General features: G+C 63.4%; 54 protein-coding genes and 1 tRNA gene (1 of these 55 cut by a window edge). 40 read left to right on the top strand and 15 right to left on the bottom strand.

Going from position 1 to position 56,547, the window contains the following annotated elements; all coding sequences use genetic code 11:
* Positions 1-125: 125 nt before the first annotated feature.
* Positions 126-1,061 (bottom strand): DUF2171 domain-containing protein, encoded by a 936-nt coding sequence (locus AAC640_RS05730; protein ID WP_340265138.1) that lies wholly within the window; start codon positions 1,059-1,061, stop codon positions 126-128.
* Between the two features lie 230 nt (positions 1,062-1,291).
* Between AAC640_RS05730 and AAC640_RS05725 the strand changes: the two genes are divergently transcribed.
* From AAC640_RS05725 to AAC640_RS05715, 3 genes are all read left to right on the top strand, one after another.
* Positions 1,292-1,367, top strand: a tRNA-Ala gene (locus AAC640_RS05725).
* Between the two features lie 67 nt (positions 1,368-1,434).
* Complete coding sequence (locus tag AAC640_RS05720; RefSeq protein ID WP_340265357.1) at positions 1,435-2,190, top strand: NUDIX hydrolase; 756 nt, start codon at positions 1,435-1,437, stop codon at positions 2,188-2,190.
* Between the two features lie 150 nt (positions 2,191-2,340).
* Entirely contained in the window at positions 2,341-2,613 is a 273-nt protein-coding gene (locus tag AAC640_RS05715) for a DUF4242 domain-containing protein (RefSeq protein WP_340265137.1), read from the top strand.
* Position 2,614: 1 nt separating this feature from the next.
* Here the strand turns inward: AAC640_RS05715 and trpE are convergent, their stop codons facing one another.
* Both trpE and AAC640_RS05705 read right to left on the bottom strand, forming a co-directional pair.
* Entirely contained in the window at positions 2,615-4,144 is a 1,530-nt protein-coding gene (trpE, locus tag AAC640_RS05710) for an anthranilate synthase component I (protein ID WP_340265136.1), read from the bottom strand.
* Position 4,145: 1 nt separating this feature from the next.
* Positions 4,146-6,095 (bottom strand): peptidylprolyl isomerase, encoded by a 1,950-nt coding sequence (locus AAC640_RS05705; RefSeq protein ID WP_340265135.1) that lies wholly within the window; start codon positions 6,093-6,095, stop codon positions 4,146-4,148.
* A 169-nt stretch (positions 6,096-6,264) separates the two neighbouring features.
* On the opposite strand from AAC640_RS05705, the gene tpiA reads away from it, so the two are divergent.
* From tpiA to ligA, 16 genes are all read left to right on the top strand, one after another.
* Positions 6,265-7,008, top strand: coding sequence for a triose-phosphate isomerase (gene tpiA, locus AAC640_RS05700; protein WP_340265134.1), 744 nt, complete (start codon positions 6,265-6,267; stop codon positions 7,006-7,008).
* Between the two features lie 103 nt (positions 7,009-7,111).
* Positions 7,112-7,489, top strand: coding sequence for a preprotein translocase subunit SecG (gene secG, locus AAC640_RS05695; RefSeq protein ID WP_340265356.1), 378 nt, complete (start codon positions 7,112-7,114; stop codon positions 7,487-7,489).
* A 91-nt stretch (positions 7,490-7,580) separates the two neighbouring features.
* The gene (locus tag AAC640_RS05690; protein WP_340265133.1) at positions 7,581-9,212 is read left to right on the top strand and encodes a CTP synthase; all 1,632 of its coding nucleotides are present in this window, start codon (positions 7,581-7,583) and stop codon (positions 9,210-9,212) included.
* A 685-nt stretch (positions 9,213-9,897) separates the two neighbouring features.
* Positions 9,898-10,422 (top strand): ribosome maturation protein RimP, encoded by a 525-nt coding sequence (rimP, locus tag AAC640_RS05685; RefSeq protein WP_340265132.1) that lies wholly within the window; start codon positions 9,898-9,900, stop codon positions 10,420-10,422.
* 13 nt (positions 10,423-10,435) lie between these two features.
* The gene (nusA, locus tag AAC640_RS05680) at positions 10,436-12,007 is read left to right on the top strand and encodes a transcription termination factor NusA (RefSeq protein ID WP_340265131.1); all 1,572 of its coding nucleotides are present in this window, start codon (positions 10,436-10,438) and stop codon (positions 12,005-12,007) included.
* A 6-nt stretch (positions 12,008-12,013) separates the two neighbouring features.
* Positions 12,014-12,256 (top strand): tautomerase family protein, encoded by a 243-nt coding sequence (locus tag AAC640_RS05675; RefSeq protein WP_340265130.1) that lies wholly within the window; start codon positions 12,014-12,016, stop codon positions 12,254-12,256.
* A 123-nt stretch (positions 12,257-12,379) separates the two neighbouring features.
* Entirely contained in the window at positions 12,380-13,036 is a 657-nt protein-coding gene (locus AAC640_RS05670) for a DUF448 domain-containing protein (protein WP_340265129.1), read from the top strand.
* A 69-nt stretch (positions 13,037-13,105) separates the two neighbouring features.
* Complete coding sequence (gene infB, locus AAC640_RS05665; RefSeq protein ID WP_340265128.1) at positions 13,106-15,697, top strand: translation initiation factor IF-2; 2,592 nt, start codon at positions 13,106-13,108, stop codon at positions 15,695-15,697.
* 98 nt (positions 15,698-15,795) lie between these two features.
* Complete coding sequence (gene rbfA, locus AAC640_RS05660; RefSeq protein ID WP_340265127.1) at positions 15,796-16,194, top strand: 30S ribosome-binding factor RbfA; 399 nt, start codon at positions 15,796-15,798, stop codon at positions 16,192-16,194.
* Positions 16,195-16,210: 16 nt separating this feature from the next.
* On the top strand, positions 16,211-17,104 hold the full coding sequence (gene truB, locus AAC640_RS05655) for a tRNA pseudouridine(55) synthase TruB (RefSeq protein ID WP_340265355.1): 894 nt from the start codon (positions 16,211-16,213) through the stop codon (positions 17,102-17,104).
* A gap of 20 nt (positions 17,105-17,124) precedes the next feature.
* Positions 17,125-17,394: a 30S ribosomal protein S15 gene (rpsO, locus tag AAC640_RS05650; RefSeq protein ID WP_242124496.1), complete on the top strand. Its 270-nt coding sequence runs from the start codon at positions 17,125-17,127 to the stop codon at positions 17,392-17,394.
* A gap of 178 nt (positions 17,395-17,572) precedes the next feature.
* Complete coding sequence (pnp, locus tag AAC640_RS05645) at positions 17,573-19,897, top strand: polyribonucleotide nucleotidyltransferase (protein ID WP_340265126.1); 2,325 nt, start codon at positions 17,573-17,575, stop codon at positions 19,895-19,897.
* Positions 19,898-20,031: 134 nt separating this feature from the next.
* On the top strand, positions 20,032-21,048 hold the full coding sequence (locus AAC640_RS05640; RefSeq protein ID WP_340265125.1) for a sensor histidine kinase: 1,017 nt from the start codon (positions 20,032-20,034) through the stop codon (positions 21,046-21,048).
* A 68-nt stretch (positions 21,049-21,116) separates the two neighbouring features.
* Entirely contained in the window at positions 21,117-21,902 is a 786-nt protein-coding gene (locus AAC640_RS05635; RefSeq protein ID WP_340265124.1) for an outer membrane protein assembly factor BamD, read from the top strand.
* A gap of 108 nt (positions 21,903-22,010) precedes the next feature.
* The gene (gene recN / locus AAC640_RS05630) at positions 22,011-23,672 is read left to right on the top strand and encodes a DNA repair protein RecN (RefSeq protein ID WP_340265123.1); all 1,662 of its coding nucleotides are present in this window, start codon (positions 22,011-22,013) and stop codon (positions 23,670-23,672) included.
* A 24-nt stretch (positions 23,673-23,696) separates the two neighbouring features.
* Positions 23,697-25,817 (top strand): NAD-dependent DNA ligase LigA, encoded by a 2,121-nt coding sequence (gene ligA / locus AAC640_RS05625; protein ID WP_340265122.1) that lies wholly within the window; start codon positions 23,697-23,699, stop codon positions 25,815-25,817.
* On the opposite strand, the gene AAC640_RS05620 is transcribed toward ligA, so the two are convergent.
* On the bottom strand, positions 25,814-26,209 hold the full coding sequence (locus AAC640_RS05620) for a winged helix-turn-helix transcriptional regulator (protein ID WP_340265121.1): 396 nt from the start codon (positions 26,207-26,209) through the stop codon (positions 25,814-25,816). The two genes, ligA and AAC640_RS05620, sit on opposite strands and share 4 nt — an antisense overlap.
* Before the next feature lie 107 nt (positions 26,210-26,316).
* On the opposite strand from AAC640_RS05620, the gene AAC640_RS05615 reads away from it, so the two are divergent.
* Positions 26,317-26,928 carry an NAD(P)-dependent oxidoreductase gene (locus tag AAC640_RS05615; RefSeq protein WP_340265120.1) on the top strand — a complete coding sequence of 204 codons (612 nt, stop codon included), beginning with the start codon at positions 26,317-26,319 and terminating at the stop codon, positions 26,926-26,928.
* Positions 26,929-27,087: 159 nt separating this feature from the next.
* Here AAC640_RS05615 and yghU read toward each other — a convergent pair whose 3' ends face one another.
* Entirely contained in the window at positions 27,088-27,966 is an 879-nt protein-coding gene (yghU, locus tag AAC640_RS05610; RefSeq protein ID WP_340265119.1) for a glutathione-dependent disulfide-bond oxidoreductase, read from the bottom strand.
* A 419-nt stretch (positions 27,967-28,385) separates the two neighbouring features.
* Here yghU and groES point away from each other — a divergent pair, with 419 nt between their 5' ends.
* From groES to AAC640_RS05595, 3 genes are all read left to right on the top strand, one after another.
* Positions 28,386-28,673: a co-chaperone GroES gene (gene groES / locus AAC640_RS05605; RefSeq protein WP_340265118.1), complete on the top strand. Its 288-nt coding sequence runs from the start codon at positions 28,386-28,388 to the stop codon at positions 28,671-28,673.
* A gap of 103 nt (positions 28,674-28,776) precedes the next feature.
* The gene (gene groL / locus AAC640_RS05600; protein ID WP_340265117.1) at positions 28,777-30,420 is read left to right on the top strand and encodes a chaperonin GroEL; all 1,644 of its coding nucleotides are present in this window, start codon (positions 28,777-28,779) and stop codon (positions 30,418-30,420) included.
* Positions 30,421-30,660: 240 nt separating this feature from the next.
* Positions 30,661-32,613 carry a putative bifunctional diguanylate cyclase/phosphodiesterase gene (locus tag AAC640_RS05595; protein ID WP_340265116.1) on the top strand — a complete coding sequence of 651 codons (1,953 nt, stop codon included), beginning with the start codon at positions 30,661-30,663 and terminating at the stop codon, positions 32,611-32,613.
* Positions 32,614-32,621: 8 nt separating this feature from the next.
* On the opposite strand, the gene AAC640_RS05590 is transcribed toward AAC640_RS05595, so the two are convergent.
* Positions 32,622-33,581 carry a crotonase/enoyl-CoA hydratase family protein gene (locus AAC640_RS05590; protein ID WP_340265115.1) on the bottom strand — a complete coding sequence of 320 codons (960 nt, stop codon included), beginning with the start codon at positions 33,579-33,581 and terminating at the stop codon, positions 32,622-32,624.
* 237 nt (positions 33,582-33,818) lie between these two features.
* Between AAC640_RS05590 and AAC640_RS05585 the strand changes: the two genes are divergently transcribed.
* Together AAC640_RS05585 and tgt are read left to right on the top strand one after the other, a co-directional pair.
* Positions 33,819-33,998 (top strand): hypothetical protein, encoded by a 180-nt coding sequence (locus AAC640_RS05585; protein WP_340265114.1) that lies wholly within the window; start codon positions 33,819-33,821, stop codon positions 33,996-33,998.
* A 103-nt stretch (positions 33,999-34,101) separates the two neighbouring features.
* The gene (gene tgt, locus AAC640_RS05580; protein ID WP_340265113.1) at positions 34,102-35,232 is read left to right on the top strand and encodes a tRNA guanosine(34) transglycosylase Tgt; all 1,131 of its coding nucleotides are present in this window, start codon (positions 34,102-34,104) and stop codon (positions 35,230-35,232) included.
* 41 nt (positions 35,233-35,273) lie between these two features.
* Here tgt and AAC640_RS05575 read toward each other — a convergent pair whose 3' ends face one another.
* The gene (locus tag AAC640_RS05575) at positions 35,274-36,824 is read right to left on the bottom strand and encodes a sensor histidine kinase (RefSeq protein ID WP_340265112.1); all 1,551 of its coding nucleotides are present in this window, start codon (positions 36,822-36,824) and stop codon (positions 35,274-35,276) included.
* Between the two features lie 204 nt (positions 36,825-37,028).
* Positions 37,029-37,226, bottom strand: a complete 198-nt coding sequence (locus tag AAC640_RS05570; protein WP_340265111.1) for a NepR family anti-sigma factor — start codon at positions 37,224-37,226, stop codon at positions 37,029-37,031.
* Between the two features lie 326 nt (positions 37,227-37,552).
* On the opposite strand from AAC640_RS05570, the gene AAC640_RS05565 reads away from it, so the two are divergent.
* The 7 genes from AAC640_RS05565 (at position 37,553) to prsR (ending at position 44,714) form a co-directional block, all read left to right on the top strand.
* Positions 37,553-38,347, top strand: coding sequence for a response regulator (locus AAC640_RS05565; RefSeq protein ID WP_340265110.1), 795 nt, complete (start codon positions 37,553-37,555; stop codon positions 38,345-38,347).
* Positions 38,348-38,437: 90 nt separating this feature from the next.
* On the top strand, positions 38,438-38,578 hold the full coding sequence (locus AAC640_RS05560; protein ID WP_340265109.1) for a hypothetical protein: 141 nt from the start codon (positions 38,438-38,440) through the stop codon (positions 38,576-38,578).
* Positions 38,579-38,682: 104 nt separating this feature from the next.
* Positions 38,683-39,345 carry a sigma-70 family RNA polymerase sigma factor gene (locus tag AAC640_RS05555; protein WP_340265108.1) on the top strand — a complete coding sequence of 221 codons (663 nt, stop codon included), beginning with the start codon at positions 38,683-38,685 and terminating at the stop codon, positions 39,343-39,345.
* Between the two features lie 57 nt (positions 39,346-39,402).
* Positions 39,403-39,681: a hypothetical protein gene (locus tag AAC640_RS05550; protein ID WP_340265107.1), complete on the top strand. Its 279-nt coding sequence runs from the start codon at positions 39,403-39,405 to the stop codon at positions 39,679-39,681.
* 202 nt (positions 39,682-39,883) lie between these two features.
* Positions 39,884-41,272, top strand: coding sequence for a TIGR03013 family XrtA/PEP-CTERM system glycosyltransferase (locus AAC640_RS05545; protein ID WP_340265106.1), 1,389 nt, complete (start codon positions 39,884-39,886; stop codon positions 41,270-41,272).
* 5 nt (positions 41,273-41,277) lie between these two features.
* Complete coding sequence (gene prsK / locus AAC640_RS05540) at positions 41,278-43,350, top strand: XrtA/PEP-CTERM system histidine kinase PrsK (RefSeq protein WP_340265105.1); 2,073 nt, start codon at positions 41,278-41,280, stop codon at positions 43,348-43,350.
* Positions 43,350-44,714 carry a PEP-CTERM-box response regulator transcription factor gene (gene prsR / locus AAC640_RS05535; protein WP_340265104.1) on the top strand — a complete coding sequence of 455 codons (1,365 nt, stop codon included), beginning with the start codon at positions 43,350-43,352 and terminating at the stop codon, positions 44,712-44,714. The genes prsK and prsR overlap by 1 nt, the downstream gene beginning before the upstream one ends.
* 16 nt (positions 44,715-44,730) lie before the next feature.
* Here prsR and AAC640_RS05530 read toward each other — a convergent pair whose 3' ends face one another.
* Both AAC640_RS05530 and AAC640_RS05525 read right to left on the bottom strand, forming a co-directional pair.
* Positions 44,731-45,075, bottom strand: coding sequence for a GntR family transcriptional regulator (locus AAC640_RS05530; protein WP_340265103.1), 345 nt, complete (start codon positions 45,073-45,075; stop codon positions 44,731-44,733).
* 71 nt (positions 45,076-45,146) lie between these two features.
* Positions 45,147-45,725, bottom strand: coding sequence for a nitroreductase family protein (locus AAC640_RS05525; protein ID WP_340265102.1), 579 nt, complete (start codon positions 45,723-45,725; stop codon positions 45,147-45,149).
* A gap of 136 nt (positions 45,726-45,861) precedes the next feature.
* On the opposite strand from AAC640_RS05525, the gene AAC640_RS05520 reads away from it, so the two are divergent.
* A complete protein-coding gene (locus AAC640_RS05520) occupies positions 45,862-47,397 on the top strand; it encodes a peptide MFS transporter (RefSeq protein ID WP_340265101.1) in 1,536 nt (511 codons plus the stop codon).
* Positions 47,398-47,400: 3 nt separating this feature from the next.
* Here AAC640_RS05520 and AAC640_RS05515 read toward each other — a convergent pair whose 3' ends face one another.
* Positions 47,401-47,865: an SH3 domain-containing protein gene (locus tag AAC640_RS05515; RefSeq protein ID WP_340265100.1), complete on the bottom strand. Its 465-nt coding sequence runs from the start codon at positions 47,863-47,865 to the stop codon at positions 47,401-47,403.
* Positions 47,866-47,991: 126 nt separating this feature from the next.
* Here AAC640_RS05515 and AAC640_RS05510 point away from each other — a divergent pair, with 126 nt between their 5' ends.
* On the top strand, positions 47,992-48,990 hold the full coding sequence (locus tag AAC640_RS05510) for a 2-hydroxyacid dehydrogenase (protein ID WP_340265099.1): 999 nt from the start codon (positions 47,992-47,994) through the stop codon (positions 48,988-48,990).
* 23 nt (positions 48,991-49,013) lie between these two features.
* Here the strand turns inward: AAC640_RS05510 and copD are convergent, their stop codons facing one another.
* Positions 49,014-49,880: a copper homeostasis membrane protein CopD gene (gene copD / locus AAC640_RS05505; protein WP_340265098.1), complete on the bottom strand. Its 867-nt coding sequence runs from the start codon at positions 49,878-49,880 to the stop codon at positions 49,014-49,016.
* Positions 49,881-49,883: 3 nt separating this feature from the next.
* Positions 49,884-50,261, bottom strand: a complete 378-nt coding sequence (gene copC / locus AAC640_RS05500) for a copper homeostasis periplasmic binding protein CopC (protein ID WP_340265097.1) — start codon at positions 50,259-50,261, stop codon at positions 49,884-49,886.
* Positions 50,262-50,401: 140 nt separating this feature from the next.
* On the opposite strand from copC, the gene AAC640_RS05495 reads away from it, so the two are divergent.
* The 6 genes from AAC640_RS05495 (at position 50,402) to AAC640_RS05470 (ending at position 55,323) form a co-directional block, all read left to right on the top strand.
* On the top strand, positions 50,402-50,668 hold the full coding sequence (locus AAC640_RS05495) for a hypothetical protein (RefSeq protein ID WP_340265096.1): 267 nt from the start codon (positions 50,402-50,404) through the stop codon (positions 50,666-50,668).
* Positions 50,669-50,670: 2 nt separating this feature from the next.
* Positions 50,671-51,126 carry a periplasmic heavy metal sensor gene (locus tag AAC640_RS05490; protein ID WP_340265095.1) on the top strand — a complete coding sequence of 152 codons (456 nt, stop codon included), beginning with the start codon at positions 50,671-50,673 and terminating at the stop codon, positions 51,124-51,126.
* An 11-nt stretch (positions 51,127-51,137) separates the two neighbouring features.
* Positions 51,138-51,704 carry an RNA polymerase sigma factor gene (locus tag AAC640_RS05485; RefSeq protein ID WP_340265354.1) on the top strand — a complete coding sequence of 189 codons (567 nt, stop codon included), beginning with the start codon at positions 51,138-51,140 and terminating at the stop codon, positions 51,702-51,704.
* A gap of 69 nt (positions 51,705-51,773) precedes the next feature.
* Positions 51,774-53,525: a copper resistance system multicopper oxidase gene (locus tag AAC640_RS05480; protein WP_340265353.1), complete on the top strand. Its 1,752-nt coding sequence runs from the start codon at positions 51,774-51,776 to the stop codon at positions 53,523-53,525.
* On the top strand, positions 53,522-54,466 hold the full coding sequence (locus AAC640_RS05475) for a copper resistance protein B (protein WP_340265094.1): 945 nt from the start codon (positions 53,522-53,524) through the stop codon (positions 54,464-54,466). Before AAC640_RS05480 ends, AAC640_RS05475 begins: the two co-directional genes overlap by 4 nt.
* 137 nt (positions 54,467-54,603) lie before the next feature.
* A complete protein-coding gene (locus AAC640_RS05470; protein ID WP_340265352.1) occupies positions 54,604-55,323 on the top strand; it encodes a copper resistance protein B in 720 nt (239 codons plus the stop codon).
* A gap of 9 nt (positions 55,324-55,332) precedes the next feature.
* Here the strand turns inward: AAC640_RS05470 and AAC640_RS05465 are convergent, their stop codons facing one another.
* Positions 55,333-56,475: a M20 aminoacylase family protein gene (locus AAC640_RS05465; protein WP_340265093.1), complete on the bottom strand. Its 1,143-nt coding sequence runs from the start codon at positions 56,473-56,475 to the stop codon at positions 55,333-55,335.
* Positions 56,472-56,547 carry the final stretch of an Lrp/AsnC family transcriptional regulator gene (locus AAC640_RS05460; protein WP_340265092.1) on the bottom strand. The gene runs 419 nt beyond the window's last position, so the window shows 76 of its 495 coding nt (coding positions 420-495); its start codon lies off the right edge, out of view; it ends in the stop codon at positions 56,472-56,474. Before AAC640_RS05460 ends, AAC640_RS05465 begins: the two co-directional genes overlap by 4 nt.

The raw sequence follows: 56,547 nt of genomic DNA, 5'->3' as shown, positions 1-56,547 counted from the left end.
AACCTCGAATGCGCTGAGCTGGCGTCCTGGCACTCGTTGGCAGGCGACGCAAGACCACGGGCGGCCTGAAATAAAGAGAGGGGCCCAGCCTCGCGGCTGGACCCCTGCTTGGCTTCGTCACGGAATCAGCGGTAGCGATTGCTGCCGCCAGAGGTCGTGCTGCTTTCGCCGTCCGTTCCGGACGCCGGGTTGCTGCGTTCGTCATTGCCGCTGAACAGCGCGTTCTGCTCGCGCTCCGTGCGCCAGGCGGCATGCGCTTCGTCGGCCGTCTTTTCCAGCGTGACCTTCTGCGCGTCCACCGACCTGATCCATGTTGAAGGCACCGAATGATGGACGCCGCCGCTATCCTGGTCCGTCTTGGTCAGGATGATGCGGTCTCCCCGCAGCTTGTCGACCGTACCGACATGCTGGCCGTCGCTGCCCACCACTTCCATATGCTCGCGGACCTGTTGGGCGGCCTGCCGCTGCTCACCGCGACGGTTCCGCCAGGTGCCGAACTCCTGGTTGAACCGCTCGCGGTTCTCGCGCTGATATTCGGCATAGTCCCGATCCAGTTCTTCGATCCGTTGCCGGCGCCATGCGTAATAATTGGCATCGTGATGATGGCCGTAATCATGATCGGGTCCGAACGATCGTACGCGGTAGCCATGGTCTTCGTTGCCAAAGCCGCTGCGTTCTCCGGTATAGGGCGCATAGCCGCGACCGGGAAGATATTGGCTGCTGCGGGAGGCCGAGGCAAAGCCCACGCGGCTGCTCTCATCGCGGGGGTCGCCATAGGGGCGGTTATAATATTCGTCATATTCGCGACGGCGTTCCGCTTCATGGTCGCCGAACCAGCTGCGGATCTCGTCGCCGGCCCGATCGAAAAAGCCGCGGTCGTCAGGGTCATAGTCCTGCGGATTGCGGCGATAGTCCGTGCCGGCGGATTGGCCGCGCATGCCATAGCGTCCGCCTTGGTCGTCACGCCAGTCGCGTTGCGCGCGATAGCGATCAGAGCCTCGATCCCCGTCGTTTCGGCTACGGTCATTCTCGCCGTAGCGACGTTCGCCTTGGTAGCCCATAGTCCTTCTCCTTGGATCAATTGTCCCGACGGCCGCTCCTTCGACCGTTGCGGGAAAAATGACCGGACGCTGGCATCGTTCCGGCCGTTACGCCTGGGTAACATCCCTGACTTGGACCGCTCTGTCGGTAATTTCACTGGCGCGGGCGGGGGCGGATTCAGCGCCTACGGCCGGCGCAAAAAGACCGTTGCCAAATCGGCCCATGCTCGCTTATAGGCAGCGCTCCTTACGGGGCCGTAGCTCAGCTGGGAGAGCGCGTCGTTCGCAATGACGAGGTCAGGGGTTCGATCCCCCTCGGCTCCACCAATCCCTTGAACGGGGGTTGATAACAAGGACTTTACCGCAGGCGCTCTGGGTGCCTATTGCGGTGGCCATGACGGGAATCGACAGTATAAGCCGGCTGGCGGCAACAGCCATCATCGTGCGCGACAGCGCCGGTGCACCCCCCGACATATTGATGGTGGAACGCGCCAGCAGCATGGCGTTCGCGGCCGGCGCTCTGGTATTTCCCGGCGGTACTGTTGATCAGGCTGACCTTGAACTGGCTCGTCGCATCAACTGGAGCGGCGATGTTGAGGAAGCCGGGGCGCGGTTGGCCGCGATCCGGGAAACGTTGGAAGAGAGCGGGCTGGGCATAGGATTTGTACGTTCCCCGACTCAGGCTGAGCTGACGGGCATGCGTGCGGCGCTCAATGATGGGGTGAGCCTTGCCTCCCTGCTGCAAGCATATGGGTTGGAACTTGCCCTGGAGCAGCTGGTCCCCTTCAGTCGCTGGCATCCAGCGGTTGAAAATATTCCCCGCGTGTTCGACACCCGCTTCTATGTCGTGCGCGCGCCGGGCGGGCAGGGCGCCAGCGCCGACCTCACGGAAAATGTCAGGCTGTTCTGGCGCAGTGCCCAGGACACATTGTCGTGCTGCGATGCGGGCAATGGACATGTCATCTTCCCAACCCGGCGGAACCTGGAGCGGCTCGCGCTCTTCGGAAGTTTCGAAGAGATCGCGGCGCATGCGGCGGCCGTGCCTGTGGAGAAGATAAGGCCTTGGTTTGAAGATCGGGAAGGCCAGCGCCATCTCTGCATTCCCGATCATCTGGGCTATCCCGTCACTTCGGAACCTTGGATCGAGTAACCGCCTGGATGAGGGATGCGTCGTCTTCCCTTCCCGCTGCGCCGCCTGATCGTGCTGGCCGGCGGTTGGAGCTGCCGTCGCTAGGCATGCCGGTGGACTCCCTGCCCCGACAGGCATAGATTCGCCATCGCTTCATGCACGGAGGTGGACATGCCGCAATTCGTCATCGAACGGGAAATGACCGGCGCGGGCCGGCTGCGATCCGATGAACTCAGGACCGCCTCGCAGGGCAGCTGCAACATCCTGAGGCAGCTTGGGCCAGAGATTCAATGGGTGCACAGCTATGTCACCGACGACAAGATCTACTGCATCTACCGGGCGCCCAGTGAAGAGATGATCCGGCAGCATGCCGAGTTGGCGGGGCTGCCGGCGAACAGTATCGCCCGGGTGCGCGCGACGATCGACCCGACGACCGCCGAGTAGATTACTGCCCGAAACCGGCCTCGCGCGCGATCGTGACGGCTTCGCGCGCGGCGGCGATCAGCGCGCCGCTTTTCGCCTCGCATTCCCGCTGCTCATATGCGGGCGTGGAATCAGCGACAATTCCGGCGCCTGCCTGGACATGCATCAGCCCGTCCTTGAGCACGGCGGTTCGCAGCACGATGCAACTGTCCATATTGCCGTCCGGGCTGAAATAGCCCACGCCGCCGGCATAGGCGCCGCGCGTTTCCGGCTCCAGCTCGGCGATGATCTCGCAGGCGCGGACCTTGGGCGCGCCTGACACCGTGCCGGCCGGAAAGCCCGCGAACAGAGCGTCCAGCGCATCCTTGCCCGGTGCCAGCCGGCCCACGACGTTCGACACGATATGCATGACATGGCTGTAGAATTCGACGGTGTAGCTGTCCGTCACTGCCACTGATCCGGCGCTCGCGACCCGGCCGACATCATTGCGGCCAAGGTCGAGCAGCATCAGATGTTCCGCCCGTTCCTTGGGATCCGCCAGCAGGCTTTCGCGGTTCGCCGCATCCTCGACCGCTGTCTTGCCGCGCGGGCGGGTGCCAGCGATCGGCCGTATCGTGACTTCGCCATCGCGGGCTCGAACCAGAATTTCCGGACTCGACCCGATCAACGCAAAGCCTGGCAGGTCAAGATAATAGAGGAAGGGGGAGGGGTTGATGCGCCGTAGCGCGCGATAGAGGGCGATCGGCGGCAGCGTGAACGGGCTGGTGAAGCGCTGCGCCAGCACCACCTGGAAGATGTCGCCAGCAACGATATAGTCCTTCGCCCGTTCGACCATCGCGGTGTAGCGGCCCGGCTCGAGCGCAGGCGCCACCGCGATATCAGCGATGTCCGGCGTGACGGGCAGCGCGGGAAGCGGGGCCATGAGGCGCGCGGCGGCCGCGTCGATACGGTCCAGTGCGTCGTCGATGGCGGCGTCGGCGTCGCTGAAGCTGCCTTTCCACACCGGCGCGACCAGATAGAGCGCGTCAGCCAGCCGATCGAAGACCAGGATGATGGTCGGCCGCACGAACAGCATGTCGGGCAGGTCCAGCGGGTTGGGGGCGGGGCGAGGCAATTTCTCGACCAGCCCGACCGTTTCATAACCGAAATAACCCACGAGGCAGGCGAGCGCTGGCGGCAGCGCAGGGTCCTGCTCCGCGCGACATTCGGCCACGAGAGCGCGCAAGGCATCCAGCGCGCCCAGGCTCTCGGGAACAAAGGCCGAGCGGTCCGTCATCCACTGTCGGTTGATCTCAGCGGCTTGTCCCTGAGCCTTGAAGACCAGATCGGGGGCAAGGCCGATCAGGCTGTAGCGGCCGCGCACCGCGCCGCCCTCGACCGACTCCAGCAGGAAGTCGCCACGGTCCGCCTCGAACAGCTTCAGCGCGGCGGAGATCGGCGTGTCGGTGTCGGCGATCTGCCGCCGCCATACAAGCGCGGACTTGCCCTCGACGAGCGCCGCGCGCGCGCCAGACACGCCGTCGATAGCCGGACTGCCTTCCTGCCGTGCCATATTACTGGGCGCCGCTGTTGGTGCTGGCGAGCGCGCGCTGCACCTCCGCGATGGCGGAAGGATAGCGCTTCACGCCCATTTGCTTTTCCACCGCGCGCTCGAACTGCTGGCCATATTCCTGGCCCACCACTTCGCCGAGCTGGCTGCGCACCTGATTCAGAAGGGCTGTCTGGCCGCCCGCGTCGCCGCGTTTGATGCCGTTGAGCTGGACGATGAAATAGCCCCGATCCTGCCCGATCGGCAGCGTCTTGACGCTGTTGGGGGCCATGGAAAAGAGGATCGCCACTTCCGCAGGCGGACGCTGACCATCGCGCATGATGTCGACGCGGCGACCGCCCACCACCTGCGGCGCGGGCAGGGGCACGCCAGCTGCGGCGACGGCATCGGCCAGCTTCATGCCCTTGGCCACCTTGGCGCGGATCTGTTCGGCGAGTGCCTTCGCCCGCTCATTGCCTTGCGCGAGCTTGTATTGCGTGACGACCAGCGGCTTTATCTTGGCCAGGGGCGGCGGCGCGGCGGGCAGGATCTCGGCCGGTGCGGCCAGGGCGTAGCGCCGGTCCGGCGTGATCGGGATCAACTGGGCGTCATCGTCCTGGCTCATCTGGAACACAGGGGCGAGCAGCGGCTTGATGTCGGCATTGGCTTCATAGGCCTGGTCTTCGACTTGCTTGCCGGACGCGACCAGGAAAGGCGTGGTCTCCAGCTTCAGGCCATTGTCCTTGACCACTTCCTCGAAACTGCCACCGTCGGCGACCTGGTCCTCGATCTTGCCGGTGAAATCGCTGAGCAGCCGTTTTTCCTTCTGCTGGCGCAGCGTGGCGGCGATCTCATCCCGGGCGGCGGACAGCGGCCGCGCCGGCGTCGTCTTGACGGCGGTCACGCGCAGCAGCACCCAGCCCAGCGAACCGCGCACCGGGCCAACCAGTTCGCCCTGCTTCGCCGCAAAGCCGGCGTTGGCGACCGGCGGCGATGCCGTCGCCGAAAACGCTTCCTTGCTCTGATCGGCAAGCGTCGACACGGCCAGGCCGGCGCCCTGGGCGGCGGCGGCCAGCGACTTGCCCGCCCTGACGTTCGCGGCGATCGCCTTGGCGGCCGCTTCGCTGGGCACGATCAGCTGTTCAAAGCTGCGATTTTCCTTCGCGGCGTAGCTGGCCTTGTTCTGATTGTACCAGGCGGCGATCTCTGCGTCGGTCGGCTGTGCTGCCTGGGTGAAGCGCTCGCCGTCGATCACCGCATAGCGGATGCGGCGCTGCTCGGGGATGGTGAAACGGGCCGCGTTGCTGCGATAATAGGCCGTCAGCTGCGCGTCGGTGGGGTCCTTGATGTCCTTGAACGCCATCGCCGGAACTGCGGCGATCGCGCCCTGGCGCGCTTCGAGCAGCAGGGACGCATAGGGCAGGATCAGGCTGTCGGACAGCTTCACGCCAAGCCCCAGCGGAGCGAGCATCTGCCGTTCCAATATTTCGCGGCTGATGTCATCGCGCAGCGCCTGTTCGGTGATGCGCTCGCGTACCAGCAGTTGCCGGAAATTATCCTGGCTGAAATTGCCGGCGGCATCCTGGAAGGCAGGAATCTGGGCGATTTGCGCGTCGACCAGTCGTTTGGAAATATGCACGTCCTGATCATGTGCATATTCCTTCAGCGTCATCGCCGCGACCAGTTGGTTATAAACCTCTCGCGCAGCGCTTTGCGCGAGGAAGTCGTTGATCTGCAACCCCGGCGTCGAGCGGCGCGCATTTTCAAACACGCGCTGCAACCTATCCTGAAATTCCGTCAAGGTCAGGCGCGAACCGCCCGCTTTCGCCACTGTCTCTCCACTTCCAACGAAGGAGCCGAACTTGCCCCTCGTCACATCGCCCATGATGAAGGCAGCCGCGATGACGCCCAGGAACAGCAGCGCGAAAAGCGCGCCGAACTTCGAATGGATGAAACGGCGGAAAGCTGAGAGCATGAAGCAAGTCCAGGACAGAGAGACTTTGGATGGCGGCCCGCTTTAAGGGCGGATTGTCGCGGCGGCAAGTGCGGCATGGCTGGACAAATGATGCGCTCTTGTCCATCCGCCTGCGGGGCTGGCGCGCGCGCCGGCGACATGCTGCAACGGTCGAAAGGGATCTGGATCAATGGGCAGGCGCAAGCTGGTGGTCGGCAACTGGAAGATGAACGGCATGCGTGCGCATCTGGACGAGGTGGAGGCGATCGGCCGGATCGCCGCCGCGCATCCGGCTGTCGAGGTCGGGCTGTGCGTCCCCGCGACACTGATCATGGCCGCCGCCGAGAGAAAGGGCGCGGCCTTCATTGGCGGTCAGGATTGCCACATGAACGTCAGCGGCGCGCACACCGGCTGCCTGTCGGCGCAGATGCTGGCCGAGGCCGGCGCGGAATGGATTATCGTCGGCCATAGCGAACGGCGCGAAGCCCAGGGCGAGAGCGACGCCGATGTCGCGGCCAAGGCGCTGGCGGCGAAGGAAGCCGGTCTGAAGGTGATCCTGTGCGTCGGCGAAAGCCTGGACGTGCGCGACGCCGGGGATGCCGAAGCCGTGGTGTCGGCGCAACTTCTCGCCTCGCTGCCGGCAGGCGCGGCGGCCGAATGGCTCGCCATCGCCTATGAGCCGATCTGGGCGATCGGCACTGGCCGCATCCCCACGATGGACGCCGTCGCGGCGATGCACGGGGCGCTGCGGGCCGCGCTCGCGGGACGCATCGGGCAGGCGTCGGCGGACGCCATGCGAATCCTCTATGGCGGGTCGATGAACGGCGACAATGCGGCCGAGCTGATGGCGATCGGCGACGTCGACGGCGGCCTTGTCGGCGGCGCGAGCCTGACCGCGGCGAAGTTCGGGCCTATCATTGCCGCGGCGGGATAAGCGCAAGCCATCCTGTGGCGGCGGATGATGGCGCCGGTTGCCCCCGGCGCCCTTCGCCGCTATGGGCTGGCGCAACGCACCCCAATCGGACAATCGCTCGCTCATGTTCACCTTCCTCCTCGTTGTGCAGGCCATCGTTTCAGCCCTGCTCGTCACGGTCATCCTGATGCAGAAGTCGGAGGGCGGCGGTCTGGGTGTGGGCGGCAGCCCGGCGGGGTTCATGTCCGCGCGCGGCGCGGCGGATTTCCTTACGCGTTCGACGACGGTGCTCGCGACGGTCTTCGTCTCGCTGTCGATCGTGCTGGCGGTGATCGCATCGGTCCAGCATCGCCCCAGTGATATCGACACGTCGCTGGTGAAGCAGGCGCCAGCGGCGCCCAGCGCCCCGGCGCCAGCGGGCAGCACGGATCCACTTGCCGGCGCGGCGGCTGCGGCCGGCAATGGCGCGGCGGCGAACGGAACGGTTCCGCTCGCCCACTGATCCTTTCTTTCCCCATTCCGATCTTTTTTTGCTCGCGCGTGGATTCGCGCGCTTGCCCAACTCGTTCCTAAAAGGCTAAGCCTCTCCTCCCATGGCGCGGTATATTTTCATCACCGGCGGCGTGGTCTCCTCGCTTGGCAAGGGCCTGATGGCCGCTTCGCTTGCAGCTCTCCTGCAGGCGCGAGGGTTCCGTGTGCGCATTCGGAAATTCGACCCCTATCTCAACGTCGATCCGGGCACGATGAGCCCGTATCAGCATGGCGAAGTCTATGTGACCGATGACGGGGCGGAAACGGACCTCGACCTTGGCCATTATGAGCGCTTCACAGGCGTCTCCGCGCGCCAGTCGGACAACGTGACGCAGGGCCGCGTGTACCAGACAATCATCCAGCGCGAACGGCGGGGCGATTATCTTGGCGCGACGGTGCAGGTGATCCCGCACGTCACCGACGAGATCAAGGCCTTCGCCACCGCTGATACCGACGATCTGGACTTCGTGCTGTGCGAGATCGGCGGCACGGTCGGCGACATCGAATCGCTGCCCTTCATGGAGGCGATCCGCCAGCTGCATAATGATCTGGATCGCGGCCAGTCGATCTTCGTTCATGTGACGCTGGTGCCGTATATCGCGGCGGCGGGCGAGTTGAAGACCAAGCCGACCCAACACAGCGTGCGCGAACTGACCTCGCTCGGCATCCAGCCCGATATCCTGCTGTGCCGCTGCGAAAAGCCGTTGCCCGAAAGCGAACGCCGCAAGATCGCACTCTTCTGTAACGTCCGTCCCGAAGCGGTCATCCCCGCGCTCGATGCCAGCAGCATCTATGCCGTGCCGGCCCAATATCACGCCGAGGGACTCGACGAGGAAGTGCTGCGTGCCTTCGGCATGACAGGATCGCCTCAACCCTCGCTCGACCGCTGGCTGGACATCATGGACCGCCAGCAGAATCCCGAAGGCGAAGTGACGATCGCCGTCGTCGGCAAATATGTCGGCCTGCCCGACGCCTACAAGTCGCTCTACGAAGCGCTGACCCATGGCGGCTTTGCCAACCGTGTGAAGGTCAACATCCGGTGGATCGACGCGGAACTGTTCGAGGGGGGGGACGACGTCGCCGCCAGCCTGGAACCGATGCACGGCATCCTGGTCCCCGGCGGTTTTGGCGTGCGCGGATCGGAAGGCAAGATCGCCAGCGTCCGTTTCGCGCGCGAACGCAACGTACCCTTCTTCGGCATCTGCCTCGGCATGCAGATGGCCTGCATCGAAGGCGCCCGGAACACAGCGGGCATCGCCGACGCCTCAACCACCGAATTTGGCGAGACGAGCGAGCCGGTCGTCGGCCTCATCACCGAATGGATGAGCAAGGAAGGCCTGCAGAAGCGCACCGCCGAAACGGACCTTGGCGGCACGATGCGGCTGGGCGCCTATCCCGCCAGGCTCGCCGGCAACAGCGTCGTCGCCGGCATATACGGCGCAAGCGAGATCAGTGAGCGCCACCGCCACCGCTACGAAGTCAATGCCGGCTATCGCGAGCCGCTGGAAAAAGGCGGCCTCATCTTCTCGGGCATGTCGCCTGACGGCACGCTGCCCGAGATTGTCGAGCGGCCGGACCATCCCTGGTTCGTGGGCGTGCAGTTCCACCCGGAATTGAAGTCCAAGCCCTTCGACCCGCATCCGCTCTTCGCCAGCTTCATCGAGGCGGCGGTGAAGCAGAGCCGGCTGGTATAGGGAAACGGGGCCGATCGGCCCCGTTTTCATTTTCACTGGACGGTCGGAACCACCATGGGCTTGCCCGGTTCGAAGCGGACCTGTTCCTGCGGTGCGGGGCCGTCGGATATGGAAGGCGGCGACGGCATCATGGAAGGTGTGAGGGGAGCTGCGCCCTGGGGGCGTTGGGCCGGATCGCAACCTGCGGCCCGCAGCTTGGTATCGGCAGCGCCCACATGATGTCGCGCGACGTTGCGTCGATTGCCGCGCCCAGTGTGCTGCGGTCATCCGCACCGGGAGACCCACCGTTCAAAAAATTCCTGCATCATCCACCAGAATAAAATAGCGCGGCGACGACCATGTCGGCCGGAAGCAGGAATCGCAGCATGAATTTCCCCCTTTCCCGCCTGGGTAAGCAGCAGGCGCTCAAGTATTTTGAAGACTCCGGCGGTTGCGGCCTCTGCGGCAATCAATTTGCATGAGCTTGAGCAGGCGCCTCGCGATCCCTGCCCGCAATCCTCCAGAAAGTGAGAGCGCGCCGAACAAAATGGGGAGGAGGGTCTTCCAAATTCAACGCACGAATAATGTTGCAGCTTCGCGCCATCGCGCATATATCGCGCTTGCTTCCTTACATCGTGAAACATGTCGGGGTCGCGGGCGACACGCTTGCGACGGGGGAAAGCGCACATATTCTGCTGGAGACTGCATGGCGGACATCGCCGAACTGACCGCGCTGATCGAACCGGAGGTGAAGGCCTTGGGCTTCGAACTCGTGCGCATCAAGCTGTTCGGGTCGGGTGACGAATATACGCTCCAGATCATGGCGGAAAATCCCCGGACCAAACAGCTGGTGATTGAGGATTGCGCCGCGATATCCCGCCGGCTGTCCGATGTGCTCGATGAAGCCGATCCGATTGAGGACGCCTATCGGCTGGAGGTCAGTTCGCCGGGCATCGACCGGCCGCTCACGCGCCTGCACGACTTCATGGAATGGGCCGGGCATGAGGCGAAGATCGCCACGACCGAGGCCGTTGCCGGCCGCAAGAGCTTTCGCGGTCTGCTGAACGGGATCGAAGGCGACGATATCCGCTTCAAGGATAACAAGGCCGGGGATGTCGTCATCCCCTTCGCGGCGGTGGGCGATGCCAAGCTCATGCTGACCGACGCGCTCATTTCTGCTACCATGCCGCTCTCTTCCGAGGGTGCGGACGAGTTTGACACCGAAGAATAAGGGTTCGACTGCCATGGCCAACGCCATTTCCGCCAACAAGGCCGAACTGCTCGCCATCGCGAACAGCGTCGCCAGCGAAAAGATGATCGACAAGGCGATCGTCATCGAAGCGATGGAAGATGCGATCCAGCGCGCCGCCCGTGCGCGCTACGGCGCTGAAAACGACATCCGCGCAAAGCTCGACCCCGACAGCGGCGACCTGCGCCTGTGGCGCGTCGTCGAAGTGGTCGAGGCGGTCGACGATTATTTCAAGCAGGTCGACCTCAAGCAGGCGCAGAAGCTGAAGAAGGACGCCGTCGTCGGCGACTTCATCGTCGATCCGCTGCCGCCGATCGACCTCGGCCGCATCGACGCGCAGTCGGCCAAGCAGGTGATCTTCCAGAAGGTCCGCGACGCCGAGCGCGAGCGGCAATATGAAGAATTCAAGGACCGCGTGGGCGAAATCATCACCGGCGTCGTCAAGTCGGTCGAATTCGGCCATGTCGTCGTGAACCTCGGCCGCGCCGAAGGCGTCATCCGCCGCGACCAGCAGATCCCGCGCGAAGTTGTCCGCGTAGGCGACCGCATCCGTTCAGTGATCCTGAACGTGCGCCGCGAAAACCGCGGGCCGCAGATTTTCCTCAGCCGCGCGCATCCCGAATTCATGAAGAAGCTGTTCGCGCAGGAAGTGCCGGAAATCTATGACGGCGTGATCGAGATCAAGGCCGCCGCCCGCGATCCGGGCAGCCGCGCCAAGATCGGCGTCATCAGCCGCGATTCGAGCATCGATCCGGTCGGCGCCTGCGTCGGCATGAAGGGCAGCCGCGTGCAGGCCGTCGTGCAGGAAATGCAGGGCGAAAAGATCGACATCATCCCCTGGTCGGAAGACACGGCGACTTTCGTCGTCAATGCGCTGCAGCCCGCCCAGGTCGCCCGCGTCGTCATCGATGAGGAGGAAGAGCGCATCGAAGTCGTCGTGCCCGACGATCAGCTCAGCCTCGCCATCGGCCGCCGCGGCCAGAATGTCCGCCTCGCCAGCCAGCTGACCGGCAAGGCGATCGACATCATGACCGAAGCTGATGCCTCGGAGAAGCGCCAGAAGGAATTCGTCGCCCGTTCCGAACTGTTCCAGAACGAGCTGGACGTCGACGAGACGCTGTCGCAGCTGCTGGTCGCCGAAGGCTTTGGCGAGCTCGAGGAAGTCGCGTATGTCGGCGTCGAGGAACTGGCCTCGATCGAAGGGTTCGACGAGGATCTGGCCGCTGAATTGCAGAGCCGCGCGCAGGAAGCGCTGGAGCGCCGCGAAGCCGCTGCCCGTGACGAACGTCGCGCGCTGGGCGTCGAGGATGCGCTGGCCGACATGCCGCACCTGACCGAAGCGATGCTGGTGACGCTGGGCAAGGCGGGCATCAAGACGCTGGACGACCTGGCCGACCTCGCCACCGACGAACTGGTGGCGAAAAAGCGCGTCGACCAGCGCCGTCGCCGCAGCGAGACCTCCGAAGACAAGGGCGGCGTGCTGGCCGAATATGGCCTCAGCGAAGAACAGGGCAATGAGATCATCATGGCCGCGCGCGCCCACTGGTTCGAAGGTGAGGAAGCCTGATCCCTCATGCCCTTTGTTGACATCCGTCTGGCGGGAAGCGCCACCCATGAGCAGAAGGCGGCAATCGTCGCCGACGTGACCCGCTCGCTCGTCGAGCGTTTGGGCAAGTCGCCTGCTGCCGTACAGGTGGTCATTTCCGAAATCTCGACGGAAAATTACGGTGCAGGGGGCCAGTTGATCGCCGATCGTGACGCGCCCAGATCTGGGCCAGCAGGGGAGGACGCCCATGCTGCGGTCACTTCCCGATGAGAGGCTAAGGCTTAACCGTCACGCTGCCCCGTCACACCCCCTTTCTTTAGAGGGAGGGGCAGGGGGAGGATGCGATTGTGCGACCATCGCCAGCAACGTCTCCTTATTGAAGGAGGCGCGGGCATGACGGAACGCAAATGCATTCTCTCGGGCGACCGCGCCGATCCGGAAACGCTGATCCGTCTCGCCGTCGGCCCGGACGGCCAGGTGCTTCCCGACATCCGCGCCAAGGCGCCCGGGCGCGGCGCGTGGATTGGCGTGCCTCGCGCCGATCTTGAAACCGCGCTTGCCAAGGGCAAGCTCAAGGGGGCACTCGCCCGCGCGTTCAAGACCGGCGAACTGCAGATTCCCGATGCGCTTCCCGCTATGATCGAGGACGGCCTGCGCAAGGCGTTGCTCGACCGGCTGGGGCTGGAAGCGCGCGCATCGATGGTCCTCACCGGCTCCGAAAAGATCGACGTCGCCTGCCGCAAGGGGCAGGTGCAACTGCTGCTTCACGCCAGTGATGCGGCGGCGGACGGCAATCGCAAACTGGACCAGGCGCTGCGCGTGGGGCAGGAAGCGGAAGGCAGCGATTTGGCGGGCATCGTCTTGCCTGTGGACCGACAGGCCCTATCTATGGCAATGGGGCGGGACAATGTCGTCCATATCGCAGTGACCGACTCGCGAGCGGCGTCGCGTCTGCGTGCGGCCATAGGCCGCTTGGAAAGCTATCTGGGTTGCGCTACCGAGGCGCCCGCGCATGGGGAGCAGGACTCCGCCGATGTGCAGGGCGTCTAGGCTGCATGGAATGAAAGGCGCCGACGGGCCTTGCCGGTCGGAACGAAGCGAAGGGTACAGTTCAGTCGTATGAGTGACAGCAAGGAAGACAAGCCGGTTCTGGGCCGTAAGCCGCTGGGCATCAAGCGGACCGTCGAATCCGGTCAGGTGCAGCAGCAGTTCAGCCATGGCCGCAAGAATACGGTCGTGGTTGAAGTGAAGCGGCGCCGCGTCCTGGGCAAGCCTGGCGAAGCCGCCGGCGGTGCGCCCGCCTCCGCGCCACAGGCTGATCCCACGCCAGCACCGGCGGCGGCCGCGCCTGCGCCGCAGCCGCAGGCTCGCACGCCACAACCGGCCGCGCCTGCTCGTCCGGCGCCGCCGCAGAGCCTGATGTCGCGCCAGGAATTGCAGGCCAAGCTGCTGCGCGAGGCTGAGGAAGCCCGGATGACCGCGCTCGAAGAAGCGCGCCGTCGCGAAGATGCGCAGCGTCTGGCGGCGACCGAGGAAGAAAAGCGCCGCGCCGAGGAAAATCGCCTCGCCGCCGAAGAAGCCGAGGTGCTCCAGACCGAGCAGGAACCCGAGGCGGCACAACCCGAGGCCTCTGTTCAAGAGCCTGCTGCCGAGCCGGCTGCGCCCACCGCAGAGGCGTCGCAGGACGTCGCCGCTTCGCCGGCTGCCGCTGCCCCTGCGTCGGCCGCTCCGCCGCCGCGCCGCTTCACCCCGGTTGCGCCGGTCAAGCGTCCCGAACCGGCCAAGCCGGATCGCGCCAAGCGGTCCGACGATAATCGCCGTCAGTCGGGCAAGCTCACCGTCACGCGCGCCCTGTCGGACGACGACAGCGCCCGCGCCCGCTCGCTTGCCGCGCTCAAGCGTGCTCGCGAAAAGGAACGCCGCGCCCATTATTCGGGCGGCGCGCAGCCGCGCGAGAAGCAGGTGCGCGATGTCGTGGTGCCTGAAAGCATCACCGTGCAGGAACTCGCCAACCGCATGGCGGAAAAGGGCGCGGACCTGGTCAAGGCCCTGTTCAAGATGGGCACCGCCGTCACCCTCAACCAGCCGATCGATCAGGATACGGCGGAACTGCTGGTGGAAGAATTCGGCCACCGCATCCAGCGCGTGTCCGATGCCGACGTGGAAATCGGCATCGAAGGTGATGTCGATTCGCCCGACACGCTCCAGACCCGTCCGCCCGTGGTCACGATCATGGGTCATGTCGACCATGGCAAGACCTCGCTGCTCGACGCCTTGCGCGGCACTGATGTCGTGGCCGGCGAAAGCGGCGGCATCACCCAGCATATCGGCGCCTATCAGGTTAAGACCAAGGGCGGCGACGTCATCACCTTCCTCGATACGCCGGGCCATGAGGCTTTCTCGGAAATGCGCGCCCGTGGCGCGAACGTCACCGACATCGTCATCCTGGTGGTGGCGGCCGACGACGGCCTGATGCCGCAGACGATCGAGGCGATCAACCACACCAAGGCCGCCGGCGTCCCGATGATCGTCGCGATCAACAAGGTCGACAAGCCCGACGCCAATCCCCAGAAGGTGCGCGAGCGCCTGCTGGAGCATGAGGTGATCGTCGAGGATATGGGCGGCGAAACGCAGGACGTGGAAGTGTCCGCGCTCAAGAAGACCGGCCTCGACACGCTGATCGACAAGATCCTGCTCCAGGCTGAGCTGATGGAGTTGAAGGCCAATCCCGATCGCGCCGCCGAAGGCAATGTCGTCGAGGCGCAGCTGGACAAGGGCCGCGGCGCCGTCGCGACCGTCCTGGTCCGCAAGGGCACGCTCAAGGTGGGCGACACGTTCGTCATCGGCGCCGAAAGCGGCAAGGTCCGCGCGCTCATCAACGACAAGGGCCAGAATGTGAAGGTCGCGGGACCTTCCACCCCGGTCGAGGTGCTGGGTCTGTCGGGCGTTCCCCTCGCCGGCGATCAGCTTACCGTCGTCGAGAATGAGGCCCGCGCCCGCGAAGTCGCCGCCTATCGTCAGGAACAGGCGACCAAGAAGCGCACCACGGCGGCCCCGACCAGCTTCGAACATATGTTCTCGGCGCTCAATACCAAGGTCATCGAATATCCGGTGGTGGTGAAGGGCGACGTGCAAGGCTCGGTCGAAGCCATCGTATCGTCCCTGAACCGCATCTCGACCGACGAGATCAAGGTGCGCATCCTGCATTCGGGGGTCGGCGCGATCACTGAAAGCGACGTCACGCTGGCCGCTGCCAGCCGTGCGCCGCTGATCGGTTTCAACGTGCGTCCCAATGCCAAGGCGCGTCAGTTGGCGGAGCGCGAGAAGATCTCGCTGCGCTATTATGACGTGATCTACGACCTGCTTGAAGAGGTGCGCGGCGAAATGGCCGGCCAGCTCGCTCCCGAGCGGATCGAAACGATCGTCGGCCGCGCCGAGGTGCTTCAGGTGTTCCCGGCCGGCAAGAAGGACAAGGCGGCGGGTCTGCTCGTCATGGACGGCATCATCCGCAAGGGGTTGTCGGCGCGCCTTACTCGCGACGATGTCATCGTGTCGCGCACGCACATCGCGTCGCTTCGCCGCTTCAAGGACGACGTTTCCGAAGTCCGCGCAGGCATGGAGTGCGGCGCGGTGCTGCAGGACACGAACGACATCAAGGTCGGCGATACGCTTGAACTGTTCGAAGTCGAGGAGCGCGCCCGGACGCTTTGACCAGGTGCGTCACCCCGGCGAAAGCCGGGGTCTCGTGCCTCCAGGTCGTCCTTCGCCGCCCGAGATCCTGGTGTTCGCCGGGATGACGAGGATTTGCTATGGCCCAACAATCTGAAGGTCCATCCGTCCGCCTGCTCCGCGTGGGCGAACAGGTGCGCCATGTCCTGTCCGACATCCTCCAGCGCGGCGACGTGCATGACGATGTGCTGACCAGGCATGTCGTCAGCATCACCGAAGTGCGCATGTCGCCGGACCTGCGCCACGCGACCGTGTTCGTGAAGTCGCTGCTGGGGCAGGATGAGGAAGCGGTGCTCAAGGCCCTGCGCACCAACACCGCCTATCTTCAGCGTGAAGTGGCGCATCGCGTCCGCCTCAAATATGCGGCGAAGCTCAAATTCCTCGCGGACGAGAGCTTTGACGAAGGCAGTCACATCGACAAGCTGCTGCGCGATCCCAAGGTCGCGCGCGATCTTGAACAGCCGGACGATGGGGACTGACGCGCCGCGTCTTCCGATGCACGGCTGGATCATCCTCGACAAACCGCATGGCCTTGGCTCCACCCAAGCCGTGAGCGCCGTCAAGCGCGCGCTGCGGCAAAGTGGCGCGGGCAAGGTGAAGGTCGGCCATGGCGGCACGCTCGATCCGCGGGCGACCGGCGTTCTGCCCATCGCGATCGGAGAGGCGACGAAGCTTGCGGGCCGAATGCTCGACAGCGACAAGATCTATGATTTCACGCTGGCCTTCGGGGCGCAGACCGACACGCTCGACCTGGAAGGCAAGGTGATCGCGCAGAGCGATGTGCTGCCCCCATTCGCGCAGGTGGAGGCGGTGCTGCCGCGCTTCACCGGCCCGATCGAGCAAGCGCCGCCTGCTTATTCCGCGATCCTGATCGACGGCCAGCGTGCCTATGACCTCGCCCGAGCCGGGCAGGACGTCGAGATGAAGCTGCGCCAGGTCACGATCCACGCGCTCGCAATATCCCCCCCGAATACGCTCGGGGAGGAGTTGGAAAGTGTCACCCTCCGCGCCCATGTCTCCAAGGGCACATATATCCGGTCCCTCGCCCGCGACATCGCGCTGGCGCTCGGCACCGTCGGCCATGTCACCATGCTGCGCCGGGTGAAGGCGGGGCCGTTCACCCTGGAATCCGCGATTCCGCTGGACAAATTGGACGAAGCTGCTAGGGGCGGCGGCTTCGGCCGCCTCGTGCTGCCGTTGACCGCGGGGCTGGACGACATCCCGGCTCTCGCAGTCTCTCCCGATGAAGCATTGGCTCTCCGACAGGGGAAGGTGCTTGTGGGGAAACCGCATACCGGCCTCATGCTGGCGATGGAGGGCGAAATGCCCGTCGCGCTGGTCGAAGCCAGTGGCCCGGAAATCCGGGTGGTGCGCGGCTTCAATCTCTAGATGTTACGAAAGGAAGCCCGATGTCGATTACTGCCGAGCGCAAGGAAGCGCTGATCAAGGAACATGCCCGCGCCGAAGGCGACACCGGTTCGCCGGAAGTTCAGGTTGCGATCCTCTCCGAGCGTATCGCCAACCTGACCGAGCACTTCAAGGGTCACCACAAGGATAACCACAGCCGTCGCGGCCTGCTGATGCTGGTCAACAAGCGTCGGTCGCTGCTGGATTATCTCAAGAAAAAGGATGCGGGTCGCTATACCGACCTCATCACCAAGCTGGGCCTGCGCAAGTAAGCCTGCTAAAGAAGGAGCGGCCCCCATGTCGGGGCCGTTTCCGATTCCGGGACTCCTGCAATCCGGCGGGGCGTTTCGACCAAGGGGCCAGACGATGCTCCGAAACCGTAGCGGGCCGGTTTAGCCCGCATCACAGGCCCCGCCCGGCAATAGGGCCAGGCGGGCGAAGGAAAACATTATGTTCGATGTAAAGAAGGTATCAATCGAGCTGGCCGGCAAGACGCTGACCCTCGAAACCGGCCGTATTGCGCGTCAGGCCGACGCCGCCGTGCTGGCAACCTATGGTGAGACGGTGGTGCTCTGCGCCGTGACCGCCGCCAAGTCGGTGAAGGAAGGACAGGACTTCTTCCCGCTGACCGTCCATTATCAGGAAAAATATTCCGCTGCCGGCCGTATCCCCGGCGGCTTCTTCAAGCGGGAACGGGGCGCCACGGAAAAGGAAACGCTGGTTTCCCGCCTGATCGACCGCCCGGTCCGTCCGCTGTTCCCCGAAGGTTTCTACAACGAAATCAACGTCATCGCTCAGGTTTTGAGCTTCGATGGTGACAGCGAGCCCGACATTGTGGCGATGATCGCCGCCTCGGCCGCGCTGACGCTGTCGGGCGTGCCCTTCCTGGGTCCCATCGGCGCCGCCCGCGTCGGTTACAAGGATGGCGAATATCAGCTGAACCCCAGCCTTGATGAAGTGAAGGAAGGCGAACTCGACCTCGTCGTCGCCGCCACCGGCAACGCCGTGATGATGGTGGAATCCGAAGCCAAGGAGCTGTCGGAAGACGTCATGCTCGGCGCCGTCCTGTTCGCCCATGAAGCCAGCAAGAAGGTCGTCAACGCGATCATCGACCTTGCTGAAAAGGCCGCGAAGGATCCGTGGGACGTTGCCAAGGGCGATGATCTCGATGATCTCAAGAAGAAGCTCAAGAAGCTGATCGGCAAGGACATTGCCGCCGCCTACAAGCTGACCGACAAGTCGGCCCGCTCCAACGCGCTCAATGAAGCCCGCGCCAAGGCAAAGGCTTATTTCGCTGAGGAGGGCCTCGACGCCCAGACCGTCATGGCCGGTATCAAGCTGACCAAGAAGCTGGAAGCCGAGATCGTCCGCACGGCCATCCTCAAGGAAGGCAAGCGGATCGACGGCCGCAGCACGACGCAGATCCGTCCGATCGAGGCGATGGTCGGCTTCCTGCCGCGCACCCATGGTTCTGCGCTGTTCACCCGCGGTGAAACGCAGGCGATCTGCACCACCACGCTGGGCACCAAGGATGCCGAGCAGATGGTCGACGGCCTGAACGGCGTGCATTATGAAAATTTCATGCTGCACTATAACTTCCCGCCCTATTCGGTCGGTGAAGTCGGCCGCTTCGGCGCGCCGGGCCGTCGTGAAGTCGGCCATGGCAAGCTTGCCTGGCGCGCGCTGCATCCGGTGCTGCCGAGCAAGGACGAGTTCCCCTACACGATCCGCGTCCTGTCCGACATCACCGAGTCCAACGGCTCGTCCTCGATGGCGACGGTCTGCGGCGGTTCGCTTTCGATGATGGACGCGGGCGTTCCGCTCAAGCGTCCGGTGTCCGGCATCGCCATGGGCCTGATCCTCGAAGGCAAGGACTATGCAGTCATCAGCGACATCCTGGGCGACGAGGATCACCTCGGCGACATGGATTTCAAGGTGGCGGGCACGGAAGCCGGCATCACCACCATGCAGATGGACATCAAGGTCGCCGGTATCACGCAGGAGATTTTCGAAGTCGCGCTGCGTCAGGCGAAGGAAGGCCGCGCCCATATCCTGGGTGAGATGAGCAAGGCGCTGTCCTCGACCCGCAGCGAGCTGTCGGCTCATGCCCCGCGCATCGAGACGATCCAGATCGACAAGTCGAAGATCCGCGACGTCATCGGCACCGGCGGCAAGGTCATTCGTGAAATCGTTGCAGAAACCGGCGCCAAGGTCGACATCGACGATGAGGGCATCATCAAGATTTCCTCGTCCGACATAGCCCAGATCGAAGCGGCGAAGAAGTGGATCCTCGGCATCGTCGAGGAAGCGGAAGTCGGCAAGATCTACAACGGCAAGGTCGTCAACATCGTCGATTTCGGTGCGTTCGTGAACTTCATGGGTGGCAAGGACGGCCTTGTCCACGTGTCCGAAATGAAAAATGAACGCGTCGAAAAGCCGACCGATGTCGTGTCGGAAGGCCAGGAAGTGAAGGTCAAGGTCCTTGAAATCGACCCGCGCGGCAAGGTGCGCCTGTCGATGCGCGTCGTCGATCAGGAAACCGGCGAAGAGCTGGAGGACACCCGTCCCGCCCGCGAACCGCGCGGCGACCGCGAAGGCGGCCGGGGCGATCGTGGCCGTGGCCCGCGTCGTGACGGCGGTGATCGCGGCGGACGCGGTGGAGATCGGGGCGGCGATCGCGGCCCCCGTCGCGACCGTGGCCCGCGCAGCGAAGGCAAGGGCGGCGATGATGACGGCTCCAATGCCGGCTTGCCCGACTTCCTGACCCAGGACTGATCCGCGTCTCACCATTTAGCAGAAGGGGTGCCCGTAGGGGCGCCCCTTTTTGCTTTGGGGATAAAAGCTTAACGTCAATCAATTGGCGTTCAGGAAACTTCTGATAGCTTCCCCCCCAAAGATGAGAGGGATTTATGCAGCGCAATAACGAACGGTTTGTCGAGCGGCTGCCGCTTGTCCTGCCGCAACCATGGCAGGGTTACGCGCTGACCGGGCTTTTCTGCCTGATTGTGTTCGCCGTGCGGATGGCGGTGCAGGGCCTGCTTCCGATCGGCTATCCCTTCGTGTCCTTTTTTCCGGCGGTCATCCTTTCCTCCTTCTTGTTCGGGGTTCGGCCAGGACTGTTCGCTGGCGTGCTGTGCGGTCTGCTGTCCTGGTACTTTTTCATTTCCCCCCAGAGGGGTTTTGCCTTTGATAGCCGCGTTGCGATGGCGCTGGCCCTTTACGCGGCTGTTGTCGGCATCGATGTCGCGCTCATCAATTTTCTGCAAAAGGCGAATTTCAACCTGGCGATTGAGCGGGAGCGGAATCGTGTTCTGGCCGAAAATCGCGAACTGCTGTTCCATGAGCTGCAGCATCGCGTGTCCAACAATCTGCAGGTCGTCGCCGCAGTGATGTCATTGCAGCGTCGTCACATCGATCATGACGGCGCCTGCAAGGCCCTGGACGACGCGTCGAACCGGCTCGCCCTGGTCGGCCGCATCAGTCGCGCGCTCTACGATCCGGCCCAGGATGGCCAGAATATCGACATGTTCCTGACCCGGCTGACCCAGGATGTCGTTGAGGCCAGCGGTCGCGATGACATCAGCGTGACGGTCTCCGCTCCGCCGCACCTGACGCTCGAATCTGGCACCGCCGTGCCGCTCGCGCTGATCGTGGCGGAGGCGGTCAGCAACGCGATCGAACATGGCCTGTCGGGTCGTGGCGGCTCGATCGAAGTGACGCTCGAGGATATCAGCGGCTCGCTCTCGCTCAGGATAGCCGACAATGGCAATGGCCTGGCACCCGATTTCGACATGGAAAGGGGCGACAGCCTTGGTTTGCGGATCGCCCACGCGCTCGCCAGCCAGTTGAGCGGCCACTTCGCCCTGCATCCCCGGCCCGAAGGCGGCGCGGTCGCCCGGCTTGACCTGCCGGCGCCCGCCCGCTGATCGGGCCGACACGACCGGCAGCCATTCTGCCGCTTGGCGAGTGCCATTCGCTCCGCTATGACCCGGCCATGCTGACGAAAACCATGACGCGCATCGGCGCGGCCACCGCTCCGCTTCTGCTCGCCGCCCTGCTCGCCGGGTGCGCTACGTCGAAGAACAAGGCCGACACCCAATATGTCGCCCGCGACGTCTCCACGCTCTACAATGCGGGCAAATACCGGCTGGATCGCGGCCAGTACAAGATGGCCGCTGCCATGTTCGACGAGGTTGAGCGGCAGCATCCCTATTCGCCCTGGGCGCGCCGCGCCCAGCTGATGGCGGCGTTCAGCTACTATATGAATCGCGATTATAGTGAATCGATCGCGGCCTCGCAGCGCTTCCTGTCGATCCACACCGGCAGCAAGGACGCGCCCTACGCCTATTATCTGATCGCGCTCTGCTATTATGAACAGATCGCCGACGTGACCCGCGACCAGAAGATCACGCAGCAGTCCCTCGACGCGCTGGGTGAACTGATCCGTCGCTATCCCGGCACGCGCTACGCTGCCGACGCCCGGCTCAAGCTCGACCTCGTCAACGACCATCTGGCGGGCAAGGAGATGGAGGTCGGCCGTTTCTACCAGCGCCGTGGTCAATGGCTGGCGGCGACGCTGCGCTTCCGCACCGTGATCGACAAATATCAGACCACGACTCATACGCCCGAGGCGCTGGAGCGTCTGGTCGAATCCTATCTCTCGCTCGGCGTCCCCGAGGAAGCGCAAAAAGCCGCTGCGGTGCTGGGCAGGAACTATCCCGGCTCCAAATGGTATGAGCGTTCCTTCAAGCTCATGCGGGAACATGGCGCCAAGGCGTGATCAAGCCATTTCGTCACCCCGGCGAAAGCTGGGGTCTCAGGCCATCGGGCACGACCTAGCGGCACGAGATCCCGGCCCGCGCCAGGATGACGTTCGCGGGCGAACGTCGTGCTGACCAACCTTTCCATCCGCAATGTCGTGCTGATCGAGGCGCTGGATCTGGAGTTCGGCGCGGGGCTGGGCGTGCTCACCGGGGAAACCGGCGCGGGCAAGTCGATCCTGCTCGATTCGCTGGGCCTGGCTCTGGGCGCGCGGGCCGAAAGTGGTCTCGTCCGCAGCGGCGAGGCGCAGGCGAGCGTCACCGCGACCTTTGACCTGTCGCGCGCCGATCATCGCGCCGCCGACTTGCTCGCCGGCAACGGCATCGACGTGGAGCCCGGCGAGCCGATCATCATCCGCCGTATCGTGAAAGCCGATGGCGGCAGTCGCGCCTTCGTCAACGACCAGGCCTGCTCGGCCGCTCTGCTGCGCGACTTGGGCGCTGCGCTGGTCGAAATCCACGGCCAGCATGACGATCGCGGCCTGCTCAACCCCCGGGGCCATCGCGCCCTGCTCGACGCCTATGGCCGCTGCGACGCCGGCGCGGTGACCAGCGCCCATCTCGCCTGGCGCGCGGCGGCGGAGCGGCTGGCGCAAAGCCGCGCGGCCGTGGAGCTGGCTTCGCGCGACCGCGATTATCTCACCCACGCGGTCGAGGAACTGGCCCGCTTTGCGCCCGAACCCGGCGAGGAAGCGACGCTCGCCGAAGAACGCGCCACCATGCAGAAGGGCGCGCGCCTGTCCGACGATCTGTCGGCGGTGACCGAGTGCCTGGCCGGATCGGACGGAGGCCTTGCCCAGCTGCGGGGGGCGGCGCGTCGGCTGGACCGCATCGTCGCCGAATATGAACCGCTGGCCGATGTGCTCGCGGCCCTCGACCGCGCGGTGATCGAGGCGGGGGAGGCGGAGGAACGGCTCGCCGACGCCGCCGAAGCGCTCAGTTTCGATCCCGCGCGCCTCGATGCCATCGAAACCCGGCTGTTCGACCTGCGCGGCCTTGCCCGCAAGCATCAGGTGGCGCCCGACGAACTCGCCGGGTTGCGCGACGACATGGCGGCGCGGCTGGCGGCGATTGAGGGCGGGGAGGAGCATCTCGCCGCGCTGGAGGCGGAGGTCGCGGCAACCGCGTCCGCCTATCGCCGCGCTGCCCAGGCTCTGTCCGCCCAGCGCGCTCGGGCGGCCGAACGGCTGGACCAGGCGGTGGCGGCCGAACTTGCGCCGCTCAAGCTCGACGCCGCGCGCTTCCGCACCGTGGTCGCCCCGCTCGACGAGCGCCAATGGAGCGCCCAGGGCATGGACCGGGTCGAATTCGAGATTTCCACCAATCCCGGCGCGCCTTTCGGGCCGCTGGTCAAGATTGCGTCCGGCGGCGAACTGTCGCGCTTCATCCTCGCGCTCAAGGTTGCGCTGGCGGAGCGGGGCGGCGCGGACACGCTCGTCTTCGACGAGATCGACCGGGGCGTGGGTGGCGCGGTGGCCTCCGCGATCGGCGAACGGCTCGCCCGGCTGGCGCAAAGCAACCAGATATTGGTGGTGACGCACAGCCCGCAGGTGGCGGCGCGCGGCGCCGGCCATATGCTGATCGCCAAGTCGAGCGACGGCACCGTGACGCGCACCGGCGTCCATGCGCTGAGCGAGAGCGAACGTCGCGAGGAAATCGCCCGCATGCTGTCCGGCGCCGAGATCACGGCGGAGGCCAGGGCACAGGCGGAGCGGCTGCTGGAGGTCTGATCCTTCCGGCCCTTTGGAGCAGATATGAGTGAATCGACCGATCCCGCCCAGATGACCGAAGCCCAAGCGGCCAACCGCCTGATGCGCCTCGCGCGGGAAATAGCGCGCCACAACCGCCTCTATCATGACGAGGATCAGCCGGAGATCAGCGACGCGGCCTATGACGCGCTGATCCGCGAGAATAACGCGCTGGAGGCTGCCTTCCCGCATCTTGTCCGCGCCGATTCCCCCAATGCCCAGGTCGGGGCGACGCCTACGTCCGGTCTCAGGAAAGTCCCGCATGCCGTTCGCATGATGAGCCTCGACAACGGCTTTTCCGACGAGGACATTGCCGAATTCGTCGCCCGCGTGCGTCGTTTCCTCGCTTTGCCCGAAGACGCGCCGGTGGCCTTGACCGCCGAACCCAAGATCGACGGCCTGTCCTGTTCGCTCCGCTATGAACGGGGCGAGTTGCGGCTGGCGGCGACGCGCGGCGACGGCACGACGGGAGAGGATGTCACCGCCAACGCCCGCACCATCGCCGACATTCCTGATCGGCTGGCGGGTGCGGACATCCCGGACCTGTTCGAAATCAGGGGCGAAGTCTATATGGCCAAGGCCGACTTCGCCGCCCTCAACCAGCGGCTGGTCGCCGAAGCGGAGGACCCCGCCAGGGCGCGCCAGTTCGCCAATCCGCGCAACGCGGCGGCGGGATCGCTGCGACAGAAGGACCCAAGCGTCACCGCCAGCCGCCCGCTGCGTTTCCTGGCGCATGGCTGGGGCGAAACGAGCGGCCTGCCGGCCGATACGCAGCTTGGCGTCATGCAGGCGATTGCCAGCTGGGGCGTCCCCGTGTCCGACCGGCTGGCCTGCGTCGATACGCTCGACGCGCTGATCGCCCATTATCGCGGAATAGAGGCAGCGCGCGCCGATCTGCCCTTCGACATTGACGGCGTGGTCTACAAGGTCGACCGGCTAGACTGGCAGCAGCGGCTCGGCTTCGTCGCCAAGGCGCCGCGCTGGGCGATCGCGCATAAATTCCCTGCCGAACGCGCGCAGACCACGCTGGAGGCGATCGACATCCAGGTCGGCCGCACCGGCAAGCTGACCCCGGTGGGGCGGCTCACCCCGGTCACCGTTGGCGGCGTGGTCGTGTCCAACGTCACGCTTCACAATGCCGACGAGATCGCGCGGCTGGGCGTCAGGCCGGGCGATCGCATCGTCGTTCAGCGCGCCGGGGATGTCATTCCGCAGGTCGTCGACAATCTCACCCGCGACGATCCGCGCGCCCCCTTCCTTTTTCCTGCCCATTGCCCCGTCTGCCAGTCCGAAGCGGTGCGCGAGGAGGGGGAGGTGGACATACGCTGCACTGGCGGCCTCATTTGCCCGGCCCAGCGCTTCGAGCGCCTCCGCCACTTCGTCAGCCGCGCGGCGCTCGACATCGAGGGGCTGGGCGAAAAGACGATCCAGGAGTTTCTGGACCTCGGCTGGATCGCCGAACCCGCCGACATTTTCCGCCTGAAGCGACATCGCGCCGACCTGCTCGACCGCGAAGGCTGGAAGGAAAAGTCGGTCGACAACCTCTTCGCGGCGATCGAGGCAAAGCGGCAGCCGGATGCCGCACGGCTGCTCTTTGGCCTTGGCATCCGCCATATCGGCGCGGTGACCGCGCGCGACCTCCTGAAACGCTACGCCACGCTGGCCGCGATCCGCACGCTGGCGGAAGAAATCATCGTCCTGCGCGACCAGCCCTTCGACAGCCAGGCGAAGCGGGACAAGGCCATCGCCGACCATATCGGGGTCGACAATGTGGGCGCGGCGGTCGGTCATGCGCTGGCCGACTTCTTTCACGAACACCATAATGTCGAAGCGTGGGACGACCTGCTCTCCGAAGTCTCGCCACCGGATTTTGTCGTGGAAACCACCGCCAGCGCCGTCACTGGCAAGACGGTCGTGTTCACCGGCAAGCTGGAAACGATGAGCCGCGACGAGGCCAAGGCTCAGGCCGAACGGCTGGGCGCCAAGGCGGCCGGATCGGTCAGCGCCAAGACCGATCTGGTGGTTGCCGGTCCGGGCGCGGGCAGCAAGCTCAAACAGGCCGCCGCGCTGGAGATCAGGGTGATCACGGAAGCCGAATGGGCGGAGATTGTGCGGGCGGCGGGTTAAGCCGCCATCGCATTGGCCAGCGCGTTGTCATGGGCACGCCGCGACGTCATGATGTCGCCGACATGGGCTTCGGCCCAGCGGGTGATCTCGCCCAATATGCCGATCAGCCCACCCGCCAACGGGGTCAGCCGATATTCCACCGTCACCGGCACGGTCGGGAAGGCGGCGCGAATGACCAGGCCGTCGCGTTCCAGGCTCTTCAATGTCTGCGACAGCATCTTCTGCGAGATCGCGCCGATCCGCCGCCGCAAATCGTTGAAACGCACTGGACCGTCCTTCAGTGTCAACAGCACCAGCACCGCCCATTTGTCGCCGATCCGGTCGAGGATGTGGCGGGTCGGGCAGTCGGGATCATAGGCATCGCCGATGCGCGGGGACTGGGGGAGGGTCATGAAGGCGGTATCCTTGGCGTAACCAGGTGAAGGCGAGGTGCCTTCTTGCGGGCATGATAGCCGGATCGCTATCTGGTTTCCATCGGTAACCACGTGGAGACGAGAATATGAAGGTGGCGATCATTGGCGGCACGGGCCGCGCGGGTACGGAAATCAGTGCTGAACTGGCGCGACGCGGGCATCAGGTGACGGCGATTTCGCGCCATCCCGAAAATGCGATCGATGCCGACGGCGTGACGGCGGTTGCCGGCGACGTTGCGCAACCCGCCACACTGGTCGAAGCGATTCGCGGCCATGATGTGGTGGTGAGCGCGGTGATGTTTTCCGACACCGATCCTGCCGCGCTGGTGGGCATAGTGCGCGATTCCGGGGTGCCGCGCTATCTGGTGGTCGGCGGCGCCGGCAGCCTGTTGGTCGCGCCGGGCGTGGCGCTGATCGATACGCCCGAATTTCCCGAAGCCTATAAGGCGGAAGCGAGCAAGGGCGCGACGTTCCTGAACTATTTGCGCGGGGTCGATGACCTCGACTGGACCTTCCTCTCTCCCTCCGCCTATTTCTTCGTCGGCGACCGCAAAGGCAGCTTCCGGTTGGGCAAGGACGACCTGCTGGTCGACGCCGACGGCAACAGCAGCATCTCCTACGCGGACTATGCCATCGCGCTGGTCGACGAGATCGAAACGCCGCGGCACAGCCGCGCGCGGTTCACCGTGGGCTATTGAGGAAGGATTCGGAAGGCTTTCTCCTTTCCCGTAAAAGGGGCGGGGTGGGCTGATGCGACGCAGTGCAGGCCCACCCCCTGATCCCTTCCGGTCATCGGGAGTAGGGAATGATGTCGGCTTCTGGCCATCCGGTCGCCGCCCGCAGCGACGCTGGGATATTCAAGCCGCGTCTTCCAGCTTGTCCTGCGTCTTCGTATCGAAATCGCCTGCGTCATGCCGTTCGTGCAACTGTTCTTCCAGCGGTCCATTCGCCTTGTTGACGATGCGGCCTCGCTTCACCGCCGGACGGGCGTCGATCTGCGCCGCCCAGCGCTGAATGTTGCGATAGCTCGCCGCGTCAAGGAACTCGGCCGCATTTTCATAGGTCCGCCCCAGGACAAGCCCGCCATACCAGGGCCAGATCGCGATGTCGGCGATCGTATAGCTGTCGCCGGCCACATATTCATGCTCGGCCAGGCGGCGGTCCAGCACATCCAGTTGGCGCTTGGCCTCCATCGTGTAGCGGTCGATCGCATAGGGGATCTTCTCGGGCGCATAGGCGAAGAAATGGCCGAATCCGCCGCCCAGGACCGGCGCGCTGGCCATCTGCCAGAACAGCCAGGACAGAGTCGTGGCGCGGCCGGCCGGGTCCCGGGGCAGGAAGGCGCCGAACTTTTCGGCAAGGTAGAGCAGGATCGCGCCCGACTCGAACACCGGTTGTGCTGGGGAGACGCTGTGGTCGACCAATGCGGGTATCTTGCTGTTGGGATTGACCGAAACGAAGCCGCTCCCAAACTGGTCACCGTCGCTGATGCGAATCAGCCAGGCGTCATATTCCGCGCCGGAATGCCCGGCGGCCAGCAACTCTTCCAGCAGAATGCTGACCTTCTGGCCGTTGGGCGTTGCCAGTGAGTAAAGCTGGATCGGATGCTGGCCGACGGGCAGTTCCTTCTCATGCGTAGGTCCGGCGATCGGCCTGTTGATATTGGCGAACGGGCCTCCGCTCGCCTGGTCCCATGTCCAGACGCGTGGCGGGCTGTAGGCTGTGGTTTCGGTCATGCAGGCATCCATCGGTTTGGAGGAAATGGGCGGGTGGCGAATGCGCCCGGCCATGCCCGCAAGGTAGGATGCGCGCGGCCGGTCGAAAAGCCGGTAGGAATAAAAATGAGTCGCCTGTCGGTGCGTCCCATTTCCTGCACGCAGGGAAGCGTCTGGCCGGACGCATGCTGTTTTGGCCGGCAGGAAACGGCTATGCCGCTGGGGTAAGGCTGTTGCGCGGATCGGCTTTTTTCTGCCCGCGACCTCTTGACGCTCCCATCGGCTGATCCATATGAAGGCAGCGCTGGCACTCTTCCTTATAGAGTGCTAACAAGCGCAGGTTCATCGGGAGAAGGAGTGCAAGGCGCAACGGCTCAGGGGGATTTCCCGCCGCGCGCCTTTCCGGATCCCACTAACGTCGTAAGGGAAAGGCACTCAACATGGCATTTCGTCCGTTGCACGACCGCGTTCTCGTTCGCCGCATCGAAGCGGAAGCGAAGACTGCCGGCGGGATCATCATCCCCGACACCGCCCAGGAAAAGCCGCAGGAAGGCGAAATCGTCTCCGTCGGTTCCGGTGCGAAGGCTGAGGACGGCAAGGTTACGCCGCTCGACGTCAAGGCCGGCGACCGCATCCTGTTCGGCAAATGGTCGGGCACCGAAGTCAAGGTCGACGGTGAAGACCTGCTGATCATGAAGGAATCGGACATTCTGGGCGTCGTCGCGTAAAGCTGCGAACCGGACCGCATTTCTGATTTTCGGCGGAAATTCGCGCCCTGTAACGGTGTGAACTTCGCAAGTTTTGCAATTCTCATGAAGAAGGTAAAAGATCATGGCAGCGAAGGACGTAAAGTTTTCGCGTGACGCTCGTGAGCGCATTCTGCGCGGCGTCGACATCCTGGCCGACGCGGTCAAGGTGACCCTCGGCCCCAAGGGCCGCAACGTCGTCATCGACAAGAGCTTCGGCGCTCCCCGCATCACCAAGGACGGCGTTTCCGTCGCCAAGGAAATCGAACTGAAGGACAAGTTCGAGAATATGGGCGCCCAGATGGTCCGCGAAGTTGCTTCGAAGACCAACGACATCGCCGGTGACGGCACCACCACCGCGACCGTTCTTGCCCAGGCGATCGTTCGCGAAGGCATGAAGTCGGTGGCCGCCGGCATGAACCCGATGGACCTCAAGCGTGGCATCGACCTCGCCGTCACCAAGGTCGTTGAGGACATCAAGGCGCGTTCGAAGCCGGTTTCGGGTTCGCAGGAAGTTGCCCAGGTCGGCATCATCTCGGCGAACGGTGACGTGGAAGTCGGCCAGAAGATTGCCGAAGCCATGGAAAAGGTCGGCAAGGAAGGCGTCATCACCGTGGAAGAGGCCAAGGGTCTCGACTTCGAACTGGACGTCGTCGAAGGCATGCAGTTCGACCGCGGCTATCTGTCGCCCTACTTCATCACCAATCCGGAAAAGATGCAGGTCGAACTGGCTGACCCCTACATCCTGATCCACGAAAAGAAGCTGTCGAACCTCCAGTCGATCCTGCCGATCCTCGAAGCCGTGGTGCAGTCGGGCCGTCCGCTGCTCATCATCGCTGAGGACATCGAAGGTGAAGCGCTGGCGACCCTGGTCGTCAACAAGCTGCGCGGTGGCCTGAAGGTCGCTGCGGTCAAGGCGCCTGGCTTCGGCGACCGCCGCAAGGCCATGCTGGAAGACATCGCCGTCCTCACCAAGGGCGAAGTCATCTCCGAAGACCTCGGCATCAAGCTGGAAAACGTCACCCTCGGCATGCTTGGCACCGCCAAGCGCATCACGATCGACAAGGACAACACCACCATCGTTGATGGCGCCGGTGATGCCGACGCGATCAAGGGCCGCACCGAGCAGATCCGCGCTCAGATCGAGACCACCACGTCCGACTATGACCGCGAAAAGCTGCAGGAGCGTCTCGCCAAGCTGGCTGGCGGCGTTGCCGTCATCAAGGTTGGCGGTGCGACCGAAGTCGAGGTGAAGGAGCGCAAGGACCGCGTCGACGACGCGCTGCACGCGACCCGTGCGGCTGTTGAAGAAGGCATCGTCCCCGGTGGCGGCACGGCTCTGCTGTACGCGACCAAGGCCCTCAAGGACCTCAAGGGCGCCAATGATGACCAGACTCGCGGTATCGACATCATCCGCAAGGCCATCGAGGCTCCGCTGCGCCAGATCGCCCAGAATGCGGGCGTCGATGGTGCGGTTGTCGCGGGCAACCTGCTGCGCGAAAATGACGAGACCCGGGGCTTCAACGCTGCGACCGATACCTATGAAAACCTGGTTGCGGCCGGTGTCATCGACCCGACCAAGGTCGTTCGTGCTGCCCTGCAGGACGCTGCCTCGGTTGCTGGTCTGCTGATCACCACCGAAGCCACCATCGCTGAACTGCCGGAAGACAAGTCCGGCGCGCCTGCGATGCCGGGTGGCATGGGCGGCATGGGCGGCATGGACTTCTAAGTTCCAGCCTCCAGGCGAAATGGGATGGGCCGGCGGAGCGATCCGCCGGCCCTTTCCGTCAAGGTGGATGGCGCCGCCGTCCGGGCCATGCTCACGCCCTGAAAATCAGCGTCTGGCTGCGCATTCAGAGCGTTCGCGCGAAACGTTACGAGCGCGAAATTTACCAAATGGAAAACATGTTTCGCCAATGGTGAAGGGGACGTGTCACGCCTCTGCCGCCATTGGAGCGCTAAACTGCGCATGCGCTTTGCGCCGGACACTCAGCAGAGCGCTGAGGTGCAGGACAGTCTTGTCAAATCACTGTACGCCTCACCTGCTTCGCTGATGATTGGGGCTGTGGCCGGCGGCTCTTTGAGCCTGGTGGTCGCCCATCACGCGGATCGACCACCCATCACTGCGATCGCCGTCCTGATCTGCCTTGTGGCGTTCAGTCGATCTGTCTCCGCCGTCTACTTCCAGCGGCAACTTGCGGACCAGGACGGCCCGACCCGGCCGATCTGGGGTCTGGCCTACGAGCTCGGTGCCTGGGGCTATGCGGCCCTGCTGGGACTGCTCGCCTTTGCGACCCTTATCCTGACCGCTGACGCGTCGCTCCACATTCTCAGCGTCTGCCTCGTCGCCGCCTATTCGGGGGGCATTTCCGGACGCAATGCCGGGCGCGTGCATATCGCGATAGGGCAAACCTGCTTCGCGCTGCTGCCTACCTCCCTTGGCCTCACCCTCGCCGGGGGACTAGGCTATTGGGTGCTGGCTGCGATGCTGTTTCTGATGATCTTCGCCATGGCGGAAATCACCCGGACGACCCACCGCATCGTGGTTGAGGCGCTGCGGGGCAAGTATGAAAAGACGCAGCTTGCCGCCAAGTTCGAAAGGCTGGCCCGCTTCGACAGTCTGACCGGCGTCGAAAACAGGATGGCTATGCAGATGCGGTTGCGTGAGTTGTTTGATGCCCGCCTGACTGGTCAGGAGCCGATGGCCGTAATCTGGATGGATCTTGACCGCTTCAAGGAGATCAACGATTCATTGGGTCACATCGTCGGGGACCAGCTGCTCTGCGCGGTCGCTGAGCGTCTCGCAGCGACGATGGATGGACGGGGCCATATCGCGCGTTTTGGCGGCGATGAATTCATCCTCATCTGTCCCGGCGCCGACCGCGACGATGCCGATCAGATCGCCCAGGACGTAATGGCGGGTTTCAGTCATGATTTCCCTGTCGGCGGATATCATCTGGGAGTCACGGCGTCGGTAGGTGTCGCGGTCGCGCCGGAGGATGGTCGGGATAGCGACGAACTGCTCCAGCACGCGGATATGGCGCTTTACCATGCCAAACATTCCGGACGGAATCGCCACGCCTGCTTCAACTGGCAGATGAAGGAGCGGCAGAACCGTACCTACGAGCTGGAGGTGGGCCTGCGCAGTGCCATGGCTAATGGTGAACTGATGCTGCATTATCAGCCCATCTTCGACACGGTGACGGGCAAGATCGCCATCTGCGAAGCCCTCATGCGCTGGGATCATCCGATAATGGGACGGATTTCCCCGTCCGAATTCATCCCGATCGCCGAAAGCTGCTCGCTGATCGAACCGATTACGGCCTGGGCGCTGGAAAAAGCCTGTCACGACGCGATGCGATGGGAAGATCATGTCCGCGTCGCCGTCAATATTTCGCCCGCCCTCATCAAGAGCGACGGGCTTTCCCGTGCGGTGATCGCCGCGCTGATGGCGTCAGGACTGAAGGCAAGGCGGCTGGAACTGGAAGTGACCGAGTCCATTTTTCTGGAGGACAGCGGCCGTACCAGCCTGATCCTGTCTGAGCTACAGCGTATCGGGCTACGGCTGGCTCTGGATGATTTCGGGACGGGATATTCCTCCCTCGGCTATTTGCGCGACTATTCCTTCGACACGTTAAAGGTCGACCAGAGCTTCATGCGCAGCGTTGGGGAGAAGGGGCGTGACCGGGCGATCGCGCAATCGGTTGCCTATCTCGCTCACGCGCTGGATGTGGAAACGGTGGCCGAAGGCATCGAGACCGAAGAACAGCTGCGATGCGCGCGAGAGATGGGCTTCACCAATGTTCAGGGCTTCGTCCTGAGCCGCCCGATGGATGCCGATGCGCTGCTTGAACTGATGCGAGGGATGCGGCGTGACCGAAGTGACGTCGTGACCTTGATCAGGGATCGACGCCACGCCTGAATCTCCGCCTATTTGTGAAGACGTGTCTGGGCGGAAGCCAGGCGCCGCATCATCCGCAAATCCTTGGGATCGAGCTTCAGCGCGGTAGCGGCCCAGTTTTCCACGATGTCCTTCAGCTCGGCATAGTCCAGTGGATCGACCCGGCGCCCCGCTTCGAACACGCCTACATGACCGGCGTGATGCGGTCTGTTCCCCACGATATAGTCGCGCACCGCCTGCTCACCCTCGCCGTTTTCGGCCAAGACCGTGACGATGCCCATGTCGTACATCTCTTCGGCGCTATATACCTTGCCGGACAGGATCATCCGCTCGGCCATGCGCCTGCCGAGTTTGCGCGCAAGAATGGAATAGGCACCCATCCCGGGGAACAGGCCGAACAGCATTTCAGGAAGGCCGAAGCGGGCGCTGCGTTCCGCGACCACCACGTCGAAGCACAGCAGAGCTTCAAACCCTCCCCCCAATGCGTCACCCTGGGCCAGCGCGATGGAGATGAGGGGCATGTCGGCGTTGCGCCAGGCGCGATGGACGACGTCGATGCAGGCATGACCATATTTGACCAGCCCGGCAAGGTCTCCGCGCTCGATGCAGCCGGCGAAGAGTTCCAGATCGCCGCCCAGGTTGAACACGCCGGGGAAACGGGATCCCAGCACCATATATTTGATTGGCAATCTGCCTTCGTCGAACAGCCGCTTCGCCTCTGTCTGCCACAGCCGGATATCCCGCAGCATGGGTAGACTGTAATTGGGCCGAGTCGCAGGCGTCATGAAAGCCCAAAGTGTGTCGATGGGCAAATCCCAGCTTACGTCGATCTGACCCAGATCGAACAGCATGGAATAGCCACTGTCACCGGGATCCGATCGCCTGTCCGTAACGGAAATATGGTGAATGGCGTCGTCGCCCGAAAGAGGCACAGAAGAAGCGTCCTCCACTTCTTCCCGTGCTGGATTAAACCGCCCGGAATCAACCATCTGCGCCCCCAAATTTCGATCCAGATTGAGGAGACCAAGGTTGAGCTGCCAATGCAATCGTTACGGTGTCAAACAGTGGTTCGTTAACGTTTTTTAGAATGACCTGTTGCTAACAAGTCGCCGAAATGACGCTTTGTAGAAGGAGTGTGTTGCGTCACTGCAACAAAACTCCATATTATACATATGTAAAGTAACCATGCAGGGGATTGTTAACCTTTATTAATTACCAGGGTCGGTATGGATAAGCCTCGAACCGACCGACAGATCGTTACGCTCCTGCTGCATGATGAAGGCGGGGAATCCTGGCGCCTCAGCCTGACGGCGGACTGCCTCTGCTTCGTCGGCCAATATCGGCGCGTCGAAGGGTTCAATATCGACGCGGTCGTTGCCTTTGACGGTCTGCGCAAGGAAGGTTGAAAGGCGCTCGCCGCGTTTTGGCGGGCATGCTGCGCAGTTCCGTCTGCTCTAATGCTGAAAAAGCGAGTCCCACTTCCGGATTTGATGCTTTAGAGCGCCCGGCGTGAGTCGATCGCGTTTTTCCTTTTCCATCGCCGCTACGGACGGCAAGGCCCGCACCGGTACGATCCAGATGAACCGGGGTGAGATTCGCACCCCCGCGTTCATGCCTGTGGGGACCGCCGCCACGGTGAAGGCGATGCGCCCCGCCGAAGTGCGAGCCACGGGCGCCGACATCATCCTTGGCAATACCTATCATCTGATGCTGCGGCCCGGGGCTGAACGTGTCGCGCGGCTGGGTGGTCTGCATGGCTTCATGGGGTGGGATCGGCCAATTCTGACCGATAGCGGTGGTTATCAGGTGATGAGCCTCAGCGCGCTGACCAAAATCAGCGAGGACGGTGTCGCCTTCGCTAGCCACATCGATGGCTCGCGCCACATGCTGACCCCCGAACGTTCGATGGAAATCCAGCGGCTGCTCGATAGCGACATTGTCATGGCGTTCGACGAATGTACCAAAAATGAGTGCAGCCATGACGAGGCTGCTCAGAGTATGGAGCGATCGATGCGCTGGGCCAAGCGGTCGCGCGACGGCTTTGACGCAGGGGGCGGTCATGCGGAACGCGCTGCCCTGTTCGGCATACAACAGGGTTCACTGGATCGAAATCTGCGCCAGATTTCAGCGGAAAAGCTGATGGACATCGGGTTCGACGGTTATGCGGTTGGTGGCCTGGCCGTCGGCGAGGGTCAGGAGGCGATGTTTGCGTGCCTCGATTACGCGCCCGACATGCTGCCCCGGGACAAGCCGCGTTACCTGATGGGCGTGGGCAAGCCGGACGACATTATCGGCGCGGTCGAGCGGGGCATCGACATGTTTGATTGCGTGCTGCCCACCCGGAGTGGTCGAAACGGCCAGGCTTTTACGTGGGCGGGGCCGCTCAACATCCGCAATGCGCGCTTTGCCGAGGACATCAGCCCACTTGATCCCCGCTGCGGATGCCCGGTCTGCGCCAATTGGGGGCGGGCCTATCTGCACCATCTGGTGAAGGCTGGAGAAATGCTCGGCGCGATACTGATGACCCAGCATAATGTCCATTTTTACCAGTCGCTGATGCAAGCTATTCGCGATACCATCGCAAGTGGACGCTTCGCTGGTTTTGCTGCGGATTTCCGCAGGGACTATACGCGGGTCTAGCAGGCTGTCCTTAGCGGGCCGGCGCGATCTTTTCCTGGCATTCAGCAGATGACGGTGATGGCGATCGCGTAGTCGCCGGCCTCTGGGTCATGATCCAGAGGCGCGCGTAATTGGCGTGACAAGCCTGTCAGCACCCGGCCGTACCGCTCTTCGATGCGGACACCCATTTCGGGCGAACTCTGCAAGGCGGGTGAACTGATGTGAAGTAACGCGCGATCGTTGCGACCAGGTACCATATGCACCGAAATGCGGATGGCCGTGCGGGGGTTGGAAAGCATTGCCAGTTCTACCAGTTCGGTGAGCAGGAATGCTACCGGCACGGCGACATCCTGGCTGATATGCAGATTATCGCTGTCGATCTGGATCCCGAAACGTCGCGCTTCCACAGGCGCGGTACTGCGCAGGCTGGCGGAAAGTTCGCTGATGAGCGATCGTACGCCGACACCCCGATGTTCTTCCAGTTCGGCATAGTGGTTCCGGTGAACGACGGACAGTGCATCGACACGCCGCTGGATCGAGGAATAGGCTTCCACCGCTTCGGGCTCGTGCGCCGAGCGGGCGTGCAGGCTGATGAGGCTTGCGATGATCTGGAGATTATTTTTGACCCGATGATGCACCTCGCGGGTCAGCTTCCGCTGGGTTTCCAGGCCCTCAGCCATTTCCGCTTCATGTGTGGCGACATCCTCACTGATTTCGCGGAATGTTTCGCCCAGCGCCACGATTTCCTGCGCGGGCGTGCGGATGCGGCGCATCGGCTCCAGCACCTCGCCCGGATGATAGGCGGCAACGGTTCGACGCAGCACGACCAATGGGCGGATGAGCAACCGGTTCACTACAAACCACCCGATAGCTGCTGCGGCGAACCACATCACCAACGGCAGGAAGAGCGAGAGCATGCGCGCTATCGTCGCCGGCGGATCGCGCAGCGTCATGGTCAGCAGAACGTCGGGGGGATCAAGGCGGGCCGACAGGCTGGTGCTGCGACCATCGATATGGTTGAGTGGGGGGCTTACATTAAGTATGCGAATGCCTTGCCGCAGGCTGAGGCGACTGTTCTGAAGGGCCGCGGCGGGGTTGGTAATCGCATCCAGATAGCTGCGGGAATAATAAGCCAGGGCTGCGATCCTGCCGTTACTGCTCATGGCCCGGCTCACCAGATAGCCTGAGCCGGGGAGCAACTCGACTGCTTGCGTGCCAAAGCGTTGGGCGGGTGAAACTCCGGCTGGCTCGGGCTTGGAAGATCCGCACAGGCGGTTTCCATTATTGTCGTAGATGTAAAAGCGGCCGCCCTGATTGTCATGTGACGTCAGAAATACAGCGAGCCGGCTGCAAAGACCGGCATCGGCCATGCCTGAAGAAAGCGCGTTGGCCGTGAGCATCAATGCGGTCCGATCCGATGCCAAATCCGCGGTGAGCTTGCGCGCGCTCTGCGCTACGGAGACACGGAGCAGCGCTTCCTTTTCAAGGTCTGCCGTCCGGATAGCCTGGAGCGAGGCGACCAGTGCTATGAGTCCGAGCGGCAAAAGTGCCAGCGTCAGAATCAGAAACATCTTGACGCCGGTCGAATGAAGGATGTTGTTAAAGCTGCGCATTGGCAAAAGGCTCACCTGTAAAGGGGGCCTGCCATCAGGATGCCGGGAATGGCCGTTGCCACTTTCCAGCGGCTAGAAGTCGTGCTGCACGGATCGTCAATTTGTGGACGCCCACCGACGCACTTTCTTCTACATGATCGAAAAGCGCCATTTGAACCTTCCGTTCTTCACTTGCCGGATCCGCGAGATCCGGACTGCTGTTCACTAGTCCAGCTTGCGAAGAAGGTCGAGCATTTCGGAGGGAATTTCCTCATCTACCGCGCGCTGATAGACCGAACGCAGGGCATTAGAGACGTGGGCCTCATCCTTGGCGGCAGCCTTGCGCCGTCTACGACCGGCGTCGGACTTCGCGCCCGAATCCGGGGTGTTGGCGCCGACATCTTTCTTGTCCCCTCCCTTCACATCCCGTTCCGTCGTTGAAGCAACCAAAACATGCCCCTCTGCAAGGATAATGTCACCAGTGAATTTCTTTTGCGGCTTTCCCGCATTAGGTCAATCGGTCGCGGCAAAGTTTGAAGACCGTCACGCCCTGTCCGCGAAAAAACCGAACGGCTGTGAAACAAATCTCTGCCTCATTGGTTCCCCCTCAGAAGCATTTTTTGCTGCTCACATGTTGACGATCAAAAAGGGGCGGGGGCTTGCCACACCGGCATCGGCGATCCATCCTCCTCTTGTTGGCCAATGGTTTCGAATAACGCGCCCGTCCTGGGCTGGGAGATGATCTTAAGATGTCGCTTGGACAGCAACTGCACCCTCACCTTCCTTTTCTTCGTCGCTACGCCCGTGCGCTGACCGGCAGCCAGACGCACGGAGACGCCTATGTGCGCGCGACGCTGGAGGCGATCGTCGCCGCCCCTGAGGAATTTCCGTCGGACGTCGACCCCCGTCTTGGCCTCTACAAGACCTTCCACGCTATCTGGTCTTCGTCCCATCTGGAAGATGGGCCCGCCCTTACCGGCGCGGACGGGCAGGAGGCTGTCGCCCAGGCGCGGCTGGCGCGCCTGACGCCGTTGCCGCGCCAGGCTCTCCTGCTGACCGCGCTCGAAGGCTTCACCATAGATGATGTTGCCTATCTGATCGGTCTCGATCCCGCCGATGTTGAGGCGCTTGTCGAGGAAGCGCTGAGCGAGATCGAGGCGCAAACCCGTGCGAAGGTTTTGATCGTCGAGGATGAACCTATCATCGCCATGGATATCGAGACGATCGTGCGAGACCTCGGTCATGAAGTCACGGCGATCGCGGTGACGCGCGAAGATGCGGTGCGCGAGGCCATGGCGGAGCGTCCAGGCCTTGTACTTGCTGACATCCAGCTTGCCGACGACAGTAGTGGCATCGACGCTGTGAAGGATATTCTCGCCGAATTTTCGGTGCCGGTGATCTTTATTACCGCCTTCCCCGAGCGCCTGCTGACGGGCGAGCGGCCCGAGCCGACCTTCCTCATTACCAAGCCTTTCCAGCGCTCGACGGTGAAGGCCGCGATTTCCCAGGCCCTGTTCTTCGACGATGCGACTGCGCCGGCATGATCTCCGCTGGGTCCGCAAAAGACTGAACAGGCGGCGGAACCTGCACCATAACCCCGCGTTATTGATGCGTAACGATCGGGAGACGACAGCATGGCGCAAGAGGAACAGCATATCGCTACCGAAGACGCCCGGTCTGGATCGACACCGCACATCGTCCGCTACGTCCTCGGCATCTCTCTGCCGCTGATAGTCATCGGGATGTTGATCGTGCTGTGGAGCTATTACCGGTAGTCGTTGGTTTGCAGGAGCTATGGGTATAGGATGCGGAAGCAAATATGGCTTTGACGACTTCGATTCATGCCGCGAGGACGACAGCCAATGAAAGGGTTGTTGCCATGAACGAAGGGTCTGCCCCGGAAGTGGAACAGCCGGAAGTTCCTCGCGAGTCGCTATCGGACGACGATTTCAAGCACGAGCTTGCTGCCGTGATACCGCATCTGCGCGCCTTCGGTCGATCACTTTCGGGTAATCGTGACGTCGCGGACGATCTGGTGCAGGAAACCCTGCTGAAGGCGTGGGCAGCACGGGGCCGCTTCCAGGCGGGCACCAACATGCGTGCCTGGACCTTCATAATCCTCCGCAACCATTATCTCTCGCAAATGCGGCGTTCGCGCTTTCGGGGGGACTGGGACGATCTTACGGCGGACAGGCTGCTCGCCGCGCCTGCGGGCCAGGACAAACATGTTGAACTGTCGGACATGCAGCGCGCTCTCCTGCAACTCCCCCAACCCCAGCGGGAGGCGTTGATCCTGGTTGGCGCCGGGGGCTTTGCTTATGAAGAGGCAGCCGAAATTTGCGGCGTCGCCGTTGGGACCATCAAGAGTCGGGTTGCCCGTGGCCGTGCTGCGCTTGAGCACATATTGGACAGCGGCGACCTGCCATCCCGGCGTAGTCAGCAAACGACGGACACCGCCGTGCTGGACGAAATCATGGACGATGTCGATCGCCTGAGCCGCGGACGGGAAGCAAAATCCGAATCCGATTCCGAAGCGGACTAAGCTATACTGTCTCGGCCGGCTGCGTTTTTTGGAGAATGCAGTCATTGGAGAAGGAGCATGGCCGAGGATGGACGACGGGGTGAAGATCTCCCTGATGGGGAACCGCCCGATAGTTTGGACGATCTGAACGACATAGAAGCTGCGAGAGGAACAGGCCTGATATTCCTGCTGGTTGCTCTGGCCCTCATTTTGGCCATTGGGTTTTTCTACATGACCAAGGATCGTGAGCCAGATCAGGGCCGAGTTCTGACCGAGGCCGCTGAATCTGCTGACAGTGCGGCGCGAGTGGTCGGTGACGCCGCGCAAAAGGCGGCGGACAAATTCGAACGGAACTGAGGGCGGTGAAAGGGCGAATTGGCTGAGCCAGTTGTCGTCGTGCCGTGACAGGCCGTTCGTCGCTCCACCCCCTATCTTCAGAGAATCTTTGCGAATTCGGTGCAAGGTGCACCGGCGTGTCGGATTTTCTTACAGTGATTGTAAGGTGATCTGATGCCGCCACGCCTGCTCCACCGGGCAGGAACGGGATTGTGCGCGACGGATGATCAGGCTGTTCAAACATTATGTGCCGCACGCGGTACTGCTGCTGGGGCTGCTGGACTTCGCGCTGCTGCTTTGCGCTGCGGAGGCCGGTTGGATTTTGCGCGCGCGGCAGATCGGCATGGATGTCGATCATATAATGACTCGCAGCGCGCCGCTGCTGAGCTTTGCCCTGTCCATTCAGACCGCGATGATTGCCGTGGGCGTATATGGAACGGAGGCGTTGCAGTCGATCCGCTTTGCCTTCGCGCGCCTTCTGGTCGCGACGTCGCTGGGCGTCATTTTCCTTTCCGTCATGCATTTCGCGCTGCCCGACCTCACCTTGTGGCGATCGAACTCGCTGTACGCCATGGGGCTTGCGATACTGTTGCTCCTCGCCGTGCGGCTACTGCTGGGGTCGATGCTCGGGGGTGAAGCCTTCAAGCGGCGCCTGGTCGTGCTGGGAGCTGGCAACAGGGCCAACAGGATCAAGGAACTGGAACAGCGGACGGGCGCCGGATTTCTCGTCGTAGGCTACATCGCCATGAACGATGGCGCGCAGGTGATACCGGAAGCAATCAACCGCAGCGCGATCTACAATCTCGCCGACTTCGTGGTGAGGCTGGGCGCGAGCGAGGTCGTCTTGGCGCTGGAGGAGCGTCGCAACGCGCTGCCGCTTTCGGACCTGCTGCGGATCAAGACGACCGGCGTTCACGTGAATGAGATGTCCACATTCCTGGAGCGCGAGACGGGGCGGGTGGATCTGGACAGCGTCAATCCCAGCTGGCTGATTTTTTCCGATGGCTTTTCCGCAGGCCGCCGCATCTCCAGCTTCGCCAAGCGGCTGTTCGACATCGTCGCCAGCTCGATCCTGCTGCTGCTGACCGGCCCTGTCATCCTGCTTGCTGCGATCCTGGTGAAGCTGGATAGCAAGGGGCCCGCTTTCTATCGCCAGCAGCGCGTAGGCCTCTATGGCGAGGAATTCTGGATCCTGAAACTTCGCACGATGCGGCAGGATGCGGAAATCAGCGGTCAGGCAGTTTGGGCGGAAAAGGATGACCCCCGGATCACCCGGCTCGGCTACTGGTTGCGCAAGCTGCGGATCGACGAACTGCCACAGACATGGACAGTGCTGAAAGGAGAGATGAGCTTTGTCGGTCCGCGCCCCGAACGGCGGCAGTTCGTGGACGATCTGGAGCAGCATCTGCGCTATTATGCCGAACGGCATATGGTGAAGCCGGGCATCACCGGCTGGGCGCAGATCAACTATCCCTATGGTGCCTCGGTCGAAGACAGCCGCAACAAGCTCGAATATGACCTTTATTACGCCAAGAATTATACGCCTTTCCTGGATCTGCTGATCCTCATCCAGACGCTTCGGGTCATCCTCTGGCCCGAAGGCGCGCGCTAGAGCCAATGGGCGCGGCGCTGCAGTTCGTTGGTGACGGCGGCCATGCACTGGCTGCTGTGCTGTTCGCTGCGCTTGGCATATTTGTCCTGCGCCAGCGCGAACATGGCTGGGAAACGCGGCTGTTCGCAGCATCCTTGCTGCTGACATCCTGCTGGTCGCTCTACGTCTCCTTCGGCGGCGTCGCGAGACCGCTGACCGGCATCGGTGAAAATGTCCGCAATGCGGCATGGCTGCTGCTGCTGTTCGTGATGCTACGCCGGCATGGCCAGGTGTCATCGGGCGCGATGGTGGCGATCGCATCAGTCTACACGGCGGTTGCGGGGTTGATCGCGCTGCAGACTTTCACCGATCTCATCTGGCGGCAATTGCCCACGACCAGCGACCTTCACCGCACGCTCGTCCATGTTTCGCTGGCACTGCATATGATGACCGCGATCGGCAGCCTGATGCTGGTCCATCACCTCTACGTCAGCTGGCCAGCGACCGCGCGGCGGCCCGTTGCCTTGTTGCTGGGGGCACTGGCGGCCATGTGGACCTATGATCTCAGCCTATATGTGGTCGGGTCGTTCGCGATCGAGCGGGCGAACGAACTTTACGCGCTGAGGGGAGCAGTCATGGCGCTGCTCGCGCCGGTCATCGCCATCGGTATGCGCCAAGAGACCGAAGGGCAACTGCAACTGTCGCGCACGCTCGCCTTCCGGTCGCTCTCGCTGATCGCGGTCATCCTCTATGTGATCCTCGTCGTGATGGCGTATGTGGCGATAAAGTTGATCGCTGGACCACATGCGCGGTTGGTGGAAATCGGCGCCATTTTCTTCATGGCGGTGAGCGCGCTGGTGCTCCTGCCTTCGCCGCAGTTGCGCGCCTTCTGGAAAGTGCAGGTCGCCAAGCATTTCTTCCAGCACCGCTATGACTATCGCACGGAGTGGATGCGTTTCGGGGATACGATAGGCAGTCCGGACGAGAACGGTTCAGTTCTCGGCCAACGCGTCGCCAAGGCGGTGGCCGATATCACCGACTCTCCCGCCGCGATCCTGCTGTTGAGGACTGAGGACGGCGCGCTGCAGTTCGAAACGCATTGGAACTGGGCAAGCGACCTGCCGGACGGCTGCGCCGTGCCCGCGCCGACGGCCGCGCTCATCGAACGGAGCGGCTGGATCATCGACATCGGCCGTCCATCGGCGCGGTCCGATGAAGCCACGACGCTGCAGTGGATGAGCGAGGATACAAGGGCGTGGGCGCTGGTTCCGCTCATCCATTTCGGTCGGTTGATCGGCGCTATCGTGCTGGCGCAGCCGCCCGTCGACCGGCGGCTCGACTGGGAAGATTTCGACATGCTGCGCGCTGCGGGCCGGCAGGCGGCGAGCTATCTGAGCGAGGCGCAGGGTCAACAGGCGCTGGACGATGCCCAACGGTTCGACGAATTCAGCCGTCGCTTCGCTTTCATCATCCACGACGTCAAGAATTTGGTGAGCCAACTGTCATTGCTCGCGCGCAACGCCGAGCGCCATGCCGACAATCCAGATTTCCGCGCCGACATGGTACTGACACTGAAGGAGTCGGTGGGCAAGATGAATGATATGCTGGCTCGCCTTTCGCAGCACAACAAGGGTCGAATCGAGGAGCCGCGCCCGACGGATCTGCGGAAACTGGCCGAGAAAGTGGCCCGGACGAGGGCGCGCCAGCATGATGTGCGGCTAATTGGCGATGCGCCCCTGGCCATGGCTGACGGGGCAAGGGTCGAGCAGATCCTGCTTCACCTCCTGCAGAATGCGCTAGAGGCGAGCGCGCCCGCTACCCCCGTCGAACTGCGTCTTCGCGGCGATGGGACCGGCGCGATGGTTGACGTCGTGGATCGCGGTAGCGGCATGACCGCCGAATTCATTCGCCGCGATTTGTTCAAGCCTTTCTCGTCGAGCAAGGCAGGTGGCTTTGGCATCGGCGCCTTTGAAGCGCGGACGTTGGCGCAGAGTATGGGCGGGAGGATCGAGGTGGAGAGCACGCCGGGCTTGGGCAGCCGTTTCACGCTCCACCTGCCGCTGGCGCCCGTACAAATGCGGGAAGGAGAGGCTGCCTGATGAGTGATACGCGGCCCAAATTGCTGATCATCGAAGATGATCCCGGCCTGCAGCGTCAGCTACGCTGGGCCTATGAGGATTATCAGCTGTTCATTGCGGGTGACCGCGAGGAGGCCATCGAAATGCTGCGCGAGCATGCGCCCGATGTCGTGACGCTGGACCTCGGGCTTCCGCCCGATCCCGACGGTACGAGCGAGGGCTTTGCCACGCTCGCGGAAATGTTGCGGATCAAGCCGGACACAAAGGTCATCGTGGCTTCGGGCCACGGCGCGCGGGAGAGCGCGCTCGACGCCATTTCCGGGGGAGCCTATGACTTCTATCAGAAGCCGGTTGATATCGACGAACTGGGCCTGATCGTCCGCCGGGCCTTTCACGTTCATGCGCTCGAACGGGAAAACGCGCGCCTCGCCGAAATCGCGCCGCCGGATGGGCGCGTGCTCGGCCGGCTGATCACGGCCGCGCCGGAGATGATGAAGGTTGCACGCATGATCGAACGGGTCGCGCTCGCGCAGGTGTCCGTCCTTGTGTTGGGGGCGAGCGGGACCGGCAAGGAACTGCTGGCTCAGGGTCTGCACGACGCCAGCTCCCGGCGCAACGAGCGCTTCGTCGCGATCAACTGCGCCGCGATCCCGGAAGCCCTGCTGGAAGGCGAGCTGTTCGGGCATGAGAAGGGCGCCTTCACTGGCGCGACACGAAGGGCACCCGGCAAGATCGAGTTGGCGCAGGGCGGCACGTTGTTCCTGGACGAGGTCGGTGACATACCCCTCGCTCTCCAGGGGAAGTTGCTGCGGTTCCTCCAGGATCGCACGATAGAGCAGGGCGGCGGTCGATCGCCTGTTTCGGTCGATACCCGCATCGTCTGCGCGGCCCACCAGAATCTGGAGGACATGATCGCAACCGGCACGTTCCGAGAGGACCTCTATTATCGCCTGGCGGAGATCGTGGTGCGTATCCCGGCGCTCAAGGACCGACCGGGCGATCCGGCTCTGCTGGCGCGCCATTTCCTCCATCGCTTCGCTGCGGAGATGAACCCCCAGGTCAAGGGGCTGGCGCCTGATGCGTTGGCCGCTCTCGATGCCTGGAATTGGCCGGGCAATGTGCGCGAACTGGAAAATCGCGTGAAGCGCGCCGTGATCATGGCTGATGGCAAGCATGTCACTGCCGCCGACCTGGATCTGGACGGCGACCGGCTGCAAGGAAGCGATGTCGTCAACCTGAAAGCCGCGCGCGAGACGGCAGACCGGCGCGCGATCCGTCGGGCGATCGCCCGAACGGATGGCAATATCTCGGGCGCGGCGAAGATATTGGGGATCAGCAGGCCGACCCTGTACGACCTGCTGAAACAATATCAGATGCAGGCCTGAAGCCTCTGCCGCGCCATCAGGCGCGCTGCAGATCCAGATCCTCGATCGAGATGCCAAGGCGCCGGATCTGCGCTGCGACGGGTGGCCAGACGGTGTCCAGGAAGCGGCAGCGCTCCGCCTCGCGAAGGCGGCGCGTCGCGCCTTCGGCGACGAACATGCCGACGCCCCGCTTGACGACGACCAGTCCTTCATCCTGGAAATATTGATAGGCCTTGGCCACCGTCAGCGGATTGGCGCCTTGCTGTGCCGCCAGTGCCCGCACCGAAGGAAGCAGGTCTCCATCACCATAACCGCCATCCAGTATCGAGGCGGCAATGATTTCACGTAACCGGAGGTAAACAGGTCTGGAGTCTTCCGCCATAGTGCCTTGGTGCCATAATACAGCCATGCACGTCAACAATTCCGGCGCCCTTATCGGCGCCAGGCGTGTAACTATCTGTCCCAGGTCGAAACTATCACGTCATAAACTGGCCGAGGGCGTTCTTCCGGCGGTTTCCCCGGGGTCCCTATGAAGATGAAGCCTGCAATCCTTTCGTCCCCCTTCGCAAAGGCAGCGCGGACATCCTCATTATAGGCCGGCCAGCCTGTGAGCCATCCAGCCGCGAAGCCAAGGGCGTGGCTCGCGTGGAGCAGGTTCATGATGGCGGCGCCCGTCGACAGTTCCTGTTCCCAGGCGGGGATCTTGCTACCGCCTACGGGGGCCGACAGAGCCACGACAAGTGTCGGAGCCTGGTGGGCGAACTGATGCATCGATTCGAGTTCGAGCCGCCCGGCGTCGGGCTTTTCGGCGCGATATGCCCTGTCCAGCAATTGGCCAAGTGCTTCGCGCCTATCCCCCGGCACAATAACGAAGCGCCAGGGAGCGAGCTTGCCATGGTCGGGGGTACGCAGGGCGATTTCCAATATCTGGCGCAACTGACCGGCGTCCGGTCCCGGCGCAACCAGATCGCGGGGCTTGCCGGAACGGCGGGTGCGCAGCAGGGAAAGCGGGGTGGTGACGTCGTTGAACATGACGCCCACATGGCGAGGTGGCCGCTCGGAAGCAAGAGCCGGGGCGGCGCTTTGACAGCCGCGTGGCTTCCGCTCTACGCTGGAATGCCATCGGTCCCGCGTCAAGCGGACTGGATGGCGCTCTGGCAGGGATGGGATGGCGTCTTCCACTTCGACATCGGATGATCAATGGCCGACATGGCTTGGCCATCCGCGTGGGCTGTTCCTCTTGTTCTTCGTGGAGATGTGGGAGCGCTTTTCCTTCTATGGGATGCGCGCGCTGCTGATCTTCTACCTGACGCAGCATTTCCTTTTTTCCGATCGTGACGCGGCCCATGCCTATGGCGCCTATATGTCGCTCATCTACATCTCGCCCCTGATGGGCGGATATCTTGCCGACCGCTACATTGGCCAGCGCAAGGCCGTCCTGTTCGGCGGGATCATCATCGCCATCGGGCACATCATCCTGGGCCTGAAAGGAGATGCGGAGCCAAGCGCCATGGGGCTGGGTCTCTTCTGGCTGGGACTGGCGACGGTGATAACGGGCACCGGCTTCCTCAAGGCCAACGTGTCGGCGCTTGTGGGCGGGCTTTACCCGCGCGACGACATGCGGCGGGACCCGGCTTATACGATCTTCTATATGGGCATCAATGTTGGCGCGACACTGGGGCCGATCATCTGCGGGTATCTCGGCCAGCGTTGGGGCTGGCATTGGGGTTTCGGGGCCGCATCCGTCGGCATGATGGCAGGCGTGATCGGCTTTGCGCTGTGCAAGCCCCTGCTGCATGGTGGAGGCGAGCCGCCCGAGCCGGCCAGGCTCGCGGAGCGCGTGGGCGGTATCGTCAGTCGGGAATCGCTCGTATACGCTTCCAGCCTGCTGTCGATCCTGCTCTGCTGGTGGCTGATCCAGCGTCATGCCATCGTGGGCTGGACGCTGGCGGCGGCCAGCGCTCTGGCGCTGCTCTACATCGTCTGGGAAGCGTTCCGCATGGAGCGGGTGGATCGTGACCGGATGCTCGCGGCTCTGTTTCTGCTCGTGGTCAACCCGCTTTTCTGGGGCCTGTATGAGCAGACTGGATCGTCGCTGAGCCTTTTTACCGACCGCTATACCGATCGTGAAATCCTGGGGTTCAATGTGCCTGCGTCAATGTTCCAGTCGGTGAACGCGGCCTATATCCTGATATTCGGACCGGTCATGGCCGCCATGTGGATCTGGCTGGCGAAAAGGCGATGGGAACCATCGGCTCCCGCCAAGTTCGGGATCGCTCTGGCGCTGGTGGGAGCCGGCTTCCTGGTGCTGGTGGCAGGGACCGGGGCGCCCGGAACGCTGACCCCGGTGCTGTTCATTTTCCTTCTCTACCTGTGTCACACGCTGGGTGAACTATGCCTGTCGCCGGTCGGGCTATCGGCCATGTCTAAGCTTGCCCCGACGCGCATGATCGGCCTTATGATGGGGATCTGGTTTCTCGCGATGGCGCTTGGAGAGTATGTCGCGGGAATGATTGCGGCCGCGACTGGCGGCGCGGAGGGGGCCGCGTCCCGCGAAGGCGTGCTTGGCGTTTATCAGCAGATCGGCTGGTGGTCGGTTGGAGCAGGTATCGCCGTGGTGGCGGTCGCGCCTATCGTCAAGCGGCGGATGCACCAGGGCACATCGAGCGACAGTGGTCGGGCGCGGGAAGAGGCGCCAGCCTGACCATCAGGACGTGGCGCCCCATATGTCGCTCGCGCGCACGAACCCGCGCTGTCCCTTCACATCAAATCCGCACCATCCGTCATTGCAGGAGGACAGCCGTCCCACCACCCCTTTCTGTGCACGATACAGGATGCGCGCATCGCTGCGGCCCGCCTCGCGTATAGGTGCGATGGGCGCCATGACAATCGCGGTCGGTACGTCGCTGAGCAGTCGGACGTGCATCCATCCCTGCGCACCGGCCGAATCCTCAACCTTGCGCCAAAGGCCGAGTACCTGGACGACCTTCACCGGGAGTTCGCGGCGCCGATAGACCCAGTTGGAAGGATAGTCGAGGCTGGGCCCCACGCGCATGCGCGCCTCATCCTTGCTGAGCGATGCCCAATAGGGAACGGGCTTTTGCGCGGCCCATGCGCTGGCCGTGACGCACAGCGCGGCGATCAGCCCCGCGCTCTTGAGATAGCCCTTCATGCCCTGCCTGTCCCTTCGATCATTCACCTGACCTTAGCCGCTGCGTAGTCCCGCGGACAACCGTTGACTTGGCTTCCCGGCATAACCCGCTTGACCATTGCTGCGACGGGGAATAGCGGCCTAGGCATGGCCAAGAAACCGCGCCCAGCCAAGCCGCGCGTCATCGTGACGCGTCGCCTGCCACCCAATGTCGAGGCGCGCATGGCCGAACTCTTCGACGCGTCCTTCAATGTGGGGGACGTACCAATGGATCGGGTCGCCCTGACGCGCGCGATGGCGCAGTGTGATGTGCTGGTCCCGTCCGTTTCCGACCAGATCGACGCGGCGTTGATCGAAGCCGCGCCCGAGCGGCTGCAACTCATTGCCAGCTTCGGCAGCGGGGTCGATCATATCGACTTAGGCGCCGCGCGGCGCAAGAGGATCATCGTCACCAACACGCCGGGTGTGCTGACCGAAGATACGGCGGACATGACGATGGCTCTGATCCTGTCAGTGCCGCGGCGCCTCGCGGAAGGCGAGAAGCTGGTGCGGTCAGGCGCCTGGACGGGCTGGAGCCCGTCAGGCATGCTGGGTCATCGGATCGGCGGAAAGAAGCTGGGCATCATCGGCATGGGTCGCATCGGCCGGGCGGTAGCGACGCGTGCTGCCGCGTTCGGCCTGTCTATCGCCTATCACAACCGCCATCGCCTGCCTTTCGAGGTGGAGCAGGAACTGCAAGCGACCTGGCATGCCGATCTGGATACGCTGCTGCGCGAATGCGACATCGTATCGATCAATTGCCCGCTCAACGCCGATAGCAGGGGCATGATCGACGCGCGCCGGATCGCGCTGATGCCGCCGGATGCATACCTCATTAACACTTCGCGGGCGGAGATCACCGATGAGCCGGCGTTGATTGCCGCGCTTGCCGACGGACGGATCGCCGGGGCGGGGTTGGATGTCTACACTCACGAACCCGCGATCGATCCGAGGTTGTTTGCGTTGTCGAATGTTGTGCTGCTGCCGCACATGGGATCGGCGACGTTCGAAGGCCGCGATGCGACGGGAGCGCGGGTCATCGCCAATATCCGCAGCTGGGTCGATGGGCATCGGCCACCCAATCAGGTGCTGGAGGGCTGGATTTGATCCCGGGCAGGTAAAGGCTGACTTCAGCCGAGCGGATCGAGGGTTCCAATCGCCGCCACCAGAGCCAATATGACTGAGGCCAGCATCGTTTCGACAAGCAGGGACAGGCGTAGATGGGCGAGCGGTCCGCCCGCCAGCAATTTTGGCGTCAGGTGCCAGCGGTTCGCCGCGGCAAGCAGCAGCATGACAGCAAAGATCGCCAGCTTGGCAAGCAGCAGCCAGCCATAGAGACTGTGCAGCAGTACCGGAAGGTTCGCAAGGCCGACGATCATCATGCTATTGAGCGTGCCTGTCAGGATGAGCGTTCCAACGAAAATCGTGCCAAAGACCGAGAAACGCTTCAGCATTCGGCCTGTCTCGATCGCTTGCCGTGGCCTCCTGAAGGTGGCAACGAGAAGTGCGAGCAACGCGCCGAACCAGCCTGACGCAGCCCAGACATGGAGCGCGTCGGCAAGGCGGTGGAGGGTGCCGGCCACGCCTTCGCTTGCGGCGGCATGGCCCGACCAGGCGAGTGTTGCCGCCGCGAAGCTGGCAGCCAGCGCCAAAATGGCGGGATGCGCAGCCCTGTCTCGGCCGACCGTGAGGAGGGCCAGCACCAGGCAGAGGGCAGCCGCGCGGACGCCGAGCACCGCTCCCACTGGCGTGTCCTTCAGCAATATCGTCACGATGCTCCAGTCGGGCGACAGCAGCGGGGTCCCCGCCATACCGGCGGCACTTGCGAGCAGCCAGAGCGCCGAAAGGATCAGTCCGCCAACCGCCAGCGCCGCAAGTTCCGTCCGGGTAGCCATGTCGCGCCCCATGCTCCACCAGAAGAGCGGCAAGCCCGCGAGCGCGGCGAGATCGGCATAGAGCGCGAAGCGGACCGCGACGAGAACCCCGTCGAACGGCACGGCTTACTTGACCGAGAAGCTGAACTTGCCCGCGATCTTGTGCTGGTCGGCGCCTACGATGTGCCAGTTGAGGTCATAGCTGCCTGCGGGCAGGGCACGGGGGAGGGTGACGATCAGGGTCTTGCCGTCGCCTTCGACAGAAGTCTTGAATCCCTTGATCGGCATGGGGGCATGGTCGGCCATGCCCGGCATGCCGGTCATGGTGAGTTCGACGCCGCTCAATGGCGCCATCAGCTTTTCGGAGAAACTCAGGCTGAGCTTGGTTGGCTTCGAAACAGTTCCGTTCGCGGCGGGCGTGGACGCGAGCAGCTTGGGATGGGCCATCGCGACGGAGGGCAGGGCGGCAAGGCCGAAGGCGGCGGAAAGCAGAAAGCGGCGCATGGGATTGTCTCCGATCATGTTACGGTCAGGGGAGATTACGCGGCGCGTCGTCCTACCCCTCGACGGCGACGCCTGAATTTTTGCATGAGTGATACGACGCTGTCATGCGTATCCTCGATGAAAATATGGGAGTGCATGCGATGAGCGATCTCGATCAGTTGCTGGGGCAGGTGCGCGCCGTGCCGGTCGATGCGCGGCTGGAAGAGATTGAGGGCGCGGTGATGGCGGGAGTCGCGATTCGACGCGAGCGCGCGATAGCACGGCGCAGCTTGGCGCTGGCGGGCGTGCTGGCGATAGGCATCGGCTGGATCGGCAGCGTCGTGCCCGGCACATCCGCGCAGGCTGCGTCGCCGCCGCTGGTGATCGGCATGTCGAATTATGCGCCCTCGCAATTGCTGGGCCGGTAAGGATGAAGGGGCTCTGGCGATATCTGCTGGTGGCGCTGGTCGCCTTTGCCGCCTCGCTGGGAGCGGTGCTGGTGGCGAGGACATGGATGGCGCCGCGTCCCCAAGTCGAAAGCGAGGTGCACCGGCTGATCCACAAGGAACTGAAGCTCGACGCTGAACAGGAGCGGCGCATCCACGCGCTTGAAGACGCGTTCGCCCGGCGTCGCGCCGCGATGGAGTCGGAAATGCGCGCTGACAATGTGCATCTGGCGCAGGCAATCGCCGCTGAACATGGCTATGGCCCAAAGGTGTCCGAAGCGGTTGATCGATCGCATCATGTCATGGGCCTGCTGCAGAAGGAGACGCTAAAGCACATCTTTGCCATGCGGGCGGTCCTGCGCCCCGAACAGGCCGCGCAGTTTGACGTGGCGGTCGTCAAGTCTTTGACCGAACCTGCTCAGGCTGCACGCCAGAAGTGAGCCTTTCGCTCATGGATCGCAGCGATGCTGATCTGGTTGGCCTGGCGCTGGCCGGCCAGCAGAATGCTTTTGGCGAATTGATGCGAAGGCATCGCGATCCGGTCTTCCGCATCGCGCGCGGCCAGACAGGTGACGCGACCGAAGCGCTGGACGTCACGCAGGAGACGTTCGTTTCCGCCTTTGCGGCGCTCGAACGCTATGACCGAGTCCGTCCCTTCCGCCTGTGGATCGCACGGATTGCGATCAATAAATGCCATGACTGGGCGCGGCGGCGGACGGTACGTCGCTTCTTCACCTTCGCCCGGCCGATTGAGGAGGGCGGGACAGTCGCCGACCCCGCACAGACGCCCGAGGAGGCAGCCGCCTCGCGCCGCGAACTGGCGCGGATCAATGCGGCGATCGCGGCGCTGCCCGCGAACCTCAAGGATGTGCTGACGCTGCGTGCGCTCGAAGGGCTGTCGCAGGCCGAGGCGGCACAGATATTGGGCGTCAGCGAAAAGGCGGTTGAAACCCGGCTCTATCGCGCGCGCCATAAATTGAACGAGCTTCTGAGGGATGAAAGAACGCCGCGCGTATAGATGGGAAATCCTCCCCGTGCCCGCCATGAGAAGGATTTCAATCCGACCCAACAGCAAAGCGTCCATTCCATGCGCATATCGTCATCCATTGATCGCCGTGCCCTCATCCGCGGCACCGCCGGGATCGCTGGCGCGCTGGCGCTGAGCCGGGCCTTTCCCGCCTGGGCGCAGAGCGGCACGGCAGGGATTGCTCCGGCTACGGGCGTGCTGAGCGGCGAGCAGATTGCGCTGACGGTGGCGGAGGGACATTTCGAAACCGGCGGGCGATCGGCACATGCGATCATGATCAACGGCACGCTGCCAGCGCCCCTCATCCGGTTGAGGGAAGGCCAGAATGTGCGCCTTTCCGTTACCAACACGCTCAAGGAAGACACATCAATTCATTGGCACGGACTGATCGTGCCGTTCCAGATGGACGGCGTGCCGGGAGTGAGCTTTCCGGGTATTCGTCCGGGGGAAAGCTTTACCTATGAGTTCCCGATCCGCCAGTCGGGGACCTATTGGTACCACAGCCATTCCGGCATGCAGGAGGCGATGGGCCATTATGGACCGATCGTCATAGATCCCGTCGAGAACGATCCGGTGCAAAGCGATCGTGAGCATGTCATCATCCTGTCGGACTGGAGTCCCCTCCATCCCCATGTGCTGCTCAAACGGCTGAAGCAGTCCGGCGGCTATTTCAACATGCAGCGGCAGACGCTGGCCGGGCTGATCGCAGGCAAGGACCAGAGTACAAAGGAGCGGCTGGAATGGGGCGCCATGCGGATGGACCCCACCGACATCTCCGACGTGACCGGGTCGACCTACAGCTTCCTGGTCAACGGCCATGGCACAATCGAAAATTGGACCGGGCTTTTCAGCCCGGGCGAACGGGTGCGGCTGCGGATCATCAATGCGTCGGCGATGACGAACTTCAACGTGCGGCTCCCTGGATTGCCGATGACTGTCGTGCAGTGCGATGGCCAGCATGTGCAGCCGGTGGAGACGGACGAATTTCAGATTGGCATCGCCGAAACCTATGACGTCGTGGTGCAGCCGACCGAAGCAAGGGCCTATGGCTTGATCGCCGAGGCTATTGATCGGTCCGGGCTGGTACGGGCCACGCTGGCGCCGCGCATCGGCATGGCGGCGGAGGTGCCGGCGCTGCGCGGGCGTCCCCTGCTGGGCATGAAGGACATGGGCATGGACATGTCCGGCATGGACATGGGGCAGGGTGGTGTCATCGACCTTAGTCAGCCGGCCAATGAAAGCATGGCCGGCCATTCGATGAAGATGCGCGATAAGTCCGTCGCACCGCAGGTGAAGATGGGGCCAGGGGTGGCGACGCTCTCGCCCACGCCCGCCGACCGGACCAGCGAGCGGCCGACGGGGTTGGAAAATGTCGAACATCGGGTGCTGACCTATGCCGACCTCAAGTCGTTGGAGCCGTTCAAGGACAGACGCGCGCCGACCCGGACGCTGGACATCCATCTGACCGCAAACATGGAACGCTACATGTGGTCCTTCGATGGGGTGAAGCTGTCGGACGGGGCCGAGCCCATCGCTTTTCGCAATATGGAGCGGGTCCGGGTGAACCTCATCAACGACACGATGATGCCGCATCCCATTCACATCCATGGCCATTTCTTCCAGCTGGTGACCGGTGCGAACGAGCATGATCCGGTCAAGCATACGGTCAACGTTCTACCTGGCGGCAAGGTCAGCTTCGACCTGACGGCGGACGCGCTCGGGGATTGGGCGTTCCATTGTCACATGTTGATGCACATGCATGCTGGGATGATGCGCATCGTGACCGTGCGCCCTGAAGGAGATACGGCATGAGGAGCGCCCTGTCCCTCGCCGCGCTGCTTCTGGCGTCAACAGCCATTCCTGCCGTGGCCCAGGAGATGGATCCCGGCCAGATGGACGATGGCGCCATGGCCATGCCGCAGGATCAGGATCATTCGGCCCATCAGCCCGTCGACGACACGTCTCCCGACAATCCCCATGCCGGGCACGGCGTGACTCCCGACGACGGCGCCGTCCCCAAGGGCATCGCGCCGCCGGTTCCGGCCGATCATGCAGCCGAAGCCTTGTACAATGCCGCGGAAATGGCGCGCGCGCGTACCGCGATGCTCAGGGAAAATGGCGGCATGACCTTCTCGCGGGTCATGCTCGACCGGCTTGAATATCGATCAGGCAAGGGCGCGGACGCCTATCATTGGGAGGGCGAGGGCTGGATCGGCGGCGACATCAACCGATTTGCCTTCAGGACCGAGGGCGAAGGTCAGGTCAGCGGAGGACTGGAGCGCGCCGAGGTACAGGCGCTCTACAGCCGGGCGATCGACCCCTGGTTCAACGTGGAAGCGGGGGTGCGGCACGATATCCGTCCCGATCCGCAGCGGACCTACGCGGTTATCGGTATCGAGGGGTTGGCGCCTTATTGGTTCGAGGTCGGCGCCCAGGCGTTTCTGTCCAACAAGGGCGACGTGCATGTACGGCTGGAGGGAAGCTATGACCAGCGGATTACCCAGCGGCTTATCCTGCAACCAGCGGCCGAACTGAATATCGCGGCGCAGGACGTGCCGGAGCTTGGCATCGGATCGGGCTTTTCTGACATCGAGCTGGGTTTGCGCCTGCGCTATGAATTGGCGCGTGAATTCGCGCCCTATGTTGGCCTGAACTGGGAACGCAAGTTGGGCGGCAGCGCACGTTTCGTCCATGCTGAAGGAGAGCGCGCGTCGGCCGCCAGTTTGGTCATGGGTATTCGTTTCTGGTTCTGAAAAGTGCGAGCGGCACGATCTGCCGCGGCTCTGCGAAATCTTGTCATGATCGGCGGCGGCATGAGGCCATTTCGCGCGCAAGCGCCGCGCCCGCCTGCCTAGTCTTGCCTCACCCTGGAAACTGGATCTTGATAGACGTGCGCTGTGCCCTTGCTGGATTTTTGATCGTCTTTGCTGCCCTTTCCGGCAGTGACAAGGCGATTGCCCAAGCGGCGACGGATGAGCACGAGGCTGCCCTTTCGGGCGGGTTCGACCTTATCGAATTGCGCTCTGGCAAGGGTGACGAGCTGTTCCTCTGGGACGGCAGCTTCGCCTGGGGCAATTCGACTGATCAGGCGGTGCTTATGGCGGAAGGCGGCGGCGCCGTCGGCACGCGGATAGACGATGTTCAGGCTCGCCTTCTCTACTCACGATCGATCGCGAATAACGTCGTGCTGCTTGCTGGCGCGCGCCATGACTTCCAGCCGCATCCGCATGATAGTTATGCCGTGGCGGGAATCCAGGGTATCGTTGGCAGCCGGCTTAGTTGGGAAGCATTCGCCTTTCTGTCGGATGACGGCCAGCTTACAGGGGACGCCCAGCTGATCTACCAGCTGCCCATTTCCGCGAAACTCTATCTGGAACCGCGTGCCGGAATAGCATGGTCGGCGCAGCGGACTGAGTCCGATGGCGTGGGTGCGGGATTTACGGACGCTGAAGCCTCACTAAGGCTTCGGCTCAAGCTGAGCGCTAAGGTTAACGCCTATGTGGGGGTAGCGCATGAGCGGCTACTGGCTGACAGCCGTGAGATCGGGCGCGCACAGGGGGATAGGCTGCAGTCCACCATGGCGGTGGTCGGGTTCGGGTTCAGCCTGTAAAGGGCAGCGCTACGGAGCCAGATGCTGCTCGACCAGCGCGACATGCAGCCGGATGCCGAGGCCGAGAACATCGTCGTTGAAGTCGTAGTGCGGATTGTGCAGCGGCACCGATCCGTCCGGCTTCGCCTGTCCGAGCCAGATGTAGGCGCCTTTGCACGCCTGCAGCATGAAGGAGAAATCTTCCGAGGTGAAGGCGGGCTCGGGCGCGAGTTGCGCCTCGCCGACGGTCGCAGCGGCGGCAAGCGCCTCCTGCGCGGCCTGCGGGTCGTTGATCGTCGCGGGATAATAACGGTGATAGTCGACGGTTGCCTCCACTCCGGCGGCGAGCGCGACGCCGTCGACAATCCGGCGGACCGCCTGTTCGATCACATCCTGCACGGCAGGGGCGAAGGTGCGGACGGTGCCGGCGACCTTCACTTCCGCCGGCAGGACATTGTGGGTGTGGCCGCCATGGATCTGCGTGATCGACAGCACGGCCGAAGCCGTGGGCGCGATCTGGCGGGAGACGATAGTGTTAAGCTGCTGCACCAGACTGGCCGCTGCAAGGATGGCGTCCGGCGTGTTCTGCGGGATGGCCGCATGGCCTCCGCGCCCTTCGATCCTTATCTCGAACTTGTCCGCCGCGCCCATGATCGGCCCCGGACGGGTGGCGATGGTGCCCGCAGGCAGGTCAGGCCAGTTGTGCAGGGCAAAGACGCGATCGCAGGGGAAGCGATCAAACAGGCCCTCCTGCACCATTTCGCGCGCACCGCCCTGGCCTTCTTCGGCGGGCTGGAAGAAAAAATGCACCGTGCCGTCGAAATTGCGGCTACGCGCCAGATGCTGCGCCGCGCCCAGCAGCATGGCGACATGGCCGTCATGGCCGCAGCCGTGGAATGTGCCTTCGGTCCGGCTGGTATAGGGCAGGTTGGTCTGCTCATGAATGGGCAGCGCGTCCATATCGGCGCGCAGGCCGATGCTGCGGGTCGACGGCCCATTCCGAAGCACTGCGACCACGCCGGTCCTGCCGATCCCTTCGTGCACCTCCAGGCCCAGCGCGTGCAGCTGCTCCGCGATACGGCCGGCGGTACGATGCTCGCAAAAGCCCAGTTCGGGATGCGCGTGAATGTCGCGGCGAAACGCGATCAGGGGCTCAAGCAGGTCTTCGATCATTTCTGCTCACCAAAGAGGTGCTGGATCGGATAATGGTGTTTGATGAAGGGTGACTTGATCACGACATAGCTG

Origin of the sequence: Sphingobium mellinum (assembly GCF_037860795.1) — a bacterium.
GTDB lineage: Bacteria > Pseudomonadota > Alphaproteobacteria > Sphingomonadales > Sphingomonadaceae > Sphingobium > Sphingobium mellinum.
Note: the sequence above shows the minus strand (reverse complement) of the source record. Positions and strands in the feature narration are given on the sequence as shown.

Excerpts from the sequence above, each read along its gene's own strand:
- AAC640_RS05730 (WP_340265138.1), bottom strand. The coding sequence starts at position 1,061 with ATGGGCTACCAAGGCGAACGTCGCTACGGCGAGAATGACCGTAGCCGA.
- AAC640_RS05720 (WP_340265357.1), top strand. The coding sequence starts at position 1,435 with ATGACGGGAATCGACAGTATAAGCCGGCTGGCGGCAACAGCCATCATC.
- AAC640_RS05715 (WP_340265137.1), top strand. The coding sequence starts at position 2,341 with ATGCCGCAATTCGTCATCGAACGGGAAATGACCGGCGCGGGCCGGCTG.
- trpE (WP_340265136.1), bottom strand. The coding sequence starts at position 4,144 with ATGGCACGGCAGGAAGGCAGTCCGGCTATCGACGGCGTGTCTGGCGCG.
- AAC640_RS05705 (WP_340265135.1), bottom strand. The coding sequence starts at position 6,095 with ATGCTCTCAGCTTTCCGCCGTTTCATCCATTCGAAGTTCGGCGCGCTT.
- tpiA (WP_340265134.1), top strand. The coding sequence starts at position 6,265 with ATGGGCAGGCGCAAGCTGGTGGTCGGCAACTGGAAGATGAACGGCATG.
- secG (WP_340265356.1), top strand. The coding sequence starts at position 7,112 with ATGTTCACCTTCCTCCTCGTTGTGCAGGCCATCGTTTCAGCCCTGCTC.
- AAC640_RS05690 (WP_340265133.1), top strand. The coding sequence starts at position 7,581 with ATGGCGCGGTATATTTTCATCACCGGCGGCGTGGTCTCCTCGCTTGGC.
- rimP (WP_340265132.1), top strand. The coding sequence starts at position 9,898 with ATGGCGGACATCGCCGAACTGACCGCGCTGATCGAACCGGAGGTGAAG.
- nusA (WP_340265131.1), top strand. The coding sequence starts at position 10,436 with ATGGCCAACGCCATTTCCGCCAACAAGGCCGAACTGCTCGCCATCGCG.
- AAC640_RS05675 (WP_340265130.1), top strand. The coding sequence starts at position 12,014 with ATGCCCTTTGTTGACATCCGTCTGGCGGGAAGCGCCACCCATGAGCAG.
- AAC640_RS05670 (WP_340265129.1), top strand. The coding sequence starts at position 12,380 with ATGACGGAACGCAAATGCATTCTCTCGGGCGACCGCGCCGATCCGGAA.
- infB (WP_340265128.1), top strand. The coding sequence starts at position 13,106 with ATGAGTGACAGCAAGGAAGACAAGCCGGTTCTGGGCCGTAAGCCGCTG.
- rbfA (WP_340265127.1), top strand. The coding sequence starts at position 15,796 with ATGGCCCAACAATCTGAAGGTCCATCCGTCCGCCTGCTCCGCGTGGGC.
- truB (WP_340265355.1), top strand. The coding sequence starts at position 16,211 with ATGCACGGCTGGATCATCCTCGACAAACCGCATGGCCTTGGCTCCACC.
- rpsO (WP_242124496.1), top strand. The coding sequence starts at position 17,125 with ATGTCGATTACTGCCGAGCGCAAGGAAGCGCTGATCAAGGAACATGCC.
- pnp (WP_340265126.1), top strand. The coding sequence starts at position 17,573 with ATGTTCGATGTAAAGAAGGTATCAATCGAGCTGGCCGGCAAGACGCTG.
- AAC640_RS05640 (WP_340265125.1), top strand. The coding sequence starts at position 20,032 with ATGCAGCGCAATAACGAACGGTTTGTCGAGCGGCTGCCGCTTGTCCTG.
- AAC640_RS05635 (WP_340265124.1), top strand. The coding sequence starts at position 21,117 with ATGCTGACGAAAACCATGACGCGCATCGGCGCGGCCACCGCTCCGCTT.
- ligA (WP_340265122.1), top strand. The coding sequence starts at position 23,697 with ATGAGTGAATCGACCGATCCCGCCCAGATGACCGAAGCCCAAGCGGCC.
- AAC640_RS05620 (WP_340265121.1), bottom strand. The coding sequence starts at position 26,209 with ATGACCCTCCCCCAGTCCCCGCGCATCGGCGATGCCTATGATCCCGAC.
- AAC640_RS05615 (WP_340265120.1), top strand. The coding sequence starts at position 26,317 with ATGAAGGTGGCGATCATTGGCGGCACGGGCCGCGCGGGTACGGAAATC.
- yghU (WP_340265119.1), bottom strand. The coding sequence starts at position 27,966 with ATGACCGAAACCACAGCCTACAGCCCGCCACGCGTCTGGACATGGGAC.
- groES (WP_340265118.1), top strand. The coding sequence starts at position 28,386 with ATGGCATTTCGTCCGTTGCACGACCGCGTTCTCGTTCGCCGCATCGAA.
- groL (WP_340265117.1), top strand. The coding sequence starts at position 28,777 with ATGGCAGCGAAGGACGTAAAGTTTTCGCGTGACGCTCGTGAGCGCATT.
- AAC640_RS05595 (WP_340265116.1), top strand. The coding sequence starts at position 30,661 with ATGCGCTTTGCGCCGGACACTCAGCAGAGCGCTGAGGTGCAGGACAGT.
- AAC640_RS05590 (WP_340265115.1), bottom strand. The coding sequence starts at position 33,581 with ATGGTTGATTCCGGGCGGTTTAATCCAGCACGGGAAGAAGTGGAGGAC.
- AAC640_RS05585 (WP_340265114.1), top strand. The coding sequence starts at position 33,819 with ATGGATAAGCCTCGAACCGACCGACAGATCGTTACGCTCCTGCTGCAT.
- AAC640_RS05575 (WP_340265112.1), bottom strand. The coding sequence starts at position 36,824 with ATGCGCAGCTTTAACAACATCCTTCATTCGACCGGCGTCAAGATGTTT.
- AAC640_RS05565 (WP_340265110.1), top strand. The coding sequence starts at position 37,553 with ATGTCGCTTGGACAGCAACTGCACCCTCACCTTCCTTTTCTTCGTCGC.
- AAC640_RS05560 (WP_340265109.1), top strand. The coding sequence starts at position 38,438 with ATGGCGCAAGAGGAACAGCATATCGCTACCGAAGACGCCCGGTCTGGA.
- AAC640_RS05555 (WP_340265108.1), top strand. The coding sequence starts at position 38,683 with ATGAACGAAGGGTCTGCCCCGGAAGTGGAACAGCCGGAAGTTCCTCGC.
- AAC640_RS05550 (WP_340265107.1), top strand. The coding sequence starts at position 39,403 with ATGGCCGAGGATGGACGACGGGGTGAAGATCTCCCTGATGGGGAACCG.
- AAC640_RS05545 (WP_340265106.1), top strand. The coding sequence starts at position 39,884 with ATGATCAGGCTGTTCAAACATTATGTGCCGCACGCGGTACTGCTGCTG.
- prsK (WP_340265105.1), top strand. The coding sequence starts at position 41,278 with ATGGGCGCGGCGCTGCAGTTCGTTGGTGACGGCGGCCATGCACTGGCT.
- prsR (WP_340265104.1), top strand. The coding sequence starts at position 43,350 with ATGAGTGATACGCGGCCCAAATTGCTGATCATCGAAGATGATCCCGGC.
- AAC640_RS05530 (WP_340265103.1), bottom strand. The coding sequence starts at position 45,075 with ATGGCGGAAGACTCCAGACCTGTTTACCTCCGGTTACGTGAAATCATT.
- AAC640_RS05525 (WP_340265102.1), bottom strand. The coding sequence starts at position 45,725 with ATGTTCAACGACGTCACCACCCCGCTTTCCCTGCTGCGCACCCGCCGT.
- AAC640_RS05520 (WP_340265101.1), top strand. The coding sequence starts at position 45,862 with ATGGCGTCTTCCACTTCGACATCGGATGATCAATGGCCGACATGGCTT.
- AAC640_RS05515 (WP_340265100.1), bottom strand. The coding sequence starts at position 47,865 with ATGAAGGGCTATCTCAAGAGCGCGGGGCTGATCGCCGCGCTGTGCGTC.
- AAC640_RS05510 (WP_340265099.1), top strand. The coding sequence starts at position 47,992 with ATGGCCAAGAAACCGCGCCCAGCCAAGCCGCGCGTCATCGTGACGCGT.
- copC (WP_340265097.1), bottom strand. The coding sequence starts at position 50,261 with ATGCGCCGCTTTCTGCTTTCCGCCGCCTTCGGCCTTGCCGCCCTGCCC.
- AAC640_RS05495 (WP_340265096.1), top strand. The coding sequence starts at position 50,402 with ATGAGCGATCTCGATCAGTTGCTGGGGCAGGTGCGCGCCGTGCCGGTC.
- AAC640_RS05490 (WP_340265095.1), top strand. The coding sequence starts at position 50,671 with ATGAAGGGGCTCTGGCGATATCTGCTGGTGGCGCTGGTCGCCTTTGCC.
- AAC640_RS05485 (WP_340265354.1), top strand. The coding sequence starts at position 51,138 with ATGGATCGCAGCGATGCTGATCTGGTTGGCCTGGCGCTGGCCGGCCAG.
- AAC640_RS05480 (WP_340265353.1), top strand. The coding sequence starts at position 51,774 with ATGCGCATATCGTCATCCATTGATCGCCGTGCCCTCATCCGCGGCACC.
- AAC640_RS05475 (WP_340265094.1), top strand. The coding sequence starts at position 53,522 with ATGAGGAGCGCCCTGTCCCTCGCCGCGCTGCTTCTGGCGTCAACAGCC.
- AAC640_RS05465 (WP_340265093.1), bottom strand. The coding sequence starts at position 56,475 with ATGATCGAAGACCTGCTTGAGCCCCTGATCGCGTTTCGCCGCGACATT.